This window comes from Pristimantibacillus sp. Z349TD_6, assembly GCF_056173205.1.
Genome location: NZ_CM149662.1, coordinates 1,117,745 through 1,175,415 on the forward strand (window position 1 = coordinate 1,117,745; position 57,671 = coordinate 1,175,415).

General features: G+C 41.9%; 51 protein-coding genes and 4 pseudogenes (2 of these 55 running past the window's edge). 39 read left to right on the plus strand and 16 right to left on the minus strand.

Annotated elements, in window-relative coordinates:
- From AC0VYE_RS04815 to AC0VYE_RS04840, 6 genes and pseudogenes are all read right to left on the minus strand, one after another.
- Nucleotides 1-663, minus strand: partial view of a TIGR04141 family sporadically distributed protein gene (locus AC0VYE_RS04815; protein ID WP_475446389.1) — the 5' portion only. The gene continues 903 nt to the left of window position 1, outside the view; only the first 663 of its 1,566 coding nucleotides appear in the window; it begins with the start codon at nt 661-663; the stop codon falls past the left edge of the window.
- A gap of 104 nt (nt 664-767) precedes the next feature.
- Nucleotides 768-1,823 carry a hypothetical protein gene (locus AC0VYE_RS04820; protein ID WP_475446391.1) on the minus strand — a complete coding sequence of 352 codons (1,056 nt, stop codon included), beginning with the start codon at nt 1,821-1,823 and terminating at the stop codon, nt 768-770.
- A 140-nt stretch (nt 1,824-1,963) separates the two neighbouring features.
- Nucleotides 1,964-2,911: an IS30 family transposase gene (locus AC0VYE_RS04825; RefSeq protein WP_475446393.1), complete on the minus strand. Its 948-nt coding sequence runs from the start codon at nt 2,909-2,911 to the stop codon at nt 1,964-1,966.
- A 754-nt stretch (nt 2,912-3,665) separates the two neighbouring features.
- The gene (locus AC0VYE_RS04830) at nt 3,666-4,493 is read right to left on the minus strand and encodes a DUF5677 domain-containing protein (RefSeq protein ID WP_475446394.1); all 828 of its coding nucleotides are present in this window, start codon (nt 4,491-4,493) and stop codon (nt 3,666-3,668) included.
- Nucleotides 4,494-4,943: 450 nt separating this feature from the next.
- Nucleotides 4,944-5,819, minus strand: a complete 876-nt coding sequence (locus AC0VYE_RS04835) for an IS3 family transposase (protein WP_475449446.1) — start codon at nt 5,817-5,819, stop codon at nt 4,944-4,946.
- 64 nt (nt 5,820-5,883) lie between these two features.
- Nucleotides 5,884-6,174, minus strand: a pseudogene (locus AC0VYE_RS04840) (transposase); the annotation flags it as partial.
- A gap of 290 nt (nt 6,175-6,464) precedes the next feature.
- Between AC0VYE_RS04840 and AC0VYE_RS04845 the strand changes: the two are divergent.
- The 8 genes and pseudogenes from AC0VYE_RS04845 to AC0VYE_RS04880 form a co-directional block, all read left to right on the plus strand.
- Nucleotides 6,465-6,644 (plus strand): hypothetical protein, encoded by a 180-nt coding sequence (locus AC0VYE_RS04845; protein WP_475449448.1) that lies wholly within the window; start codon nt 6,465-6,467, stop codon nt 6,642-6,644.
- A 146-nt stretch (nt 6,645-6,790) separates the two neighbouring features.
- Complete coding sequence (locus AC0VYE_RS04850) at nt 6,791-7,360, plus strand: restriction endonuclease subunit S (protein ID WP_475446396.1); 570 nt, start codon at nt 6,791-6,793, stop codon at nt 7,358-7,360.
- Nucleotides 7,361-7,379: 19 nt separating this feature from the next.
- Nucleotides 7,380-8,972 carry a type I restriction-modification system subunit M gene (locus tag AC0VYE_RS04855; RefSeq protein WP_475446398.1) on the plus strand — a complete coding sequence of 531 codons (1,593 nt, stop codon included), beginning with the start codon at nt 7,380-7,382 and terminating at the stop codon, nt 8,970-8,972.
- On the plus strand, nt 8,962-10,191 hold the full coding sequence (locus AC0VYE_RS04860) for a restriction endonuclease subunit S (protein ID WP_475446400.1): 1,230 nt from the start codon (nt 8,962-8,964) through the stop codon (nt 10,189-10,191). The genes AC0VYE_RS04855 and AC0VYE_RS04860 overlap by 11 nt, the downstream gene beginning before the upstream one ends.
- 23 nt (nt 10,192-10,214) lie before the next feature.
- Nucleotides 10,215-13,370 carry a type I restriction endonuclease subunit R gene (locus tag AC0VYE_RS04865; RefSeq protein ID WP_475446402.1) on the plus strand — a complete coding sequence of 1,052 codons (3,156 nt, stop codon included), beginning with the start codon at nt 10,215-10,217 and terminating at the stop codon, nt 13,368-13,370.
- A 477-nt stretch (nt 13,371-13,847) separates the two neighbouring features.
- Nucleotides 13,848-14,894, plus strand: a complete 1,047-nt coding sequence (locus tag AC0VYE_RS04870) for a hypothetical protein (RefSeq protein WP_475446404.1) — start codon at nt 13,848-13,850, stop codon at nt 14,892-14,894.
- A gap of 251 nt (nt 14,895-15,145) precedes the next feature.
- On the plus strand, nt 15,146-15,307 hold the full coding sequence (locus AC0VYE_RS04875; RefSeq protein ID WP_475446406.1) for a hypothetical protein: 162 nt from the start codon (nt 15,146-15,148) through the stop codon (nt 15,305-15,307).
- A 12-nt stretch (nt 15,308-15,319) separates the two neighbouring features.
- A pseudogene (locus tag AC0VYE_RS04880) lies at nt 15,320-15,700 on the plus strand (DinB family protein); the annotation flags it as partial.
- A gap of 619 nt (nt 15,701-16,319) precedes the next feature.
- Here the strand turns inward: AC0VYE_RS04880 and AC0VYE_RS04885 are convergent.
- The 4 genes from AC0VYE_RS04885 to AC0VYE_RS04900 are packed head-to-tail and all read right to left on the minus strand — an operon-like array spanning nt 16,320 to nt 18,540.
- The gene (locus AC0VYE_RS04885) at nt 16,320-16,622 is read right to left on the minus strand and encodes a YfzA family protein (protein WP_076271080.1); all 303 of its coding nucleotides are present in this window, start codon (nt 16,620-16,622) and stop codon (nt 16,320-16,322) included.
- Nucleotides 16,623-16,674: 52 nt separating this feature from the next.
- Nucleotides 16,675-17,301, minus strand: a complete 627-nt coding sequence (locus AC0VYE_RS04890) for an ABC-2 transporter permease (protein ID WP_475446408.1) — start codon at nt 17,299-17,301, stop codon at nt 16,675-16,677.
- The gene (locus AC0VYE_RS04895; protein ID WP_441884108.1) at nt 17,294-18,160 is read right to left on the minus strand and encodes an ABC transporter ATP-binding protein; all 867 of its coding nucleotides are present in this window, start codon (nt 18,158-18,160) and stop codon (nt 17,294-17,296) included. Before AC0VYE_RS04895 ends, AC0VYE_RS04890 begins: the two co-directional genes overlap by 8 nt.
- Nucleotides 18,157-18,540 carry a GntR family transcriptional regulator gene (locus tag AC0VYE_RS04900; protein ID WP_441907911.1) on the minus strand — a complete coding sequence of 128 codons (384 nt, stop codon included), beginning with the start codon at nt 18,538-18,540 and terminating at the stop codon, nt 18,157-18,159. Before AC0VYE_RS04900 ends, AC0VYE_RS04895 begins: the two co-directional genes overlap by 4 nt.
- Nucleotides 18,541-18,929: 389 nt before the next feature.
- On the opposite strand from AC0VYE_RS04900, the gene AC0VYE_RS04905 reads away from it, so the two are divergent.
- The 19 genes and pseudogenes from AC0VYE_RS04905 to AC0VYE_RS04995 all read left to right on the plus strand — a co-directional run bounded on the left by AC0VYE_RS04905 (nt 18,930) and on the right by AC0VYE_RS04995 (nt 39,453).
- Nucleotides 18,930-19,715: a TatD family hydrolase gene (locus AC0VYE_RS04905; RefSeq protein ID WP_475446411.1), complete on the plus strand. Its 786-nt coding sequence runs from the start codon at nt 18,930-18,932 to the stop codon at nt 19,713-19,715.
- Between the two features lie 531 nt (nt 19,716-20,246).
- Complete coding sequence (locus tag AC0VYE_RS04910; protein WP_475446413.1) at nt 20,247-22,298, plus strand: serine hydrolase domain-containing protein; 2,052 nt, start codon at nt 20,247-20,249, stop codon at nt 22,296-22,298.
- A gap of 492 nt (nt 22,299-22,790) precedes the next feature.
- A complete protein-coding gene (locus AC0VYE_RS04915) occupies nt 22,791-23,672 on the plus strand; it encodes an aminoglycoside phosphotransferase family protein (RefSeq protein WP_475446415.1) in 882 nt (293 codons plus the stop codon).
- 147 nt (nt 23,673-23,819) lie between these two features.
- Nucleotides 23,820-24,083 carry an ATP-binding protein gene (locus AC0VYE_RS04920; RefSeq protein ID WP_475449449.1) on the plus strand — a complete coding sequence of 88 codons (264 nt, stop codon included), beginning with the start codon at nt 23,820-23,822 and terminating at the stop codon, nt 24,081-24,083.
- Nucleotides 24,084-24,163: 80 nt separating this feature from the next.
- On the plus strand, nt 24,164-24,484 hold the full coding sequence (locus AC0VYE_RS04925; RefSeq protein ID WP_475446417.1) for a hypothetical protein: 321 nt from the start codon (nt 24,164-24,166) through the stop codon (nt 24,482-24,484).
- A 365-nt stretch (nt 24,485-24,849) separates the two neighbouring features.
- On the plus strand, nt 24,850-25,758 hold the full coding sequence (locus AC0VYE_RS04930) for an ABC transporter permease (RefSeq protein ID WP_139991802.1): 909 nt from the start codon (nt 24,850-24,852) through the stop codon (nt 25,756-25,758).
- 22 nt (nt 25,759-25,780) lie between these two features.
- Complete coding sequence (locus AC0VYE_RS04935) at nt 25,781-26,674, plus strand: carbohydrate ABC transporter permease (protein WP_475446419.1); 894 nt, start codon at nt 25,781-25,783, stop codon at nt 26,672-26,674.
- Nucleotides 26,675-26,709: 35 nt separating this feature from the next.
- Nucleotides 26,710-28,227 (plus strand): extracellular solute-binding protein, encoded by a 1,518-nt coding sequence (locus AC0VYE_RS04940; RefSeq protein ID WP_475446421.1) that lies wholly within the window; start codon nt 26,710-26,712, stop codon nt 28,225-28,227.
- 35 nt (nt 28,228-28,262) lie between these two features.
- Nucleotides 28,263-30,536: a cache domain-containing protein gene (locus AC0VYE_RS04945; protein WP_475446423.1), complete on the plus strand. Its 2,274-nt coding sequence runs from the start codon at nt 28,263-28,265 to the stop codon at nt 30,534-30,536.
- Complete coding sequence (locus AC0VYE_RS04950) at nt 30,529-31,368, plus strand: PIG-L deacetylase family protein (RefSeq protein ID WP_475446424.1); 840 nt, start codon at nt 30,529-30,531, stop codon at nt 31,366-31,368. The genes AC0VYE_RS04945 and AC0VYE_RS04950 overlap by 8 nt, the downstream gene beginning before the upstream one ends.
- Nucleotides 31,365-32,192: a PIG-L deacetylase family protein gene (locus AC0VYE_RS04955; protein ID WP_475446426.1), complete on the plus strand. Its 828-nt coding sequence runs from the start codon at nt 31,365-31,367 to the stop codon at nt 32,190-32,192. Before AC0VYE_RS04950 ends, AC0VYE_RS04955 begins: the two co-directional genes overlap by 4 nt.
- A gap of 159 nt (nt 32,193-32,351) precedes the next feature.
- On the plus strand, nt 32,352-33,014 hold the full coding sequence (locus AC0VYE_RS04960; RefSeq protein WP_475446428.1) for a TetR/AcrR family transcriptional regulator: 663 nt from the start codon (nt 32,352-32,354) through the stop codon (nt 33,012-33,014).
- The gene (locus AC0VYE_RS04965) at nt 33,004-34,278 is read left to right on the plus strand and encodes an MFS transporter (RefSeq protein WP_475446430.1); all 1,275 of its coding nucleotides are present in this window, start codon (nt 33,004-33,006) and stop codon (nt 34,276-34,278) included. Before AC0VYE_RS04960 ends, AC0VYE_RS04965 begins: the two co-directional genes overlap by 11 nt.
- Nucleotides 34,279-34,295: 17 nt before the next feature.
- Nucleotides 34,296-36,635, plus strand: coding sequence for an ABC transporter permease (locus AC0VYE_RS04970; protein ID WP_475446432.1), 2,340 nt, complete (start codon nt 34,296-34,298; stop codon nt 36,633-36,635).
- 11 nt (nt 36,636-36,646) lie between these two features.
- The gene (locus AC0VYE_RS04975; RefSeq protein WP_475446434.1) at nt 36,647-37,414 is read left to right on the plus strand and encodes an ABC transporter ATP-binding protein; all 768 of its coding nucleotides are present in this window, start codon (nt 36,647-36,649) and stop codon (nt 37,412-37,414) included.
- A 15-nt stretch (nt 37,415-37,429) separates the two neighbouring features.
- Nucleotides 37,430-37,552 (plus strand): annotated as a pseudogene (locus AC0VYE_RS04980) (M48 metallopeptidase family protein); the annotation flags it as partial.
- A 184-nt stretch (nt 37,553-37,736) separates the two neighbouring features.
- Nucleotides 37,737-37,925, plus strand: coding sequence for a hypothetical protein (locus AC0VYE_RS04985; RefSeq protein ID WP_475446436.1), 189 nt, complete (start codon nt 37,737-37,739; stop codon nt 37,923-37,925).
- Between the two features lie 22 nt (nt 37,926-37,947).
- Nucleotides 37,948-38,340, plus strand: a complete 393-nt coding sequence (locus tag AC0VYE_RS04990) for an iron chaperone (RefSeq protein ID WP_475446438.1) — start codon at nt 37,948-37,950, stop codon at nt 38,338-38,340.
- 405 nt (nt 38,341-38,745) lie between these two features.
- Entirely contained in the window at nt 38,746-39,453 is a 708-nt protein-coding gene (locus AC0VYE_RS04995; RefSeq protein WP_475446440.1) for a DNA alkylation repair protein, read from the plus strand.
- Between the two features lie 220 nt (nt 39,454-39,673).
- On the opposite strand, the gene AC0VYE_RS05000 is transcribed toward AC0VYE_RS04995, so the two are convergent.
- Both AC0VYE_RS05000 and AC0VYE_RS05005 read right to left on the minus strand, forming a co-directional pair.
- Nucleotides 39,674-40,015 (minus strand): monooxygenase, encoded by a 342-nt coding sequence (locus AC0VYE_RS05000; protein ID WP_475446442.1) that lies wholly within the window; start codon nt 40,013-40,015, stop codon nt 39,674-39,676.
- Between the two features lie 20 nt (nt 40,016-40,035).
- Complete coding sequence (locus AC0VYE_RS05005) at nt 40,036-40,965, minus strand: DsbA family protein (RefSeq protein WP_475446444.1); 930 nt, start codon at nt 40,963-40,965, stop codon at nt 40,036-40,038.
- A 243-nt stretch (nt 40,966-41,208) separates the two neighbouring features.
- On the opposite strand from AC0VYE_RS05005, the gene AC0VYE_RS05010 reads away from it, so the two are divergent.
- Nucleotides 41,209-41,766, plus strand: coding sequence for a TetR/AcrR family transcriptional regulator (locus tag AC0VYE_RS05010; protein WP_475446446.1), 558 nt, complete (start codon nt 41,209-41,211; stop codon nt 41,764-41,766).
- A 52-nt stretch (nt 41,767-41,818) separates the two neighbouring features.
- Here AC0VYE_RS05010 and AC0VYE_RS05015 read toward each other — a convergent pair whose 3' ends face one another.
- Nucleotides 41,819-42,664, minus strand: coding sequence for a phytanoyl-CoA dioxygenase family protein (locus tag AC0VYE_RS05015; protein ID WP_475446448.1), 846 nt, complete (start codon nt 42,662-42,664; stop codon nt 41,819-41,821).
- Nucleotides 42,665-42,835: 171 nt separating this feature from the next.
- On the opposite strand from AC0VYE_RS05015, the gene AC0VYE_RS05020 reads away from it, so the two are divergent.
- Nucleotides 42,836-43,720, plus strand: a complete 885-nt coding sequence (locus tag AC0VYE_RS05020) for a helix-turn-helix domain-containing protein (RefSeq protein ID WP_475446450.1) — start codon at nt 42,836-42,838, stop codon at nt 43,718-43,720.
- A gap of 401 nt (nt 43,721-44,121) precedes the next feature.
- Here AC0VYE_RS05020 and AC0VYE_RS05025 read toward each other — a convergent pair.
- Nucleotides 44,122-44,262: pseudogene (locus AC0VYE_RS05025) on the minus strand (DinB family protein); the annotation flags it as partial.
- Between the two features lie 642 nt (nt 44,263-44,904).
- Here AC0VYE_RS05025 and AC0VYE_RS05030 point away from each other — a divergent pair.
- Nucleotides 44,905-45,462, plus strand: coding sequence for a GNAT family N-acetyltransferase (locus AC0VYE_RS05030; protein ID WP_475446451.1), 558 nt, complete (start codon nt 44,905-44,907; stop codon nt 45,460-45,462).
- A gap of 59 nt (nt 45,463-45,521) precedes the next feature.
- Here the strand turns inward: AC0VYE_RS05030 and AC0VYE_RS05035 are convergent, their stop codons facing one another.
- Nucleotides 45,522-49,787: a glycosyl hydrolase family 18 protein gene (locus AC0VYE_RS05035; protein WP_475446453.1), complete on the minus strand. Its 4,266-nt coding sequence runs from the start codon at nt 49,785-49,787 to the stop codon at nt 45,522-45,524.
- 384 nt (nt 49,788-50,171) lie between these two features.
- On the opposite strand from AC0VYE_RS05035, the gene AC0VYE_RS05040 reads away from it, so the two are divergent.
- Nucleotides 50,172-50,825, plus strand: coding sequence for a M48 family metallopeptidase (locus tag AC0VYE_RS05040; protein WP_475446455.1), 654 nt, complete (start codon nt 50,172-50,174; stop codon nt 50,823-50,825).
- A 161-nt stretch (nt 50,826-50,986) separates the two neighbouring features.
- Here the strand turns inward: AC0VYE_RS05040 and AC0VYE_RS05045 are convergent, their stop codons facing one another.
- Entirely contained in the window at nt 50,987-51,529 is a 543-nt protein-coding gene (locus AC0VYE_RS05045) for a DUF6022 family protein (protein WP_475446457.1), read from the minus strand.
- Nucleotides 51,530-51,790: 261 nt separating this feature from the next.
- On the opposite strand from AC0VYE_RS05045, the gene AC0VYE_RS05050 reads away from it, so the two are divergent.
- The 8 genes from AC0VYE_RS05050 to AC0VYE_RS05085 form a co-directional block, all read left to right on the plus strand.
- Nucleotides 51,791-51,913 carry a hypothetical protein gene (locus AC0VYE_RS05050; protein WP_256711082.1) on the plus strand — a complete coding sequence of 41 codons (123 nt, stop codon included), beginning with the start codon at nt 51,791-51,793 and terminating at the stop codon, nt 51,911-51,913.
- A gap of 209 nt (nt 51,914-52,122) precedes the next feature.
- Nucleotides 52,123-52,599: a GNAT family N-acetyltransferase gene (locus AC0VYE_RS05055; protein WP_076271490.1), complete on the plus strand. Its 477-nt coding sequence runs from the start codon at nt 52,123-52,125 to the stop codon at nt 52,597-52,599.
- 173 nt (nt 52,600-52,772) lie between these two features.
- Nucleotides 52,773-53,918 carry a DEAD/DEAH box helicase gene (locus AC0VYE_RS05060; RefSeq protein ID WP_083682686.1) on the plus strand — a complete coding sequence of 382 codons (1,146 nt, stop codon included), beginning with the start codon at nt 52,773-52,775 and terminating at the stop codon, nt 53,916-53,918.
- Between the two features lie 65 nt (nt 53,919-53,983).
- The gene (locus AC0VYE_RS05065; protein ID WP_076271489.1) at nt 53,984-54,271 is read left to right on the plus strand and encodes a hypothetical protein; all 288 of its coding nucleotides are present in this window, start codon (nt 53,984-53,986) and stop codon (nt 54,269-54,271) included.
- 105 nt (nt 54,272-54,376) lie between these two features.
- The gene (locus tag AC0VYE_RS05070) at nt 54,377-55,549 is read left to right on the plus strand and encodes an ABC transporter permease (RefSeq protein WP_475446461.1); all 1,173 of its coding nucleotides are present in this window, start codon (nt 54,377-54,379) and stop codon (nt 55,547-55,549) included.
- Nucleotides 55,549-56,274: an ABC transporter ATP-binding protein gene (locus tag AC0VYE_RS05075; RefSeq protein ID WP_475446463.1), complete on the plus strand. Its 726-nt coding sequence runs from the start codon at nt 55,549-55,551 to the stop codon at nt 56,272-56,274. Before AC0VYE_RS05070 ends, AC0VYE_RS05075 begins: the two co-directional genes overlap by 1 nt.
- Nucleotides 56,275-56,540: 266 nt before the next feature.
- A complete protein-coding gene (locus AC0VYE_RS05080) occupies nt 56,541-57,413 on the plus strand; it encodes a glycerophosphodiester phosphodiesterase (RefSeq protein ID WP_475446465.1) in 873 nt (290 codons plus the stop codon).
- A 110-nt stretch (nt 57,414-57,523) separates the two neighbouring features.
- Nucleotides 57,524-57,671, plus strand: partial view of a polysaccharide deacetylase family protein gene (locus AC0VYE_RS05085; RefSeq protein ID WP_475446467.1) — the start only. The gene runs 677 nt beyond the window's last position; 148 of the gene's 825 nt are visible here — the first part of the coding sequence; the start codon lies at nt 57,524-57,526; the stop codon falls past the right edge of the window.

Sequence of the window (57,671 nt, forward strand, 5' to 3'; positions counted from 1 at the left end):
AACAAATTGAAGGTTATCAACCCATTCAAAATGTGTACGGTAATCTGTACTTTGATATTTTTGTAAAATGTATTCACAAAGTGTTTCCACATTACCGAAGCTAATATCGTAATTAAATTGAACGGAATCTCTCCCTGTAATTACGCTTCCAAGTTCTTCATTAACAGGAACACCTGTGACTGACCGCAAGAAATCTCTTACAATATCAACCCCAAAATTATTAATATCCGATATACGACTTGTCTGAGTTCTCGAATGAATAGTTATTTCGTCAAATGTTGATGTATCGACACTTCGCAACTTTATGGGATCAACACTATTCAATACAACTTTCACTCCAAAGTCCCTTACAATTGCCTCCTCATTTATCAGAAATCGACCTAAGCCAAACACAAATGCAAAAACATATTCTTGATGAAATATAAATAGTATGGCTCGAGTAGAAGAGTTCACTAGACTAGGAATTGGATGGTTTGATCCTTCCTCTAAAAATTCTTGCCAATCTGGGTTGGTCGCTGTGTTGGCACCTATACAAATATACCCTCTGAGATTGTAATCTTCCTTCAAGGAGTAGTATTCTACCTCTACATCTTGTTTAATAACATCACGTAGATTTTGATACTCAGGTTTTATCAATAGGATTGTCAGTTTTTGCTTTGGCAAAATGTACACCCTCTTATGTATCATTATTTATATCGTAAGAATACTCTTAAATTTAATCGATTTTAATAATTCTCACCATTATCAAAATCGTCATCATGTATTTGTTATAGACTCTTAGTGATTCCTAAAATCTCTTTCTGAATTCCTTCATCTGACCATTTCTCTTTTAAATATCTGTATATGTTAGTTCCTAAATCCAGTCTGGAAATTTGTATCGGTTCATCTGGATGCAATCCTAGTCTTATTCCCTTATTGGTAAACATTTCAGCAATCACCATCATATGAAACTTATTATAAAAATGCTTGCGCATCTCAACATTTTTTTTATTTTTCGGTCTGTTTTCGAAAAATAAATTTTCAATTTCTATATAATCCCTATAATCCACACCTACTAGTTTACTTTGGCTATTTTCAATTATAAACCCCATTATTTGTTGACATAACTCATCTTCAAAAACTTCTGATTTAATTGTACTATCCTTAATTAAACCGATATCTGACCACAATTCATATTCATTACTTTCATAAATATAGTCTTTTTGTTCATTTTCACTAAGCAGAATACTAAGGTTGTATTCTAAATAGTGGTCTTTAATTTCTTTATTGTACCAATCAATAGCTGTTTTGAGCATTTCACTAAAATAAATTATATCGATTTTCCTAATAATCGCAGAGTAATGAATTAGACTGTTTCTTGCCTTTGACAATTCTTCACACTTTTCGAAGAATGAATCATTAAAATCGATGTCATATACGTAATATAAAATATCACGGGCTTCAATAAAGCTAATTGTATGAAGGGTATTCTCATATGGATTGGCAGCAAAGAACATCTCTAAACTTCTAAATCCATTGTTTTTCGCTTGTTTGTATTTCTTGTATATTTTATCTCTATCATTGTGTGAATAAAGTAAGAATTCGTTCCTATTAAAAACCATAAATTTAAAAAGTAATTCTAAAGCATTATTTAAACATAATATAAACATCTTATAGTTTGAGACATCGTCAATGTTCCCAGCTAATTTTTTTGTATAATCTATTGCTACATCAAATGACATTTTTATATTCGATATAACGTCAACATTGTATTTTACTAATCTTTCTTTATATATTTCTCCACTTTCATGAACTTTAACACCTTTATTTAATTCATATCGCATCGTCTCTGTTCCTTTTTCTCTCTACTTTTAATAGATTCTGTTATGTAGGATGGTGTAGAGCATTATCTAATATCTATGGAATCAATTTCTTTCGATGTGTTATAACGCGGAAAAGGCAATTTTTTATTAATGACGGTTTGTCAAGCTAAGTGCGACAGTTCGTCCATGAATGCTTCGTTTGCAGATTTCCAGCCTAGACATTTACGAGGCCGGTGATTAATAAGGTGGACAGCATCTGCTAATTCTTCATTAGATACCATGGCGAAATCATGCCCCTTAGGAAAGAATTCTCTTAAAAGACCATTGCCGTTTTCGTTGGATCCACGCTGCCAAGAGGAATAGGGATCTGCGAAATAAACCTGAATATCATAGTGGTTCTCTAACGCTGTATAGCAGGCAAACTCCTTGCCACGATCTGTTGTTGCGGTCTGAAAGCTCCCTTTCGGGTACTGGCTAGCCACGACACCAAAAGCTATTTCCATGGAATGGGCGGTGCGGTCAGCCATTTTCACAGCGAAGTAAAGGCGTGTTTTACGCTCAATAAAGGTAGCTGCACAAGCCTTGCTCTTCCCTCGACTGGACACGACCGTATCAAGCTCCCAATGACCAAACGTTGTACGTTTGCGGACTTCTTTTGGGCGCTGACAGATCGGAGTGCCAACAAGGAACTTCCCTCGTGTTTCTAAGGGGTTTCGTCGCTTGCCTTTGTGACGCAGTACCTGCTTCTCGGAGACTGTCATTCTACCTTCATAGAGCCAGCGGTAGATCCACACAAAAGGCTTCCCTTCCATGTGTCGCTTCTCAGCCACCTGCTCCGGAGACCACGTCTTCTCTAGTTTCTCACGAAGCTCTGAGCCTAGTTCTGGTGTGAACTTACCTGTTGGCACACTCCGTGTTCTACGCTCTTGGCTAGCTTCCTGTGCGGTCATAGCTTCGTAGTGTTCATGATGCTGCCCACGTGCGATCTCTCGTGCAATCGTCGAGTGATGACGACCGAGTTGAATCGCGATGGCTCTCGTCGACCAGCCCAGCCGGTGTAAGGTCTCTAGTTGTCTTCGTTCAATTATGCTAAGATGGGAGTAGCTCATGTTGGGTTCTCCTGTGAAAATGGTATGTTGTGGTGACTTCTATTTTACACGAATCCTTTCATGGGCATCTTTGTTTTTATCTGTCGCACTTCATATTACAATCCGTCTAATATCGAATTTAAAAAAATCTTTATGTCCATCATATACATTTCAATAAAAACAGCTGGTTAAAATTCCAATCCTTTCTAAATCACTATACCATGCTATATGAACTACGTATAGAAGATTAGCAATAGTATAGAAGTGATACAATTCTCGTTTTATTGCCCTTCAGTACCATATTTATTTCGACTATCTAAGTAGTAAAGCCAAGTGAAAAAACGAGGATTACAAGGACAACACACTCGTAATTCAAAAAAACCGGGGCAATAGACCTAAGTTTTTTCAGGGAGGGACGAAGCAGTTGCACTTATCTTAAGCTGTAACGCTCACGCTCCAGTACAGATGTAGAAAGAAAATAAAGTATTAGACTGGAGTTGTTGATATTACGCGATTTTCGGAAATGAAAATCGCCAGGTATTAAGAAATAAGTATTAGACTGAGGCATCAAAAAAGTGTCTGAAAAGAAGCAGACGAGAAAATAAAGTAGTAGACTGTAACTTGCGAAGTAGCTGGCCACCGTAACCGTCCGGCAGCTGGTCGTCGCGCCTAGTCTAACACTTTATTTTCTTTTGACATTAGCTATTACTGGTCGTCGTGTCCAGTAGCGAAAGAAGCGACTTGCAGCTTAACGCAGCAGTCGCTTCTTTTTTGTTCAGGACGATGGATCTAATTTTTTGTAATCAGCATAATCTTGTAAAAATACTCGCAGGTTTTCATTATACTGAGGGTACATTGCTGTTGTGAATCGACAAATTGAAGATACTAAATATGAAGTAATAACGTTTAAGTTGAAAGCATCCTGATTGGGATCAAATGTTTCTTGCACCGGCAACATCACAAATCCGTTATCTGTTGGTTGCAATCCTCGTAATGCTACGTAACTGTGTGCGCTTTTGGATAGCGCGCTGTACATCTTATACAATATGTTCTTGTCGTTCTCAATCTTTTCATCCTCAAAAATTTCGATTAGTTGATTAATAGTCATGGGACCACCAAAAAGAGAATACCATTTCGGCGCATATTTTTTCGTCATCCTCTTAAATTCATCCAAAACAGATTTATACGCTGGATGATTCATGCTGTCAGTATGTCCTTTAATTACACGTTCCATACGAGCAATGTTAGTATCAAGTAACACGGCGTCGTTAATTGCTTCCTGCGCAGTTTCAATCTGATGCTGGTGATAGCCTATTGTATAGGCAATAGCCCGGTCTTCAGACTTTTGTTCATCATGCAGAATGTATTTTAAAGCGAGATAGGCTTCAATAAAAGCTCTAAAATTTATTTCTGAAGGAGCACGAAGTCCATTTTCAGCAGTAACCTTAACGCTAATACTTAATTCGATGATTGATCGTAAAAGTGAAGAAACTACACCATCTTTCAGGTCTTGTACGACTTTATTTTGCTGAAAAGATCGGATTTCTTTATTGCTGAAATCAATGGCATACTCCAATAGACCATGAATATTTTCAATTTTCAATGTTCTCACTCCTCGAAGAAAATGGATTTCCTGTCTCAAAATACAGGGAAGTATGATCACTTTACTGCAAACTTGTGCATATGAACAGGGCATATCTATTACAATAGCTTCGTGTAGATTAAATAATACGAACTAAATCCGATTTTTGTTTCAACTGTAGAATGAAAATAAAGTATTAGACTGGAGTTGTTGATATTACGCGATTTTCGGAAATGAAAATCGCCAGGCATTAAGAAATAAGTATGAGACTGAGGCATCAAAAAAGTGTCTGAAAAGAAGCAGACGAGAAAACAAAGTAGTAGACTGCAGCTTGCGAAGCAGCTGGCCACCGTAACTGTCCGGCGCCTAGTCTAATACTTATTTTCTTTTAACATCGGCAAGGCCCCCTAAAATCGGAGTCTTACCCAACAACAAATGTTCATTCTTAGATTAGCTCTTTTTTTCGGACTGTTACACCTTCCTATGAAAGGCTGAAGCATCCTCCAGCGTCTTGACCCACTCTGAAAACTGAACGGGAGACATCTGACTCAAGCCCCCGTGGATCTTTCGGTTATTGTAAAAGTCCATGTATTCATCCAGTGCTTCATAAACCTCTTCGAAGGTCATGAAATCTCGTATGCCGAACAGATGGCGCTTCAAAATACTATGGAACGACTCGATGTAGGCGTTCATGTTTGGCGTCCGAGGTGGGATACGCTCATGGATCATGCTGAGGCTCTCACAGGTATCTCCAAACAATTTGCTAAGAAATTGAGGTCCATTATCTGTTCGGATCACAGGCATCACCTCGTCAGGTTTCACCCGGCTCTGAATCGCAAGCCATAGCGTTTGCACCACATGTTTGGCCTCGCATACCGTGCCCCTATACTGCTGAACAATAACACGGTCAAACACATCAATGATGCTGCGCACGAAAAAGAAACGTTCTTTTTCGATCACGTAACCATATTTAATATCCATCTGCCATAGTTGATTCGAACCAGTCACGATTCGATTCCTTGGCAGTCTGCGCGGGTGCGATTTAACCCGATCCCGCGCCTTCTGAAGGATACCTAACTCCTTACACAAACGGTACGATTTCTTTTTGTTTAAAATTAAGCAATAACGGTCTCGAATACATTTGGCTAAAAACTTGTAACCATAGACATGTTCTTCGCCCTCAAGGAGCTCAAGGAGCCATATTTTAATTTGCTCATCACTTACTCGTTCTCCGCTAAACGTATGAGAATAGCCAGGCGTAGGACGACCTTTTGACGGAGCTTTGGACGCTCCTCCGCTTCCCTTGAGGGACTCTCCGCACGTTTTTTGCGATCGTAGTAGGTGGATTCAGATAGTCCAAGTAGACGTAGCACGACAGCTGCTGGATCTCACCGCTTAATGAAGAGGTGTGCTACTTCGAATTTTTCAGATAAGCGGGGTTTTTCTTTTTTAGTAATTCTCGCAGAATCTCGATCTCAAGTTCCTTCTCACCGAGTATCTTCACGGCTTTTTCGTAACGCTCTTCTACATTCTGCAGTCGTTGGAGTTCTTGGAGATGTTCGTCAGTCATCGGGATTTCTTCTGGTGGGATGGAGTCACGGTGGTCTCTAACCCATAATCGTATGGTTTCAGGATGAACCTCATACAGGCGAGCAAGCACCCCCACTTTAATACCAGCCAAAGCCTCATGAACAATTTTTAATCGCGTTTCCTCTTAAACCTTTTACCACCCATACCGAATCATCTCCCTTATCCTTATTTTAATTGATTTGGATAGGAAGACTCCAGTTTAATTAGGGGGCCTAGGAGACAACAGAGACGCTTGTTCCGAGGTGGATGTCGAGTGAGGTATGATATTCCACTTGTGATTGCTCTGGCAGCGGGATTGCTACGAGCAGCACAGTGTAATCGTCACATCGATTCTAAAATTGGGTCAATGGACCTCCCATTTTCGGAGATACGAAGTTGACGCTCGCTTTGGTGAATCGCCTTGTGCATCACGAACACATTCTTTCATTCACGGGCGAAAATTTCCGACTGAAGCAAGCGATGGAACGTATTTCACAGTTGAAATTATACTGGCAGGTGACCTCAGCATTTTTCGCAGCAAATTTAAGCATTTTCCGCTTGAAAAAGAGCTCAAGAAGGTTTGCGTACACGCTCAAGTATTGACGGGGCATAATAGTCATCAAATATTTAGTTTTTGTAATTCGTTAAAATTACACGTTAATTATTGACTGAGTTTTTTTAGGAGTGATATGATTAATCGTAATCGATAAAAAGTAATTTTAAGAAAATACTTCTAAGGAGGGTGGGCTATGAAACTTGAAGATATCGTAACAGTTAGAATAGGAAGAAACCTTTCTAGAGGAAACGAGAAACATGATCTATCTTTAGTTGCTTATTCGTACGAGGATTTAATAAATGATTTAAGTGGAACATTTCTAGATTCACAAGCTCGTTCCTATAGTGGAAATTCAAATTATAATGACGGCTATTTAAGCAGTGCTGGGGACGTTGTTTTCAGCTTTGTTAGTTCCAAAGCTGGAATAGTTAGTGACTCAAATCATGGAAAGATCATAAACCAAAACTTTGCGAAACTCATTATTGAACAGGATCATTTGGATAGTCACTACTTATGTTTTGCATTGAATGAATCGTATTCAATGAAGAAGCAAATGGCCATTTCCATGCAAGGAAGTACTGTCCCCAAATTAACACCTGCTAGCTTAAAAGAGTTGGAAATCAAGTTACCAACGCTTGAGAAACAACAAGCTTTAGGAATAGCTTATTTCTCTTTAAAAAAGCGGCAAGCTTTGGCAAAGAAACAAGCAGAACTTGAAGAGCAACTTTATTTGGATATATTGAAGCAACTAGATCAAAAATAGAAAAAGTGAGGTACGCAACATGGCTGAATTAAACTCAAAATTATTTAGTGCCGCAGACAACTTACGAAGCAAAATGGACGCATCGGAATACAAAAACTACTTATTAGGATTGATCTTTTACAAGTACTTATCCGATAAGTTATTAGAAAAAGTAGTTGAAATAGCGGATGAATCGCTAGAAGAATACAATACACAGGAAAAACAAAGCCAATTGTATCGGGAATCGTTAGCAGATGAAGAGATAAAATATGACTTGATTGAGACGTTAGTGGATACCTTGGGCTATGATATTGAACCAGAGTATCTATTCTATGAATTAACCAATCAAGCGAAACAAAACACGTTTCAGTTGAATGACTTGAATAAAGCCTTTATCGACTTGTCTACGAAATATGACCAGTTCAACGGATTATTTGATGATGTGGATTTGAAATCAAAAAAACTGGGATCAGATGATCAACAACGAAACATTACCATTACAGAGGTCCTGAAGAAACTAAATGATATCGATGTGTTGGGACATAATGGCGATGTCATTGGGGATGCCTATGAGTTCTTGATTGGTCAATTTGCCTCAGAGGCTGGCAAGAAAGCTGGAGAATTCTATACGCCTCATGAAGTATCTGACATGATGGCCCGTATTGCCGCAATCGGTCAAGAAGACAAAAAATTGTTTAGCGTATTTGACCCAACCATGGGATCAGGTTCATTGATGTTGAATATTCGAAACTATATTAACCATCCAGATAGTGTAAAGTATCATGGACAAGAACTAAATACAACAACCTATAATCTAGCGAAGATGAACTTGATTTTGCATGGTGTGGATAAAGAAGATATGCGCCTGCGCAATGGGGATACATTGAATAAAGATTGGCCGACAGATGAGCCTTATACCTTTGATTCCGTCCTAATGAACCCACCTTACTCAGCTAATTGGTCTTCGGATGATACGTTCTTAGATGATTCTCGCTTCAACCGATATGGGAAATTAGCGCCAAAATCAAAAGCAGATTTTGCTTTTCTTTTACATGGGTTCTATCATTTGAAAGATTCGGGAACAATGGCAATCGTTTTACCGCACGGGGTACTGTTCCGTGGAGCTGCAGAAGGTGTAATCCGTAAGAAATTATTAGAAGATGGCAGTATAGATACCGTAATTGGTATGCCAGCAAACTTATTCTTCGGGACTTCGATTCCAACAACCGTCATTATCTTAAAGAAAAATCGCACTACTCGTGATGTATTATTTATTGATGCAAGTAATGAGTTTACGAAAGGGAAGAACCAAAATAATCTTTCCAAAGAAATTATTGCTAAGATTGTCGAAACGTATAAGAAGCGAGAAGATGTTGAGAAATATGCTCACATCGCTACCTTTGATGAAATCAAAGAGAATGATTTCAATCTGAACATCCCTCGATACGTTGACACCTTTGAAGAAGAAGCGTCTGTGAATATGGCTACACTTGGCTCAACCATTCAAGAAATTCGAAAAGAAAAAGCAGAACTAGAATCTAGCCTATATCGAATGATTTCTTCGCTACAATTTGATGAAGATAATGCTGAATGGATCAAGGGTGCATTAGAGGTGTTTAATCGTGAGAAATAAGAATACACCAGAAATTAGATTTGCGGGATTTTCTGAAGATTGGAAAGAACGTGAGTTAGGGGATGTTTTAAGAGAACACAACGAATTAACCAAAGGAGATATATATCCAATTGCTACGTCATCTAGAAAAGGATTGTTTCTACAATCGGATTATTTTGATGGTGGACGAAGTGGAATAGATGAAACATTAACCTTTCATCTTGTTCCAGTAAACTATATTACTTACCGCCATATGTCAGACGATTCAACTTTTCATTTCAATAAAAACGATATGGGGACACCTGTTCTTGTAAGTAAGGAGTACCCTGTATTTACAACTAATGAAAAAGCAAATGATGAGTTTATTTTAAGAATTCTAAACCATTCAGCTGGATTTTCTAGCTTTTCTCATATGCAAAAAAAAGGTGGTACCAGAGTCCGATTATATTATAAAGTTCTACAAACTTATAAGTTATTGCTTCCAACAATTGAAGAACAAATCCAAATCGGCAACTTTTTCGAACAGCTAGACGACACTATCGATTTTTATCAGCAAGAACTAACCACCCTCGAGCAAACAAAACAAGGATTCTTGCAAAAAATGTTTCCAAAAGAAGGGGAGTCTGTGCCGGAGGTTCGTTTCCCTGGATTTACAGGAGAATGGGAACAGCGTAAGTTAAAGGAATTTGGTAAAGCGACAGGCGGTACTTCTATCGAGTCGGAGTTTATCGATAATGGTAAATATAAAGTTATAAGTATTGGTTCATATTCAGAAAATAGTTCCTATACAGATCAAGGTATTAGAGCTAACGAAACAGAAAAAACAAAGTCAAGAGTTCTTAATAAAGACGACTTAACAATGATACTAAACGATAAAACTAGTTCAGGAAAAATCATTGGACGTGTTCTATTAATTGATGAAGACAATTCATATGTTTATAATCAACGAACTGAACGTATTGAACCAGATAAGAATAAGTATGATTCTCAGTTTCTATATCAGTTATTAAACTCAGATTCTGTTAGAAGTAAAATAGTCCAATCCTCTCAAGGAAATACACAAATCTACGTAAATTGGTCTAGTATATCGGAATTGGGATATTTAGTTCCTATTAAAGAAGAACAAACTAAAATAGGTAACTTTTTTAAAAAACTAGACAATATGATTGCTCTTCATCAACGTGAATTAGATACCTTGAAAGTAACGAAAAAAGCATTCTTACAAAAGATGTTTGCCTAAGTGAATTGAAGGGAGGGAGAAACATGACAAAGATACCACATAACGATGAAGCTGAAATTGAACGTCGTCTGATTGAAGTGTTAGGGGAAGGTCATAACCAGTGGAATTATCGTCCGGATTTAAAATTAGAAGAAGACCTGTGGAAGAACTTGCGTCAAAAGATTACGCAAAATAACTTATCAGAAATTGGGGAACACCCCATTTCAGATAAGGAATTTGACACGATTAAAACGGAATTACTATCAAAAACAAAGACGCCCTTTGATGCTGCTAGATGGCTAAAAGGGGAGAATGGAATATCTCGCCTTACGATTGAACGTGAAGATGTATCTTTGGGTTCAATGTCGTTGGTGTTATATTCAAACCAAGATATTGGTGGTGGAATCTCTACATATGAAGTTGTTCATCAGATTGCGAAACAAAAGGCAAACATTGATGGTCGCGATCGCCGATTTGACGTGACACTTTTAATCAATGGGTTGCCCATTGTTCAAATTGAATTGAAACAGGTCAGTGCCAAAGACGGCGTATTCCAAGCCTATAATCAAATCAAGAAATACGCAGAAGAAGGGATGTTTAGAAATAATATCTTTTCTACTCTCCAGTTATTTGTCATTTCCAACGAACAAACAACTCGCTATTTTGCCAATGCGATGCCAAAGGATATGAATAAGAAGTTTATCTTTAGCTGGCGTACAACAGACAATCGAAAAGTAGAAAATCTCTATGAATTTGTGAAACAAGTCTTAAACATTCCTGATGCACATCGCTTATTTGCCAACTATACAATTGTGAGTGAGGATCAAGACAACAAAGCTTTAATGGTATTACACCCTTATCAAATTCATGCGATTGAAGCCTTGTTTACATCTGCCATGAAGCATGAATCAGGATATGTTTGGCATGCGACTGGTTCAGGAAAAACGTTGACAAGTTTTGTTTCTACTAAATTATTGGCTCGCAAACCTGGTGTAGACCGTACCATTATGCTTATTGACCGAAAAGACTTAGACAATCAAACTACGACTGAGTTCACTAAATTTGCTTCCGAGTTTAATACCGGTATTTCTTCTGGTAATGCCAGGTCTAATAGCTTGATTGTCGGTACCGGAAGTGCGAAAAAGTTAAGTGATACTCTTCTATCTGATGCCAATTCCAATACAGTGATTATTACCACTCGTCAAAAGTTAGAAGCTGCTTTGCGATATGCTCAAAAACAGGAGGAACAAAAGGGCACCCAGCGCTTTAATAAACTACTGGGGCAACATATTGTCTTTGTCGTGGATGAATGCCATCGAGCGTTAAGTGCAGAAGGGATGGAAGTGGTCAAGGGGTTCTTTCCAAATTCCACATGGTTTGGGTTTACAGGTACACCGATATTCGATGTAAATAAAAAACAAGCTAAAGGTCGATTAGCTCGCACCACTCATGATCAATATGGAGAAGTCTTGCACACATATACCATTAAGAATGCGTTAGATGACGGGGCTGTTTTAGGGTTCCAAGTAGAGCACGAAGATACAATTGAACCAACATCATTAAATAACTATATATTTGGTCAACTGCGTCAAGGTGAAAAATACGCCAATGTCAGTGATGATGAAATAAACGGCATTATCGATCAAATGGAGGGAATGGAAAAGGAAGCGTACCTTGAACCAGCCACTTTCGAAAGTGATGAACATATTCAAAAAGTCATTCATAAGATTTTCAGGCCGGATAATGCCTATACTAAATTTGACTTTCAAAACGGTCGCCCTCAAAAGTCTGCCATTTTAACAACAAGTTCCATTGATATGGCGAAACGCTACTATCAGGGAATCAAGGATATGATCAGAGATCCAGAATGGTTAACAAAAGAATTTGCTGGACATCCGATTCGAACAGGGCGTACGATTGAAGATCCAGACTTCCCACGGATTGCTATCACCTATTCGATACAAGAAAATGAAGAGAGTTCCAAACAAATTCAAGATGAAATGAAAGAAATTATTAAGGACTATAACGCTTACTATCATACTGCTTGGTCGATCGAAGACATTGAACGATATAATGGCGATATCAACAACCGCTTAGCTCGTAAGAAAGCAGAATTCAAACAATTCGGGAAACAAATTGACCTTGTCATTGTCGTGGATCGCTTATTGACTGGATTTGATGCTCCAACAATCCAAACGTTATTTGTGGATCGAAATTTAAATTATGCAAATTTGATCCAAGCCTTTTCTCGAACCAATCGTACCTATCCAGAAAAGACAAAAGGATTGATTGTGACATTTAGGAAGCCTTCGACAATGGAACAAAATGTGAAGGATGCCACGAAGTTATATTCTCAAGCACAAGAGGAATCTCATCTTGTTTATCCAACTTATGATGAATCGAAGAAACGCTTCAAAAAGGCTCACAAAGAACTAACTACGTTAGTTCCAAATCCAACCGATATTAACGAGCACTCACCTCTTGAAACCCGGATTGAATTTGTAAAAGCTTTTCAAGAGTTAAATAATGCTTACGAAGCTTTAGTTACGTATGATGATTATAACGATGAAATGGAAAATTCAAAAGCACTCCAAGAACTGGTAAAGACTTTAGAAGAATATATTGGCGTATATAATACGGTTAAGGGATCGCTAGTCATTGAAGGGGGAGACGGACCTAATCCAAACTTCTCAGACATTGAATTCTATGGAGAAAATGCGATTAAGATATATGATATTGACTCAACCTATATTGACCGACTATTAGAAACGTACTCAGCCAATAATCAGAATATCCGAGATGAGATCGAAAAGGCACTTCAAAAACTGAAGAAGTCAGAAATTGTTAAGAGCGTGTATCGTGCGATTTTAAACGCTATTGATACCAATGAAATAGATTCAGAGGAAGATATTCTTGTAGTGAAACGACGCTTCTTCACTGATTCCTATAATAAAGCGATTGAAGAATTTGCGAATACCTGGTTTGTGGAAGGAAATGAGCTACATTTATCCGCAATTCAATATGTGATTGGAACGGACCCTATCCCGAATATTGGGGGAATCATCGACAGCAAGCAATTTGATAAGTACAAAGCCGTACATCCAGATGCAAAGCCTTTGAAATACGGACCAGAAATGAAACGTCAGTGGAGAAAGACACTGGATGAAGTCATTGTACCTTTGAGTGATGATTTGAGATAAAATCGTTTTGTTATTAATGTTTTTCTTTTAAAGCAACCATACTCGCAGAAGTAACCATTCAAAAGTGATTATGACAGAGATTATCGCCTACATAAGTTCAGAAAACTATTCCGAAGTAAGCAAGCTGCATTACACCGTATCTGACTTTGACATTGCCTTAAAAGCCAGATACAAATTAGATAGTTTGGAGGATTATTTCGGTCTAAAAGAGCCATCATTCCGATAGGTAGTGCGTTACCCCTCCGGAATAAATGAGCTACTTCTCCGGTGGTGAGATCCACCATGTACCAGTTGAACTAACGGACAGAATACAATGGTGGAATGCCTTCCGATTCAGCATATAGATATTTCTTAAAGACACTCCAATTTTGGTTATTCTAGACTATGGTGAACTCAAGTACATTCAACCACAATCACGAAAAGTGAATTGGCTTTATATCATTTAGCTTTTGCGGACAATAAGATAGGGGGGCAACAATGGACAGTCAAGAAATCATTGCATTATCAAGGATTGCAACAATTATCAGTGAAGAAAAAATATTATTAACTGGTAACAACTCCATATGGGACAAAATATTGTCTAACGCAGGTCAGAGTGAGTTGTTCGACCGTTATGACGATAATCTCAAACCTTACTCTTACAATTATTCAGGCGGAAGAACATACGAGAATCCCAATCCTCATTTCGGAGGTTTCTTTTCCGCTATTAAATCGATCTTAAACAAGGTCTACCATGATGGAATTGATAACGGAGAATTTAACAAGCTGATGGCATCTATTGCTGAAAATATAAACCCTAACTTGATATTTGACGGAGTTGTTGATGAGTTGAATCAAGGATCATTGTGGGACAATTATCGCACGTTTGAATCCTTCTTGAACAAAGAAGACGAAGAAACGATCAACAAAGTCTTGAGGGAGAAAACAACGAAAGAGTACAAGGAATTTTTGCTTTCTCTTCAGGTGTTAAACATTGATCTCACCTTTAAAGATAAAAGATTTGTTCTAGCTCCATATACCGAAAGTTTGGCGGATGGGCAAGGGAGGGACTTGTCGAGCATTGTTCGTTGGTTGACTACAAACAATCCTGACATAGCCTCCTTATATAATGAGGCGGTCCGGAACTATATTGATGGAAGCGCTGTTTCTTGCATCACCAATTGCAGAAGTCTTATCACTGGATTGTTCTCCAAATTCCAGAATGATGGGCAGGACAAATGGTTACGGGGACTGCAAAATTTTAGTAGAGACATGAATGTAGACAAAGTTACCCCTAAAGAAATAACTGGGGGGGTAGTAAATACGAAACATGTTTTTCCGAATGGCGGTCAGTTCAATTATCCACGCTTTATGTTCATTTATGGAACTTATAAATATACATGCGATTTGGGCGCACATGCCTTGGAGGCACCTATGATCGACGGGGATTTACAAACCGAAACGACAACTGTTAACGATGCATTGTTGGCTCTTCGAACAGTAGAAGATATTATTGTTTGGGTAAAGAACGATTTATCGACATAATGATCTGATCTTTATGAGGCATCTAGGCGAGGCGACAATGACTTCACAATGAACAGTGGTCTAAAAAGCATGAAACGGAAATTTGTACGGTCCTCATTTCGTGGATAAAGCTAAATGGAGACTATAGCTCAACATGTCATTACGGCAGTCGACCTCACAATCGGCTGCCGTTGTTCGTTGAAGTAACGGGAGTTTAACGTAATTTCCCAACCGATAGGGTTGCACGCTGAATGAGTAAGGAGGGTGAAAACATGGATTCATTGCGTTATCCGATTGGACAGTTCACCGCAGTGGAGAACCCTACCGCGAAACAGTGCGAGCAATTTATTAGATCAATAGCTGAAATTCCCGATGAACTTCGGCAAGCCGTTGACGGTTTGGGCGTTGAACAATCCCCCCCCTTGCCGACCTAACAAGTTGTACATCATTTAGCCGACGCAGAGATGAACGCATATATTCGTTTCAAACGAGGTTTAACCGAGGAACAACCAGTTGCAGGGACTTTTCGAGAAGACTTGTGGACAGAGTTAAATGACTATAAAGATATGCCAATTGAGACATCTATCTTGCTTTTGCTAGCACTTCATAGCAGGTTTGTGGAATTATTAGAAAAATTGAAACCGACGGACTTTATGAGGTCAGTTACGAGTCCAACTCACGGTACTATGACTTTAGATGTTACTGTTCAAAGATTTTCGCGGCATGCCCAGCATCACATTGCTCAAATAAACTCTTTACGGGGGCAAATGGGATGGTATGCGCTTCTAATGGCTTTACTTACGGGAAACAATAGTCCAATTTTATAAGAACAGGAGAGCCACTCAAAAAAGCGAGTGGCTCTCTCCACCGGATGGTTGGCTCAAAAATGCGGAGACGTGACTCTTACTCACCCAAACGATGGCTCAATATGTTCTGGATTATTTAGATTAGGTATCAAAGCAGGTTCTTTAATTTGGGGACGGTTTGGGGACGAACTTCGTCCCCAACCATCCTACAAAATCCGAATAGATCCGAAAGCGATCACGAAAACCCAGTCAAGACAAGCCTTCCGCGGTTTTAATCGGACTGCAGCGGATAGCCCTTCCATCACTGGCAGAGATGATGCCAGAGTTTTGCTTTTGATGTAAAATTGATGTAAAACATCAACAAAAACGATTGGAATGAAGCCTTCCATAAAAGAAGTTCATTAATAAAAAGCCCGTCAGTTCAAGGTTTCTACGGATTATAACAGATTATATCATAGGACAATATGTTCCCTTGGACGGTTCATGTGGAAGCTGTAGTTTTACTACATCGTATAAACAATTGATCGGAAAAGTCTGATCCATATTTACTAAACAATAGATATTGAACTAGCTCATGCGAAATTTGCATGAGCTGGTTTTGTGTTTAGAGGAACGGCAGACAATATAAGTACTAAACCATTCATTTTCTGGAATCGTTGCTTTTTACTGCATTTATTAATGCAACGGGAAGTAATGTAATAGAAAAGATGGCTGTGAATATGTTGAATTGTGTGGTTTTATAAGGGACGAACCATTCCGTAAACAGCTTCGAATGAGATATGGAGTTATAGATCCGGTTAAATAATGCCCCATCTTGCAAGTTTGGCGCCCATGAAAAAAGATCACAGATGATAAAGAATAATTGTAAAACAAGAAATAGCCCCAACGGAAACATCCAACTTCTTTTTAGATTAGATCGACCTTTGCTTGGTGTAACTTTCATTTGACCAGTTCTCCTTATTATTTCATCACTTGTTATATACTTGTGCGGCCTCCTATAAGTCCTTTCTAGTAAACAGATGTACAGTTAAGTAATAGGAAGCAATGAATAACAGTAAGACAGCAATTGGGATAAGAAATAGCGTTTGGTCATTACTAAAGCCTTGGTTGTTTATCGAATTCATAAACATAGCTGTAGGCTGCGCCAGAGCAATTAGGATAATCATAAATACGAAATTTATAATACCGGTTCCTTTTTTACTAAGTGTGTAAAAGAGCGGCATATAGATGGAAGTTAGAACAAGCACTATTCCTAATGGAACTAGCATGTCTATGACCGAATAATCCGGCTTGTTTAGCTGAGGAAATGCTATTTTAACGAGAGAGTGAATCCCATAAGAAGCAAGGACTCCAAAAAGTGAGTAAATGATGGCTGTTATGTATTTCGCTTTTACAATATGTTTACGGCTAATCGGCAGCGTGACCAGAAAATTATGGTGATTTTTTTTGATATCGATCATCATACCTAGACTAAGTGATGCACAAGCTGTATAGATAGCCACAAGGTGAATAGACGATTCATGTTTTGGTATAAATGCAATACTGTATACAGCGAGAAAAAGTATAATAAGCCCTAGTGAGCTTTTTAAAGCGATGAAGTCTTTACGAAGCAAGTTAAGCATGAATTCGTCCTCCCTTAGCGGTGTAATAGATGATGTCTTCTAAGGATGGTTTATCGAAAACAACATAATTGCCAAACAACTGTAAGGCATCTTGCCTATTGTTTACTAAGCCCTCAAACCCAACATCAGTCTCACGAATCCCGATAAAATTGCTTCGTATATCCGAATCAAGCAGTTGCAAGTCACCTTTGACGATTGCATACCTCTCAAATACTTCATCTTTTGATTCATTAAATACGAGCTTTCCACGATTGATGAAAGTAATGTAGTCAGCAATGCGATCTAAATCTGTTGTAATATGGGTCGAAAATATAATGGTATTTCTCTCGTCCTGCATCATATCCCCAAGTAGATCAAGCAATTCTCTTCTAAACACAGGATCAAGTCCAGAGGTTGGCTCATCCATAATTAAGAGCTCTGCCTCATGCGATAAGGCAACTGCAAGTGAAAACTTGATTTTCATCCCCTTTGATAACTCATCGATCTTCTTCTTAGGAGACAACTCGAATTGTTCAAGTAAGCCGTTAAACTTAGTATTGCTCCACTTTTTGTAGAAAGGTGCGATCATCTCCTTCATATCACGAATCGTAAGATGTTCATAATAGAAGCAGTCATCCGACACGATGCCGATGCGCTGCTTAATATCAACTTCATGTTCAGGCATAGCGCGGCCTAATATTTTTACACTACCGGAGTCTGGACGGATCATGCCGAGCATCATTTTGATCAAAGTGCTTTTACCGACACCATTCGGACCAATCAGTCCGGTTATGTAGCCCTTTTTTACATCCAAAGATACATTATCGACTGTAAATTGATTGTATGTTTTCGTAAGATTACGTAATTCTATTGCATTCATGGGGTCTGTTCCTCCTCGAAAAAGAGAGTGAAATGATTGATTAGATCTTGTTGACTCATGTTTAGTTCCTTGCTTTCTCGAATGATTTCTATCATTTTCTCTTCTAATAGTTTCATACGCTGCTCCCGAATAAACTCTTTATTTGCTCCCGATACGAAACAGCCCTTACCTACAACTGAGTCGATTAACTTCTCTTTCTCTAATTCTTCATAAACACGCTTAGTTGTAATTACACTAACTTGCAAATCCTTGGCAAGCTGCCTAATGGAGGGAAGGAGTTCACCTGCACGTATTTCATTGCTCAAGATGCTCTGCCTAATCTGGTTCATTATTTGGATGTAAATCGGATCGCTTGATGCGTTGGATATAATAATTTTCATGTTTCATTACCTCGTTCTCGCTGATAGAGTATCTACCGTATATATATAATATATACACTATTATCTTTTGCGTCAATATTTTAATTTATTGTGATTATTGGGTAGTGGAGCAACAGTTCTTGTAGGAGATGATTCCACGCTTATATTAGCTTTTTCTGTGGCTTCAAAGTGAAATGCATGTGTTGGATGCAGAGGAATATAGCTAAGGGGAAAAATGAAAGTACCCATTAAATCGATATCATTTCATTGTAAAAAATGCTTTTAATCAAACATTCCCTACCCTCCATTGATTTGAAATGCTTATAATGCAATTAGAAGATTTTGGATGTAAAGAGTATATGTGTACATTAGAAGCAACAAGAAATGAAATCGAACGGAGCAAATAAACGATGGAGAATAAAATTATAGATATTGGCGTCAACTTGATGCATCGATCGTATAATCAAGATCGTGAACAGGTGGTTGAAAGGGCGGCAGCGAATGGGGTTTCTCCACTTGTTATTACGGGAACAAGCTTGAGGAACAGCATGGAAGCTGCCCGCTATGCAGGTCGTTTACCCGGAAAACTGTACTCTACTGCGGGTGTTCATCCTCACGATGCGAAGAGCTGCACAGATTTGACAATGAAGCAGCTCAAACAACTGGCGGCACAGCCGCAGGTGGTTGCTATCGGAGAATGCGGACTAGATTATAACCGAGATTTCTCTCCACGGGATGTTCAACGCAAATGGTTTGCCGAGCAAATTGATTTAGCACTTGAGCAGGATATGCCGCTGTTTTTGCATGAGCGGGAAGCTTTTTCGGATTTTATAGCGATGCTTAAGGAACAATCGGTTCAGAAAGCGGTCGTCCATTGTTTTACGGGGACTTTGCCGGAGCTTAAGGCTTATCTCGAAATGGGATTCCATATTGGGATCACAGGCTGGATTTGTGATGAGCGAAGAGGAAAACACCTGAAAGAGCTTGTAAGGATGATTCCGCTGGACCGGCTCATGATCGAGACGGATGGGCCATTTTTAACGCCACGAGATTTGAAAGGTAAGCCGCAGGATGGACGGAATGAGCCGGCTTTCTTACCACACATTTTGCAAACTGTATCACGGTGTATAGGAAAACCAGTGGAAGAGGTAGCTAAGGCTACGAGAAAAACTTCTGAGGAATTTTTTGGTTTATAAAAGTTAAGAGATAAGAGGCGCCAGACCAACTTTAATATTGAACTTTTTCTCACTGTCTATCATAAAAGAAAATCAACGGCCTGGTATATGGATAAGGACAATATGATTTATTTTGATATGACGGTTAGTGAAAGTGAATTTAAGAGATTAAAAAACATGAGCAGAGACGTGAATGGAGTCATTCTTTTTCATGTACAAATCTTAAAATAAGATTGAATCTCTAAATACGGATGATGAAGTATATAAGGATCCAAATAAGCTTTGCTAATAGAAATGACATATAAAACATAGTTTTATCCCAACCGCGATTAACGCGGTTTTTTTATTTTCAAAATACTGCTCAATTATGGAGAGTCTTAACAGAAACTTAACTGTCTTCAAAATATCGTAGATGGAATTAAGGTTAAGTTTAATAGCGTGTAAGACTGGAATGCTAGAATGACGGTAAGAAAGGAGACACAGTACAGGCTAGGATTGGATCATGAAAAATTTGTAATCGTGCAAAATGAGAGACAAAGGGATGTGGATGATATGAAAAAGAGATTTATATGGACGCTTGCAGCGGCCTTAGTTCTGACCCCGCTTATTCCTACAAACGCAATGGCTTCCAGCACCGTAGCTTTGGTTTCTTCTAAGACGCTAGAGAAGATTGCTTCTGAGAAAGCGGCACTTCTAACTGAACAATATGGAATACCTAGCGTGCAGTATGCCTTGATCGATAATGGAGTGATCAAAGTATCGGGACAATCAGGAGTTAACGACATAGAAGGAAAAATCCCTTTAACGAAGGAAACCATCTATGGTATTGGCTCTACGAGCAAAATGTTTACCGCGTCAGCAGTCATGAAATTAGTGGATGAAGGTAAAATCAATCTCGATACCCCCGTCGTACACTATATTACTGATTTTAAGATGGAAGATGAACGTTATAAAAAGATTACTCCGCGCATGTTGTTGAATCATTCATCTGGTTTGCAGGGTTCCAGTTTAAACAGTGCATTTTTATTTAATGATCCAGATACATACGTACACGATTCGCTGCTAAAGAACTTGTCTACACAGAAATTAAAGGCAGAACCGGGAGCTTTTTCAGTATATTGTAATGATGGATTCACGCTCGCAGAAATTCTTGTAGAAAGAGTCAGTAAAAAGACATTTACCGCATTTATTCATGACAATATTGCTGTGCCTTTGGGTATGAACCATACCATGACGCCACAAGACATGGTAGAGACGAGCAAATTCGCCGGCCTTTACTCTCCTGCCTATGAGGGCCAGCTTCCAACGGAGACGACCAATGCGATTGGTACAGGCGGAGTCTACTCTACTGCGGAGGATTTGGTTCGATTCTCGCAAATCTTTACTGGGAAGAGAGCGGACGTACTCTCCATCAAATCAGCACAGGCCATGGAGCAAGAAGAGTATAGGAAGGGATTATGGCCCAAAGAAGCGGATAACTCGATGGACTACGGACTTGGTTGGGATAGCGTACGCTTATATCCTTTTAATGATTATGGTATAAAAGCCCTCGTCAAAGGAGGAGACACACAGATGTATCATTCCTCCTTCGTCGTGCTTCCCGAGCAGGACATGGCTGCAGCAGTCATTACCTCAGGGGGTAGCTCCTCAATAAATCAGCTGCTAGCGAGTGAATTGCTCCTTCAGGCGATGAAAGAGAAGGGCGCAATTAAAGAGATCAAGCCAGATAAATCATTTGGCAAGCCGGTTAAGGCTGACATGCCAAAAGATCTTGTGAAGTACGCAGGTTATTACAGTACTCAAGGCGATCAGTGGAATGCACTTATCAAGAACGGGGAACTGGCATTGTCAGGATTGGCCGCTCCAGATCAGAAATTTATATACACCAAGGATGGAGCTTTTGTCGACGAAGCTGGGAGCACGAAGGTTAGTTTTGTAAAAGAAAGCAACGGACGGACTTATTTGTGGATGAGCCAGTATGTTTCAGTACCTGAATTAGGCCAGCTTGCATTTTCTGAATACAAGGCAGAGAAATTGGAAGGTGCAGTGCTGAATAAAGAAACGGCGGATGCGTGGGCAAAAAGAGAAGGCAAATCCTACTATCCAGTCAACGAGAAATTCAGTTCCATTGCCAATATGAACATGATTAGGCCAACAATAAAGACAAGCGAAGGCTATTTTAATGATATAAAAATAACAGGTGCCAATACGGCTGAGAGCCAGCATCAGATTCCTGGAACAGCAGGCCGAGATACACTGAGTATTCTTTTTTATGCTAAAGAGGGCGTAGAGTACCTTAATGCGGCTGCAACCGTGTATATGAGCGAGGATGGAGTGAAGCCGCTGTATAAAGGCAAATCGTCGATAACTACAATTCAAGCTGATGGTTATGCTAGATGGTTCAGCGTTCCCGAAACAGCTGCTGGCATGAAAATGGTAGTCAAGATGCCAGCTAAAGGTGGTTTTATGGTATACGATGAAGCGGGTGCACTGGTGAATAATACGGTCATTAGCGGTAAAAATGAAGTCGTATTGCCTGCGAACGGATATATCATATTTGCTGGAAATGCGGGATCTGCTTTCGGTATTACGCTAGTGAAATAGCGAGTAGAAAAAACGATATAAATTGAATTAAATTTTTTCGTTTTGGTTGCTATGCGAGTAGATCATTCTTACGATCGCGGTTGTAACCAGTTTCTTTGATTGACTAATACATGTAAAGGTAAGAAACCGGCTACAAAGGCGAACACTTCGTTTCTCCAGAACGATCTCCTCGCTTCGCTTAAACTTCATTTCTTTAGTTCAACTTATATAGATTCATATGTAGATATGGCCGGCTTTTATAGCTGGCCTTTTTTATTATAATCTTGGTCTCATTCAATAGAGTTGAGAGACTCTATAGCCAAAGTAGCGAGCAAGCAGCAGCTTCATCTGCACGCCCATTTGACTGTGCATGGAGATGGGATCGATGAATACGAAATGCTCCGAGTGTTAAGTTCCATTATTTCATAAAATCGGGAAGGTGGATGTCTCTTAATGTCGAAAGGTAAGTAGAATCCTTTATGCTAAAACAACCATTTGAAGGGAAGAACAATCATGGGAACCCCTATAGGTACGGTGGAATGGCTAGAAACAAATGAAAAGCTAAATGAATTATTAAAGCAAGAAGCTGCATTAACCACACATGAAATGAAACATGGTTTTGAGGCTGAAGTGATAAAGATTTGCTCTGACCAAGAGAGCTTTGTGCTGAAAACGTGGAGCAAAAGCTCGAAGCCGGATATCCAGTTTCAATATCATTTGTTAAATGCCTTATTCGAAAGAGGATTGTCCGTCTCAAGGCCAGTGGCTTGGGGTATCGATCCAAACGGAGACAAGGTTCTGTTAACTACCTTTGATGGTGGTCCTGTGCTTAAATTAAATGGTAAGAAAATGGCCGATATTGCAAAAATATTATCAAGCATACATCGAATCCATATGAAAGAAATTGAGCAAATACAACTTCCCAAATATGATTTTATCGGTTATTTTTTCCCTGGGGTAAGAGAGCATCCGGATCTAGCTCAAGCGTTAGATGCACTTGTTGAAAAGACACCAATCATACAAAAACATATCATTCATGGCGATTTTCACATGGCTAATTTTCTAGAGGACAATGGACGCTACACGGTAATCGATTGGACGAACGGGCAATTAGGCGATCCAAGGTATGATTTTGCATGGTCGCTTGCTCTGATCAAAATATATGTGTCAGAGCGGAACGCCGAGGCTTTCCGGAATGCTTATTTGCTGGAGAATGAAATGGACCAGGATGAATTGGTGGCTTTCGAAGCTGTGGCATGTCTCCGATGGCTGCTGCTGAATAGAAGCGGAGGCACTCCTAAAGGGCCAAGCACCATGGGGAAGGTAAAGAGCTTGGTCATGAACAACCGATATTTAAACGAGCTGGGGTTAAAAGATTTTTTAGCAAAAAGGTAGTATCGGAGTGGCTAACGATCTCTCGAAAGATCGATATTAATGGTACATATAGACGGTGAAATTGTAAGCAACTGCTGCATTCATTTTCACCGTCTACAGCATTTTTCTAAGCATCTCCTTCGTTGAGCCTCGTATCGTAATATTGCCATACGCATGACCCAAACAGAGGATGACCTATTTCTTTCCATCGCCGATTCGGGCATTGGCATAGCACCGGAGCAGCTGGAGTATGTGTTTGAATGGTTTTATAAAACCGATTCATCGCGAAACCGCAATATGAGCGGAAATGGTCTAGGGCTTGCGATTGCCCCAAAAATCGTGACTCTCCATCAAGGGAGCATTGCGATGGAAGGCCGGTTGGGCCAAGAAACCACAGTGATTGTTCGATTGCCTAATCAGGTGAAAAAGTAGCTATTCGAAAGCTGCCCTCTGTGATACCATATAGAAATTAATGGTAAGAGAGACAAGAGAATCGTAGAGGGTGTGTCTTCGTGAAAGCATGCAAGAAATGTAGCGGTACGGGCAAAGTCAGCGGCTTCTTCAGAAGCAAAACCTGCAGCAAATGTAATGGCAGAGGACATATTGTTCCAGGGCGATTCGCGGCAAATTCAGATAGCGGCTCTACTTCAATTATCAACAATGATCAAGACTACCAAGAAGAAGTGGATCAAATCAGCTACAATGAAAATTCCTGGCGGCAAAATACTAGGGATTCCTCCTCGGATGATGAACGTTCATCCTCCAGCAACGACAGCAGATCTTATGATTCACCCAGCTCGGATGATGGTTCATCCTCACCTTCAAGTGATTAGTTTATAACCATTTCTATGTAGTGGTAATCGGATTTAAGGCGCAGGGAGCAGAGCTCTTATGCGCCTTTTTCATTTACAGAAACTAATAAATATTCCTCGTTTGAGTAAATTTCCACCTCTAATGCCTTGTTAGATTTCCCCTTTTCTTAATAATGAGTTATCTTCAATGGTCACGAAAAAGGTACCTTCCTGATGTTTAAATTGCAGTAAATGAGTTTTAATGTTAGCTTTATGTTATTAATAGTGACATAAAATGTGTGAAATACCCCGAAATCTATGAAATCTGAACTGAATCATTGAATCGGAGACTATATTGTGACCCCAACATGAAGTTATCATAACGTTGTGAAGGGGGTGAAACCAAAATGGTTTTTCGAGAGATTATGCGCAATCGGGTTTTGTATTCGTTGGCGGTCCCGGGCTTGCTCGTGCTTATTATTTTCTTCTACTTACCGATGTTCGGTCATGTGATCGCGTTCAAAAATTACAACTACTTTGACGGAATTTGGGGGAGCCCTTGGACGGGACTTGATAATTTCAAGTTTTTTTTCGGCGGAAGCGACTGGCTGCGCGTTACGTTCAACACGTTGTTTCTTAATGCATTGTTTATTGCGTTCGGTCTTGTCATCTCAGTTATATTAGCTATTTTTCTAAATGAGATTAGGCAGGCTGTATTCAAAAGAGTCGCGCAGTCAATGGCGTTTCTTCCGTTCTTCGTATCTTGGATGGTCGTAAGTATGATGCTGTTCTCTCTACTTAACACCTCGGATGGCTTAATCAACCGTTCGTTGAAGGAGTTAGGCTTGGATGCTGTATCCTGGTACAGCATGCCTCACTATTGGCCGGCTATATTAACGATCATTAGCGTATGGAAGACGGCAGGCTACCAGGCTGTTATCTATTTGGCGGCCATTACAAGCATTTCGCCGGAGTATTATGAGAGCGCCCAAATAGACGGAGCAACGAGGCTGCAGCGGATTAGGCACATTACAATGCCGCTTCTTCGCCCGACGATTATCGTGCTTACATTGCTAGCGATTGGACGTATCTTTTACGGAGATTTCGGCATGATCTTCGGACTCGTCGGAGACAATGGCGTCCTATACGAGACGACGGATGTCATCGATACGTATGCATATCGCGCTTTGCGCCAGCTGGGTAATTTCGGCATGTCTTCGTCAATTGGACTTTATCAATCCGTGCTGGGGTTGGTTACGATTTGTGTATTCAACCTTATCGTTAGGAAGATCGACAAGGAATCGAGCATCTTCTAGAAAGGAAGGAGGGTTAATCGCCATGCTAAAAGCCATCAAACAAATAGGCGCTTCCGACAAATTAGTCATTACCGCTGTGTATGTGATCGTTACGTCATTCGCGTTATTTTCTTTTATTCCATTTTGGCTCGTTATTGTGAATTCGTTCGCATCAGAAAGTGAACTCGGTCTACACGGCTTTAGTCTCCTGCCGAGCAAATGGTCACTCGATGCGTACCGATACTTGCTAACGGGCAATCAAATCTATTATAGCTACGGTGTGACGTTATTCGTGACGATCGTAGGTACTGTGCTCGCTGTACTCATTACCGCGATGTTCGCATACGTGCTGGCCCATCCGAAAATCAGGTACAAAAACCAGCTGGCGTTTTTTACTTATTTTACGATTTTGTTCGGTACGGGGCTTGTCGGCTTCTATATTGTGATCTCGATGTGGTTGGGGCTCAAGGACAGCATATGGTCCATGATCCTACCATCGCTTATTAATCCATTTTACACGTTCATCTTAGTTTCATTCTTCCGTACGCTTCCCTTCGAAATCTACGAATCGGCTGTCATGGATGGAGCAGGTGATTATCGGATTTTCTTCCGCATCATGTGGCCGATTTCGGTGCCGGCAATCGCGACGATCAGTTTGTTTTATGCGATTTTTTATTGGAACGACTGGTGGCTAGCACTGCTGTTTGTCGACAATTACAAATTGCAGCCGCTTCAGCTCATGATTAGGCAGCTCATTTCCAATCTCAATATCTTGTCATACATTCAAGGCAGTCCCGGTTCTTATGGAGGGGGATTGCCGAATCAAGGTGTACGGCTCGCGACGGTTTGCTTGACGATCGGTCCGATCGTATTCCTATACCCCTACATTCAGAAGTACTTTGTAAAAGGATTAACGATTGGTTCGGTGAAAGGTTAAAAGTTGATGGGATAAACCCAGTGGAGGTTAACGATATGACAAAATGGCCCAAACTAAGCGCTGCGCTTCTCATAATCGCTTTGCTCATTACGGCTTGCTCTCGTAATGCCGGGGAAGAGCTTGGAAACGGAAATCATGAACAGAAGGCTTCTACAGATCCCGTGACGCTGAAAATTGTTATGCCAGGAGATCGTCCTGCCGATATGGATAAGGTTATCGCTGAAATCGAGAATAGAATGAAGGGTACGCTTAATGTCAAGCTCGACGTCATCTTCTCCTCCTGGTCGGACATTCATCAGAAAACGCAGATCATGCTTACGAGCGGTGAGCCGGTCGACTTGATGTTCGAAGCCCCTTGGATGCATTTAGACAGCATGGCATCGGCAGGTTATTATGAGCCGCTAGAGGAATTGCTTAACGAATACGGCAAAAATATAGTGGCGGCGCGCCCGCAGCAAATGTGGGACGCAAACAAAATTAACGGCCAAGTGCTCGCCATTCCGCTCGGAAATTCTTTTTACAAACCAACGACCTATTATATCCGCAAGGACTTAAGAGAAAAACTCGATTTGCCGCCTATGCAATCCTATGATGATATTATCTCGTTTGCTAGAAAGGTTCAGCAGCAGTTCCCTGACATCACACCAATGACGCCGCAAACGCAAATTCCAATGTCGGAGGTGCACTTCCGTTTAGCGCAAGGAACAGATGTTATGATGACGCCGATGTTGACTGATTTCATCCTCTATAGGGCTCCGAATTCGCCGATTATCCGCAATATGCTGGACGACCCTAGCCCGGTGATTTGGAGCGCGATTGAGAACGCACGCAAGCTTTATCAGGATAAAATCATTAATCCAGACGTAATGGCGATCAAGGACCCCGATAACTGGGTGACGACTCATCCTACGGCAGTTTACTTAGCGACGGATTTTGGCTTAAAAGCCGACCTGGCCAAGAAGCTGCTCTCTAACTTGCCGGGTTCGGATCTTGAATCGTATACACTTTTCGATCCGACGCCGGCAAAAAATTCGTCGACATTCAAGCAGTGGAATTTCATGACCGTTCCGAAATCGAGCAAACACAAAAAAGAAGCGATCCAATTTCTCGACTGGGCAAACGCCTCTCAAGAAAATTATGATCTGCTTGCGTATGGAATCAAGGGTGTGAACTGGGAAGATGCAGGTGATCAGCAGTATAGGATGTTGACGCCGGACAAATACCCATGGTTCCCGTACGACTGGATTTGGAATCCGAAATTCGACCGCCTTGATGCCAGCCAAGAGCCCTCCGCTATCGAGCTAAATCGGTTTATCATGAACGCGGACAACTTTACGGTCGATGTACTGACAGGCTTTAACTTTGATACAAGTGCCGTTCAGAACGAGCTTTCCCAGTTTTATGCGTTGGAGAATCAGTATTTGCTGCCGATATACAACGGTGCGGTTGATCTGGATACGTATTGGAAGGAATTTACCGAGAAGGCCGGTCCAGCGCTCAAAAAAATTCAGGAAGAAGGGCAAAAACAAATCGACGATTTCCTGAACAAGTAGCGTCATAGAGAAACAGAGGGAGAGGGGAGGATCACATGCGTAAATACATCCAAGCTGAGGCTTATCTGCACGTCTTTCTGATATTGGTTATTTTGTTCAGCATGACCGTTATTCCCTTCTCCTTCTATTTATCGAACCAGTATTCCAAGTATGCTTCGCAGGAGCTTGAGCGAAATGACCGTTATAAGCTGGAACAAACAAAAGAAAATCTCGTCTTTACGTTCGATCGTCTTAAGCGGGTAACCCTGAGCCTATACGAAGAGCCGGAAATCAGGACATGGGTTCAATTGCGGGAAGAAGATCCGTTCGTGTTCAACGGCATGGTGCAATTATTGAAAAAAAGACTCGTTAATGAGCCTTTCATCGAATCCGTTGTTGTGTACAATGCCAACCTAGGACGCGTATTTGATTACGATACGGGGATGCTTCCGGCTTATGAAATGCTGATAGATGGCATGGAAGAGCTCGTGCAAGGAGACTCTCCGAATTATTTCCGTATGACGAAGCTGCTGTTCCAAGGCCAAAAAGGTCTTGCCATCCTGCTGCCGTTCGGACTTGAGAAAGATCGTTCGAAGAGTTTTCTGGTTATTCGGTTGAACAGCGATGCCATTCAAAAGTCTATGCTGCAGCTAAACAAGGATAGCGGCGTATTCATCCATGTGGCAGATGGCAATGGTGAGCCCATTATTGGCCAATCCGACGAGGGCCTGCTCCATCAGCTGAGTAAGCAGGACAAGAAACAGCGCAAAGAAACATTCCGAACAAGCGTCCAAGACAGCCAGTGGATCGTTTCCTATGATCTGGCAGGCGTTGAGGATTGGACGATCTATTACTCGGCAAGAATGGACGACTGGTTCCGCAAAGTGGAATCTTTCAAACACAAAATTTTGTTTTCGTTTCTCGGGTTATTGCTATCGTTAATCGCGATCTTGTTTTGGAATGCGAGAAGCTATCATCGTCCCGTCAGCCAGTTGGCAAGGCAAATATCCAGCATGGTCGAAATGGCCACGGACAGCGGCTGGAGAAGAAGGCTGCTGCCGAAGAATGAGGTTCATCAGATTCAGCAAGGCTTCGGGATTCTCTCTGAGAGGATTGAGCAGTTGAGCCAGTCGGTTCAGGATGGACGGCTTAGGCAGAAGGAAGACGACCTGCGCGAGTGGGTCAATGAGGGCAAGCTGGAAGGCCCGGCCCGCAAGCGGCTTCAGGAAGCCAGTACGATTCTGGATTACACCAGCATCGTTGTCGCTGTATGCAGAATCGATTCCTATATGGCGTTATCCGAGAAATATGATTTCTCCTCCCGCAAAACGCTTAAGGGCACGATCGTCAATATCGCCTGCGAGACCGTTGCCCACAAGGCATGGAAGGTAGAAAGCATTGATTTTGGAGGCAATCATCTCGTCTTTATTATCGGAGTCAGTGCCGAAGGAGATAAGAAGGAGCTGCCGCACTGCTTCGAAGAAATTAATGACCGTGTGCACAAGTGGCTGAAGCTAAATCTGACCGTTGGATTAAGTGAGCTCCAGAATCCGGACTGCGACATGAAAGCTGTCTACGACAAGGTTTTTCAGCTTGCAACGCTTAGCTTTATCGATGGGAAAAGCCGTATTTATCAAGAATCAGATTATGAAAACGAAGCGAGAAGCTCGATACAATTACCCGACAATACAATTCCACCAGAACTCATTGACTCCATTCGGTTAGGACAGACCGATAAGGCGAAGCGCCTGTTGGACGAAGCTGCGAACAGGCTGCGCCAAATGTCTTATGACGAATGTAAGCTGCAACTAACATTCCTGATCTATCACTTGTACAAGGCATTCGGCAAAGTAATGAATTCCTCTAGTATGAACGGCATTCGCTCGGAGCTGGATCGATTTAACACGCTGGATGAAGCGATGGATAAGCTGAAGGAAGATACCGAGGTTATTATAGGCAGCTTGTATGAGCGCCGCGTGGGTGACAGAAGAGACGAGCGAGTGGAGGAAATGCTTCAATATTTGAGGCTTAACATTCATAATCCCATGCTAACGATCGATGAAATGGCTAATCACGTATCACTATCCACTAATTATGCCCGCACACTATTCAAAGAGCAGACAGGGATTACGGTTGCGGGTTATATCCTGAATGAGCGCATTCAGCTCGTCAAATATTTGCTCGTCCAAACGGACAAGACGATTGCCGAGATTGCTGCACAGTCGGGATTCCAATCAAGAAGCACATTTTTTACCGTGTTCAAAAAAGAAGTAGGCGTTACGCCGAGCGATTACCGCTCGAATCTGAAGGGAGCTATCATGAATGAGTGAAGCGTTAAATGTGATTGTTATATTCGCGCACCCAGACGAGGGTGAGAAGTATGCCGGGGGCACGTCAGCTCTGCTTGCTAGGCGTGGACATCGGGTGAAGTTTCTGTCGCTTACTAACGGAGATGGAGGGCATTTTCAATTATCGGGAGAGGAGCTTGTGCTTCGTAGAGCAGAGGAGGCTATGAAAGCGAAAGCTGCCTTAGGCATTGCTGATTACGAGATTCTCGGCAACCGGGATGGATCACTGCTGCCGACGCTTGAGCTGCGTAATGCCATTATTAAACGGATTAGAGAGTGGGAGGCGGATGTCGTCATTACATTCCATCCGGAAGGCGGCACCCATGCGGACAACAGATATACAGGCAAGGCGGTAAGCGATGCCGCTGCGTTCGTAGCGTTTGTTCCGAATGTCGTACCGGATACAAGAGACTTACGCAAATCGCCGCTTTATTTGCTTATGCCGGACTATTCCATGAAGAAGAAATACAGCGCGGATATAGTCGTTGGAATCGATGAAGCGCTGGAGAGCAAGCTGCTTGGCTGCGGCGCACATGAGTCACAGTTTTTCGAATATCAGCCTTGGACGAAAGGAAGGCTTGATGAGGTGCCCGTGGTCTGGGAGGATAGACGGGAGTGGCTGCTGCGCGACCTATCGGATTTTCTGTGCGTTTCGAAAGAGATGACACCAGCACTTGTGGACTTGTACGGGGAGTTGGAAGCGGGTCGCTTTCAGTATGCTGAGCCGTTCGAGCTCGCGTCTTACAACTCAGGTTCGACAGTAGAGCGGGTTCGCGTGTTTATTGAAAAGTTGACGGAAGAGGTGGTCGTGTGAAGGACGTCCTTCGAGTTATAGTCATCGCTGCTCATCCGGATGAGCCCGAAATTTACGCTGGGGGCACAACGGCATTGTTGACCGGAAATGGCCATCAGGTGAAATATCTCTCCTTGACCAATGGGGATGCTGGACACTATGAGATGTCAGGCGAAGCGCTTGCCAAGCGAAGAGCTGCCGAAGCGATGGAAGCGGCTAAGCACTTAGGCATTGCCGAGTATGAGATCCTTGACAACCATGACGGAGCTCTTCTTCCAACGTTGGAACTAAGGGAAGTAGTCATTCAGCGTATTCGTTCCTGGAAGGCGGATATCGTCATTACTTTTCATCCGGAAGGGGGCACGCATACAGACAATCGATATGCGGGCCGGGTCGTCGCCGATGCTTCCGCATTCGTAGCCAAAGTGCCGAATATCGTTCCTCAAACGCCTTGCTTGGATGAACCGCCGCTGTTTCTGCTGATGCCGGATTACTCCATGCGCGCATCGTATAAAGCGGATATTGTCATCGATATCGGCCAAGTGCTGGAGAAGAAGCTGCTTGCATGTCACTCCCATGCTACTCAGTTCTATGAGTTTGCCCCGTTCGAGCAGGGGATGACGAAACCGGTGCCTCCTGATTGGGAAGGAAAGCGACAGTTTATTTTGGAAGGGTGGTCGACGTTCTTCCGAGTATCGAAAGAAATGCTTCCGGCGCTTGAGCGGGATTACGGAATTGAGAAGGCTGGAAACGTCACATTCGCAGAGTCGTTCGAATATGCGGATTATAATGCGGGTGGGCTAGCGGAGCGGCGATCGGAGCTCATTTCAAGGCTGCGCGGCTAAAACGTATAAGGACCGCTGGGTGAGTAGCCCAGCGGTTTATTTTGCATGAAAAAAATTGAAAAATTAAGCCCGATGCATCCCTGCCATTTACAAAATAAGGATCATATATTATAATCCTTTCATAGACTGACGGTCGGTCTAGAGGACGGAGGAGTTTTCATGAGAACGCTCAAAGAGCCGGAAGAACGGAAAAATGAAATATTGGATACAGCGGAAGCTTTATTCCATACCAAAGGTTACGACAAGACGACGATCAACGATATTTTGAAAGAAATCGGAATTGCAAAAGGAACCTTCTACTATTACTTCAAATCGAAAGAAGAAGTGATGGATGCAATCGTCATCAGGATTGTGGATAGCGGGGTACTGGCAGCCAAAGAAATCTCCGCAAATGCTAGTCTTACCGTCCACGAGAAGTTTCTGTACATCATGCTCGCGCAAAAGCCGGCCTCAAACAGCTCAAAAAGCCAGCTTATTGAAACCATGCATGATGTTAACAACGCCCAAATGCATCAAAAAAGCTTGTCAGAGACGGTGCGCAAGCTGACTCCTATTTTGCAGGAGCTTACAGAGCAAGGAATAAGAGAAAAGCTGTTTGCCACGCCATACCCGAAGGAAGCAATTGAGTTACTGCTTGTGTCTGCTGTAACCCTATTTGATGAGGGCATATTCAACTGGGAGCCGCAGGAGTTATCTCAAAAAATTGTAGCCTTCATTCATGCCATGGAAACGCTGCTTGGAGCAGAGAAAGGCAGCTTCGCGTACGTGGCAAGGCTGTTTGAGCAAGCGGACCCGGTAGACGGTAAGGCGAATGGCGAATAATGCTTTTCGAAAATTTATCATTCTGTGGTTCGGGGAACTGGTTTCCAGTATCGGCAGCGGCTTAACCGCGTTCGGCTTAGGGGTTTACGTCTTCCAGACGACCCATTCCGCAACGGCAGTGTCACTCGTGACGCTTTGCACCTTTTTGCCGATGATCCTGTTAAGTCCAGTTGGCGGTGTATTGGCGGACCGATTTGATCGACGGCTGATGATGCTGCTCGGTGATGGCGGCTCGGCGCTTGGGCTTATTTACATTCTAATCGTCATGTTCTCAGGCGAGGCACAGCTTTGGCAGCTCTGTGTGGGGGTGACGATCAGCTCTATATTCGCATCGTTGACGGACCCGGCTTATAAAGCGACGATTACTGATTTGCTGCCCGAAGAACAGTTTGCGAAAGCGAGCGGACTGGTGCAGCTTGCCGGCTCCTCTAAGTATTTATTTTCCCCGATCCTCGCGGGCATGCTGCTTGCTGTGGTGGATATCGAGGCACTTCTGATTATCGATATTAGCACGGTATTTATCACGATTATTACGATTTCCGCCGTTCGCCGATGCTTGGTTACTAAATCTGTCAGCAAGAAGCAGTTCAGCTTAGCAAAGGACTTGAAAGAGGGCTGGCAAGTTCTTGTTTCTAGAAAAGGAGTCTTAGCGCTTACGCTGCTACTGACCTTAGTCACCTTTTATATGGGCATTTTGCAAACCTTATTTACGCCCATGGTGCTTCCGTTATCTAATGCCAAGACATTAGGAATCGTCCAATCGGTCAGTGCGACTGGGCTACTGCTTGGCAGCTTGTTTATTGGCGTCTTTAGCGTTAATCAGCGGTATGCACGTGTTTTATCGGCTGGACTTTTTGTCGCTGGCATTTTCTTCTCGCTTATTGGAGTATCAACGAATATTTACGTAATCGCAGCCGCAGGCTTTCTATTTTTTGCGACCTTGCCCTTCGTTAATACAAGCGCGGATGTATTGATTCGAACGAACATACCAAACGAAACCCAAGGCAGGGCTTGGGGGATGATCGGAGTGGTTTCCCAATTCGGCTATATCGCTGCGTATGCATCGGCAGGCCTTTTATCCGACTATGTATTTAATCCTCTGATGGTTGAAGGTGGGGGGCTAGCTTCCTCGGTTGGAAAATGGATCGGCAGCGGCCAAGGGCGCGGTATCGGCTTGTTATTTATTATTTCTGGCATTTTGGTCATCGTTTTAGCACTTATTATGGCAAGGATGAAGTCGATTCGGGCGCTGGAGACAAAGTAAGGAAAGGAGGGGCTGACATGCTAGCGAAAATATTAAAAAAAGATTTTAAACGAAATAAGACGATTACGGTGGTCCTGTTCGTGTTCATTACGCTTTCTGTGCTGCTTGCTTCCAGCGGGACAACGATGATGACGCAGCTATTTCGCTCCATCAACCACTTGTTTACTGTATCTAGTGCGCCGCACTACGTGCAGATGCACGCCGGACCCGTGGATAGAGCTGCCATTCAGAGCTTTGCGGCAGAGAACTCCCTTGTCAAAAGTGAACAAATCTCTGAAATGCTGGTGATCGACAATGCTAATCTCTTCTTTGGCAACAATCAGGAAGCCGATAGCAGCAGCGTAATGGATAACGGCTTTGTCGTGCAGAACAAGAGCTTTGATTATTTACTTACGCTGGAAAATAAGCGGATTGAGGTTTTGGACGGGGAGATTGCGGTTCCTATTTATTATAGGCAGCAGCATCAATTGAACCTGGGCGATACGATTCGAGTTTCTGCTGGATCATCAGACATGACGTTCACCATTACAGACTTTGTGCGGGATGTTCAAATGAATCCTTCGATTATTAGCTCCAAGCGATTCGTCGTAAGCGCAGCGGATCATGAAACGTTGAAGAGTATGACCGGAGAAATCGAGTATATGATTGCATTTCAGCTTAAGGATCTAAGCAAGTTCAATGAATTCAAGACAGCATACCAGTCAGCCGGATTACCGGCAAAAGGCCCTGCTATTGACTATTCCTTGTTCCAGATGCTTCATGCATTAACGGACGGGGTAGTCGCCGTCATCATTTTTCTGGTCAGTAGCTTATTAATTCTTATTGCGGTGCTGTGTCTGCGGTTCACCATACTGACCACGCTGGAAGAGGATTATAAAGAGATTGGCGTTATGAAAGCCTTCGGCATCCGTCAACAGCATATTCGCAACATCTATCTGACCAAATATATTGTTCTGGCGGGGGGCGCCAGTCTTTTCGGATATGTGGTTTCCCTTTGCATTCGTCCGCTATTCCTATCCAATATGGCGTTGTATATCGGGATTGCTCCGCAAAGCATACTGCAAAGCTTGATTCCTATTTTGGTAGCTGGATTGGTGTTTGCTTTCGTTCTGCTCTTCTGCACCCTTGTGCTGAGGCGATTTCATAAAATCTCGGCCGTTGAAGCGCTGCGAGCCGGTGCGATGGGCGAGCTTAAGGTGAATACGAAGCGGTTGCCGCTTTATAAAAGCAGAATTCCTAGCGTTAACGTATTTTTGGCGCTGAAAGATGTCGTCGGACGGTTTAAAATGTATCTTTTATTGTTTATTATTTTTGTCATTTGCTTCATCATCATCATTGTTCCGGTCAATTTCCTGCATACGATGCAGTCACCTAGCTTCGTTGCGTATATGGGGGTCGGACAAAGCGATATGCGAATGGATTTGCAGCAATCCGATCACATGCAGGATAAATTTGACGAAGTTCAGCATTACCTTGCTCAAGATACGGATATCGTGAAATTTTCTCCGCTCGTGACGAGTAAATACAGCGTCGTAGGAAGTGAAGGAGCATTAGAGAGCATACAGGTTGAAACGGGGGATTTCTCCATTTTTCCTTTGAAATACAGCAGCGGCAACGCTCCTATCAACCTAAACGATATGGCTCTCTCCAGTCTGAACGCTGACGCTCTGTCGAAAAAAGTGGGAGACGCGCTGACATTAGTCATTAACGGTAAGCAGCATGAGATGACCGTTAGCGGCATTTATCAGGACGTGACCAATGGCGGCAAAACAGCCAAAGCGCTGCTGCCCTATCAACCGGAGGATGTACTCTGGTATACCCTTAATGCGGACATTAGACATGGCAGCGATATAGGGGCCAAAATAACCGAATATACGGGTCTTTTTCCAGGGGTGAAAGTGACGCATCTCGAAGATTATATGCATCAGACACTCGGCTCGACGATTAAGCAGATCAAGATGGTTACGGTACTTGCCGTTATCATTGCTGTGTTTATCTCCATTCTGATTACTTCGCTTTTCTTAAAGCTGCTGACCGCAAAAGATTATTCCGGCATCGCCATTATGAGAAGTCTCGGTATTGCAGCTGCACATATTCGAAAGCAGTACGTGAGACGGATACTGGTTGTGCTTGCAGGCGGGATTCTCGTAGGTACGCTTATGGCCCATACGTTTGGGCAAAGTCTGGTAGGTATGCTGATGTCTTCGATGGGAGCCTCCAATATCCAGTTTGTGACGAACCCATGGGTATCTTATTTCTTGTATCCATTAGCTCTTGGTTTAGTTGTGACCATTGCAACGCTGGTAGGCACGCTATCGATGAAAAAATACAGCATGACGAGAATGATAACCGAATGAGGGGATAAAGCATGAACCACATATTGGAGATTACAGATCTGAATAAAACCTATTCAATAAGCAAAGGGCAAGTACAAGCCGTACTGAAAAATATTAATTTGCAGATACACGAGGGCGAGTTCGTTTCCGTCATGGGGGCGTCAGGCTCGGGAAAGTCGACCTTGCTCTACACAATTAGCGGCATGGATCGGATGACTTCCGGACAAGTCTTGTTTGATGGGCAAAATATTTCCTCCCTTTCGGAGAAGGAATTGGATCAGCTGCGCCAGAACAAAATGGGATTTATTTTTCAGCAGATCCATCTCCTCAAAAATCTCAGCATGCTCGATAATATCATTCTCTCCGAATATTTTGCAGCCAAAGAGAGCCGGGACTCCATTCGCCTGCGAGCGGAGGAGTTGATGAAGAAAACAGGAATCTCTGCGCTAGCAGATCGCGATATCACGCAGGCTTCCGGCGGACAGCTCCAACGGGTGAGTATTTGCCGGGCGCTCATGAACCAGCCGAAAATCATTCTCGGAGATGAGCCGACGGGAGCACTAAACTCCAAAGCGACGTCTGACATCATGCAACTGCTTGGCAGCATCAACCAATCCGGAACCACCATACTGCTGGTCACGCACGACGTCAAGGTCGCTGCCAAAACCGAGCGCGTCCTGTTGATGGAGGATGGAGAGATTGTTGGCGAGCAGTATTTAGGGAAATATCATTTTGATAGCGACAATGTTAAGGGGCGGGAGGAAAAGCTTTCTGCTTGGCTGTTAAAGATGGGGATATAATGGGGGGAATCTGGTGCGATGGCTCCTATTGAGGTGATCGACTATATAATCATCCTTGAGCTTTGCCATCTTACCCATATGAATAATGACCGTTCTTTTAGGCGATTCGTAGGAAGCATCATTCCGGATTACAATTAAAATGAGGAGCTTCTGACTAGGCAAGGACAGGCGAGGGCCTTGTAGAAGCTAGCTATGCGGAAAGGTTGGACGATCAGGCTGGAAACTGGTATACTTGCCGGGATTGCTCCTATTAAAGCGATTTCAATCGCTAGTTTTAGCGGGAGTTGATCTACTATGGGCGTCGTCAGGAGTGGTACTAAAGATGAAGAAATATAATTTTGTTCGTCCGTTAATGCTGATTGTCATAGCACTGCTTGTAAAAAGCCTTATTACGAATCTTTGTATGGTGTTTGGGATGGAACAGGGACCGGCAGAAAATGTTGGATTCATCAGCATGCTTGTCGCAGCATTCATCATTTATTCTAGAATGGCCCAGAAGCGCCGCAAATAACGAAGGCCCGAAAGGAGCAGCCATGGACGGCAATAAAATCACATTTGAGACAATTGATCAGTATATCTCTCAGTACTCTCCTGAGATTCAGGACATTTTGGAGAAGATAAGAGGCGTGATTAAAGTGGCTGCACCAGAAGCGACAGAAAAAATCAGCTATCAAATGCCGACCTTCGTGCTCCATGGGAACCTTGTTCATTATGCAGCATACAAAAATCATATCGGCTTATATCCGGCTCCAAGCGGAATTGAGGCCTTTAAAGAGCAATTATCCCCGTATAAAGGGGCAAAAGGGTCGATTCGCTTCCCTTTAGACGAGCCTATACCTTACGAATTAATTGGTGAGATCGTAAAATACAGAGTAGCTGAGAATATTGAAAAAGCCGCGAATAAAAAAGTGAAGAAAAAGAAATAGGAGCAGAGATGCTCCATTGAATAAATGCCTCAGAGAGTTTTCTCTGGGGCATTTTTTTCGTTTGAACGATCTTTTCGAATAAGGTATTGGGGCAGGTTCAAGTATAAAGTGCCTAAGCTAGATATAATCCCATGTATGGTTCATGTAGTTGAGCTCTAGCAAGGAATGATTTTTTAACTTCATTTCATATTCTCTATGCTCAAATAGTGGTAACATATACTTGTCTTCGTTGAGGTTTTGATGTGAAACGGACGCGAAAAACGATTTTTAAGGATAAATAAAATCTTACTGATCTGTGTTTTTTCATAGAAGGTCATTGAAATAGGATGAGTAGCTACTAATGCAAAAGAAACAAATGGCTGGTGTAGGAGAAGACGGTAAAATCTCAAAAGGGAGTGTAAAACAATGAATTTAGAAATGGTTATGCAGGAGCTTGAAGCTCTTAGCAAGGATCGAACTAAAAAAATATACCAATCCAATGGCGCACAGGAACCGCTTTTTGGTGTTGCTACAGGCCAAATGAAGCCTATTTTCAAAAAAACAAAAATAAATCAACCGTTGGCTGAGCAGCTTTATGCTACAGGGAACTATGACGCCATGTATTTTGCCGGAATTATTGCAGATCCCAATGCGATGACGGAAGCGGATTATGACCGTTGGATGGATGGAGCTTATTTTTATATGCTGTCCGACTATGTTGTTGCGGTAACTTTGGCAGAAGCTGATATTGCGCAAGAAGTGGCTGACAAGTGGATCGCAAGCGGTGATGAACTGAAAATGTCTGCAGGCTGGAGCTGTTACTGCTGGCTTTTGGGGAGTCGGCCGGATGTTGAATTTGCCGAAAGCAAAATGGCCAATCTGCTCGAAACTGCAAAAAATACGATTCATGATGCTCCCGAACGAACAAAATATGCAATGAATAATTTTATTTACACAGTAGGGGTATCCTACATGCGGCTCCATGATAAGGCAATGGAGGTCGCATTGGAAGTAGGTCCGGTAGAAGTTAATCGGGACAAGAAAAAAAGCAGTTTTTTGGTTGCATCTGAACAGATTCAAAAAGCAGTTGATAAACAGCGGCTTGGCTTCAAACGCAAGCATGTAAGATGCTAAAAGTTTCTTCGTGGATTGTTATGGCGCTAGCGAGCAAGTAATACAAGGTTATTCCGATGGAAGTCGAGCTGCCGAATGTAATAGCTTTGAAATAGTTTATATCGCTAGGTTAAGCACTCCACACATGTGGAGTGCTTTGTGTCGCTCGTTAGTAATTATCATTTTAAGAGCCACATTTACCTGCCATTTAAAGCCCGAACGTATTCTACGCTAGGGATAACTATGAAGTAGGATTTCCCGGACTAGAACTCTCATTGCAATAAGCAGATCCCTTATTGATTTCAGTAAGTTTGGAATTGACGGAAAAGATTTTTGCATTGATATCTGTTATACCAAAGTCAGCTAATCTGCTAGTGTGCATAACGTTATATTTTTCAGCCGTTTCTTTTGTTTCAAACAAATAAATTCCACCGGCTTCATTTTTTTCGGAATTTTCTGTCCAGATTTTCCACATGAATCCATCTTCTTCATTGATACTTTTTGCTAAATCAGAAAACGCCTCTGCCATCTCTTCTCCGAACGGTCCATTCATTTTAAAATCCACTTGTAATAGGTACGACATTTATAGTCACTTCCTTTTGTTTATTTAGTAGCTGTAAAATACAATTCTCCTAAAATTTCGTTCACTTGATAATGATTTGTTGGAAGCTCTTGTTCAATAAGAAATTTTACGTCTGCTTGTTCAACATCATACATGACTTCAATTTCCTTGGAGAAAAGAAGCTTTTCTTTTTCAAGCAAGTCAGAAAGGGAAGGGACTGGCTTGGGTTGTAAATCTTCGAGATTCAGAAGCTTTTTCAAACCGTCAACATAGTTATCCAACGGACGGCTGCCGACAATTTTTACGCCCTTATTCTCCTCATTAGTCATAATAATGGTAGGGAAGCCTCGGACACCCAACCTTCTAACTAGATCAAAATCCTCATGTAACAATTGAAGACCGACCTGTTGTTCAGCTTCGTTTACAATTGCTTTTCCATCAAGACCGATATGATTTGCGATTTCAATCATAACCGATTTCTCTGATATATTTTGATTAAATGCAAACAGTGCTTCTCTTGAACGACGCAAATATTCTGTTGCTTTTGCATCAGTATGATTTTTTTGAATCACCTTAAATACACGAGAAGGCGGGTAGGATGATTGAACTGGATTATCAATCATTAAAGTCCCATCAATTGGCATTCTTGAATGCTCTCCAACTTCTCTCCAGTGAGGGGCCACATCGGCTGGTTTATGAATGCCGTTTGCCGGATCGATTGGTCCATCATGCCATTTTTCCAGCAAACCGCCCATAACCGTATGGAAGTTAAAAAAGTTCCCGTATTGCTCTACAAAACGACGAAGCACAGGTTCAAGCGCCCAGCAATGCGAACAAATAGGATCGGTTACATAGTAAAGATTAACTGCTTTTGTGGGCTGATTAAAATCAATAATCTCTACTTTCTCCTCTTCAGCTACCCCGCATACGCCTGTTTGTAGATCACAAACCATATTGTTATTGTTCTCCATTTTAATTCCTCATTTCTCTTTTAATAAGTAAAGATAAGCGAGGAAAAGCAAACACTTATACCTCGCTAAATTTTTTAACAATATGTATTATCTTCCCTTTACTTTTCAAGGGCGAAATACATATTTATTTGCTTGCAATTAAATTTTAAATCATAATTAAAATCATCAACACCAATAGTTCTGCGGATGTGTCGTTTATACAACACATTTAAGAAGTTGTTTATAAAGTAGGAGGTTAACAAAATGACCGAATCAAAGTCGGACCCCCGAGTTCTACGTACCCGTAAGTTAATTATGGATTCTTTCATTGAACTTTCAGGGAAAAAGGAATTTAAAGATATTACTATAAAAGATATAACTACAGAAGCGATGATTAATCGTGCAACTTTTTATTATCATTTTGAAGATATACACAACTTATTGGAAAAAGTACTGTCAGAAGTATTGTTAGTCAATTTGAATTATGACTTTTATCAAAATGACGAACTAAATGAAGAAGTATTTGTTAGCATCTTTGAAGCTGTAACAAATTTTCAAAAGTCATTATCCAGTCGTTGCCATAGAGGTTACGAAGATACCATTGCCCGTATTATTAGGGAACAGCTCGAAATTATTTTTTATAAAATGTTGTTAAAGCAGCATAAAGCGGAGAAGGATGAAGCTCTAAAACTTACAGCTGTCCTATTAAGCTGGGGAATTTATGGGGTTTCTGTAGAATGGAGAAGAAATAGTCACAAGACACCGCCGGAAGAATTTATCAAATTAGCGATTCCTTATATACGGACTGGAATTGATAAATAAAGAAGAGGGGTATGCGCAGCCCCTCTTCCTTTTGTTGTACTAAATCTATTTATTATTCGTTTTCCCTCTTATAAACCAATGGATTTTTAATACTCGCTGCGATTCCGCCCGGCTTGCAGCCTGGCAGCCAATTTTCAAGATCAGAGCGTCTTGCCTTGCTGTCGGGTTCACCAACGAGTGAACCGTCTGCATAGTAGATAATGGTCATCACCTTGCGCATATGGTCAGTTGGATTACCCGGAGCAGAGTGGATGGTCCAGCCAGCATGGAAGGTAGCGTCTCCTGCCGCCATGGCACCGTAATTTACTTGAGGAATGCTGCGGCCTTCAATGAATTGTCCAAGGGTTTTATGTGATTCATCCGAAATTTCTTGCCTGCTGACATAACCCAAATGATTCGTGCCGGAAGCGAAGTTCATTGTGCCCACTTCTTCAGGAATAGGGACCAGCGGCATCCACAGCGTAATGGTATTATTGGTATCGAAAGGCCAATAAATTTGGTCTTGATGCCAAGGGGTATGACCACCGCCAGGTTCTTTGAATAATGCTTGATCATGATAAATGCGGACGCCATCTACACCCATCAAATCTGCTGCAATTTTGGCAAAGCGTTTTGCCAGTGTGAAAGCAGCGGCTTCTTCACTCATCTCCCAAAGGTTGCCTACTTGTATAAAAGCTTTGCCGTAAGTATCCCGTTCAGTGACCGGCTTATCATGGTAATTGTGCTTAAATACCAAGTCACTAATGATTGGTTCATACGCTTCTATTATTTCTGTGGATGCGACATTTTTTAAAAAGAGATGGCCATCCTTTTGATAAGAAGCGATTTGCTCTTGCGTGAGAGAATAGCTTTCTTCAAGCAGGGGCAGCGTGCTTAACCTATTGTTTTCATTCATCATATTTCCTCCTAATTGTATGTGTTTGTTTCAGCTTCGCAATACATACAGTGTAAGGGATTCTTCTATAATCTGGCTTTGTCAAAGCTTCAAATAAGTTTGTCAAAAACAACTGTAATTGTGAGATAGATATGATATTCTGTGAGTAATTACGAGTAGAGGATGAGGATGTTCATGAAACCTGGCATGGATGCAACGATGAACCACCGGATCGTGCCCTATATACGGGAGTGCGATTTTGCGCTGCGAAAACCGTGGGTACTGCCGGAACGCCGCTTGCTTGATTACTTGCTTGTCTATGTACAGGAAGGGGAATGCTTGTTCACAGTTGATGGGGTGGCCTATCCATTCGAAAAAGGTGAGTTTTGTTTCATTCAGCCAAATAGTGTAAATCGTTTGGAAGGGACAACGAATACGGTAACGCCGTTTGCACACTTTGATATTTTTTATAGCACGACTAGCGACCAAAGCTTCCCAACTCGGGCGGGCCAGTTGGATTTGACCCCCTATCAGCATCTTATGCAGCCGAGAATGGACGAGCAGTTCCAAACTCATATTCCGGTGAAGCTCAAGCTAAGCCATCCATCTAAATTTCGTGATACATTTTTGCAAGTGGTAGAATTCTGGCAGTATAAGGACTCCATTATGCAATTGAAGGCACAAACCCGAATGATGGAATTGGTTACCTTCATACTAGAGGATTACATGCCTGCCAATCATGTGAAGCAAATGTCACCGCAGGCATTAAATTGGATTACCTCGTATTTTTCTTTCAACTTGAGCGAACCTCTGTCGGTAGTTGATATGGCGCGAAGAGCTAATCTATCTACTTCAAGATTTAACGATGTATTTAAAATGCAGTACGGTGTAACACCACATCAATATTTGTTAAAAACACGTATAGATCATGCTTGCGAGCTGCTGCTTGCATCCAAGCTTACACAAGAGCAGATTGCAAGTTATTGTGGGTTTTCAGATATTCATCATTTTTCTAAGGCATTCAAGAAGATAATAGGAATAACTCCTGGTGAGTACAGCAAGGGGGCAAAGGGCGGATGAAACTAGCTTCTTCGGTCAAACGATAGTACGGTAAGAAATGAAAGGGGGAATTTAACGAATTCGTCAAACAAAAGGCAAGCATCCTTTCACATAGTTGTAAATGAGCATGAAGCTATGGAGTGTTTGCCATAAAACTCGAAAAAATTGCAACAAAAGCACCGTTATCTATTTCCAACACCCCCAAATGAAAGTTAAATCCAACACCTGTAAAAGATTATAGAGGTATTTTATCATAATAGATGATTTTTAAAAATTTAATTCTAAAAGCAACAATCTATTAAAAAACTACCGTTGTTTTTATTTATTTTTCTTCGTCCTCTATATTCTCTGGCTTTTTCTAAAACCTCCGATAGTTAAACTGCATCATGCTCAGTATCTTAGTTATGGTTCCTAACTTTATTTTATGATAAATTTTTTCCAATCACATTTGCTGACACTGGCTTTAGCCCTAGCTCTCTTATCCAGACGGAGAGCTGCCCCATATGGTGTATTTCGTGAGCGATCACATGACGCAGGATTTCACCTTTTGTATAGTGTCCATCGTAAATAGCTTACTTTAAGAACAAATAAGTTCTTATAGATCTAATTTAATTCGATTAGGCGCTGAAGCAGCTCTATAAGCGCATATATGTTCTTACAGCCAACAAACCCGGCCGTTTCTCTCGCTGTAAGAACACATACGTTCTTACAGATCCAATTCAACCTCAACCAGACGCTGAAGCAGCTCTATAAGCGCATATATGTTCTTACAGCCAACAAACCGGGCCGTTTCTCTCGCTGTAAGAACACATACGTCCTTAAAGTTCCAATTCAACCTCGACCAGACACCGAAGCAGCTCTATAAGCACATGATTTTTTCTTCTGGTTCACTTCATTTATTCTCTCACCTTAAACTATCAATTTTAGGAACGCATGTACTTAATGCCGCAATTCTTACTTTTATAGTGACTCCAATGTTTGATCTTTATAAAATTTTAATAAAATATCTGTGAAATGTTTAAATATAAAGGAAGTTTTTCTGCATGTGATGTACTAAATGAGAAGGCGCTGACTAGGCTAGCAAAGGTTAGATTGGAAGAAGGTATCTGTCAATGGAAAAGAAGCTGAAGAAAGCCGGATGACATAGCTGAAATAAGACGAGAAGGGTTATAATAGAAGGACCTATTATATGGAGGTTAATCAACATGTCTATATTTACACGCACGGATCATATTGGCGTCATTCAACCGGATATCAAAGTATATCAAGCAAAACCAGAGGATACGGAAGCTGTATTGAAGCTTCTCATCCAAACAGCTGAATGGTTAAAGAGCAAAGGCTCTACGCAGTGGAGCGGCTTGCTGAAGGGTGAGGATTCTCATCAGACACCGGAGGCAATTAAACGCGGCGAGGTATACCTATTTAGGCAAGAAAATCGTTTGGCAGGAATGGTCATGCTCATGCAGCATGCAAGCGCTTGGGATCGCGAGTTATGGGGAGAAGAGGGGCATGAACAGTCCATCTATCTGCATCGACTTAACATTAACCGTGAGGTTGCAGGCAAAAACTTAGGTGAGGCCATTGTGGATTGGGCAGGTTCAGGTATTCATTTTGAGGGAAAAGACCGTATTCGGCTGGACTGTATTGCGAATAATCCGAAGCTCAATGCATTCTACCTAAGCTGCGGTTATGAACATAAAGGTTTATCCTCCAATGAGATGGGGGAATTTAATTTATACGAGAAGTTTCAGACAGCACAGTAATAGAAGAGGGACGGAGCAGTTCAAACTGCGCCGTCCCTCTATTGCATTTTAAATCTAGGTTATTTGCTCGCTAATCCCAAATCATCAAGCAATCTCATCACGGCTACGACTGCCTGTGCTTTCGTCACTTTCGACTGAGGATCAAACTTCGTTTCGGATACGCCTTGCAAAATTTGTTCTTTAATTAATAGTGCAACGGAAGCTTTAGCATAGGATGATATAGAAGCTTGATCACGGAAAGACTCAAGCAGCGCTGCGTCACCGTCTGCCGTACGATCAATCAGCTTCATCACTTTTGCCAAAATGACTGCCATGTCCTGACGAGTAATCGTACCGTTCGGATCAAAAAGCTGCTCGCTCTTGCCAGTAATGATACCTAATTCCTTAGCTAGTGCAATATCTCCAGCATATTTGGAATCTGCCGCTACATCATCAAATGGAGCACCTTCTACTTTTGGCACGATGCCGAGGCCTCTGCTGATCATGGAAATAAACTCAGCCCTAGTAATGATCGAGTTTCCTCCGAATTGTTCATTCGATTGTCCAAAAACGATTAATTTGGCTGCTGCACGCTCGATATGGTTTTTGTTCCATTCAGCCGTCACGTCTTTGAAGAGGAAGCTGGATTGGACAATGGTATAGATGCTGTTGCCGTTGCTGACCAGATGAGCGGTAACTCCGCCTTTATCGTCTTTTTTGAACACCGTATGAAGTGGACGGAATTCATTTGTGCCAGGCAAGTAAACAACGCCGTTTGCACGATTCGTCTCTATATCTTTAGCATTCAATTGATAAATACGGGTGAAAACGGACTGGCCAAAATCAGTGACTTCCTCATATTTGTTGTCAGCTGTCAGCTTATAAATCTTAAAGTCAAGCGACGAAACTTTTAGTGTATAGCCATTCTTTTTCGCCAATTGTTCTATTGCAGCTGCTTCGCTCGCAGTCGGTGGAGCAATCGAAATTTTGATATCTGATTTCAGGTGAATCGCATGGGCTGGAATGACATAGGTAACTCCGTTCCAGATGATGGACAAATTCGCCTTTTCGTTTTTGCTGGCAAGTGCTGCAATAACTTCCTTAGGAAGGATGATATCCACTTGGGCTGCATCGTTGCCGACAGTCACTTTTAGCTCGGCGGAGCTAGCCGCTCCAATCGTTTGAATAGCCGCATCTTTCAAAATCGTAACGGTCCACTTGCCGCCGGATTTCGTAACGTTGGAATCAAGCTCATTTTTATCTTTGACCGCTTGCGGGTTCCCAGATGACGACTCTGGCGGAGCCGTGTAATCTAATGTTTTTGCCTCTAGTTTTGTCATTTCGGACTTTTCGATTATCTCATCCTCATTTTTAGTAATGGCTACTACACCAATGGAATAGGTCGTACTGTGCGTCAGTTGCGTAAACGTGTAGTTTGTAGCTGTTGTAGATACCACTAATTTATCACCCAGATAAACGTCATACCCATCTGCTTTCGGAGAAGCCGTCCATTGAACGCTAATCGCGTCATAGGTTGAACTCGTTACCGTGAGATGAGCTGGAGATATTACGCCTGCTGTACTTACAACCAGTGCACTGCTTGCAGGAGAAACCTCCGTAATTTTATTGCCGTCTTTTCTAATACTGAGCACGGTAACGGTGTAGTCTGAGCCAAGGTTCAGCTTGTCTGCTTTAAACTGTGTATTCGCTGTATATCCTGTAAATATGGCGTTCACGAATACTTCATAGCCAGCAGCCCCTTGGACAGCATCCCATTTGATTTCAAAAGACTGTTTGTCCGCACTGAGCTTCGTTACATTTTGAGGAGCAGCTAGTGCGTTTTCATTCACCTTGCCGTCAATCGGAAGATCACTGATCAACTGCGTTGTAAGTGTTTTGTTGCGGTCACCGCTAATGTCCCAAGTCATAACGCCAGCCAAATCCAAGGTTTTGACAAGCGAAGTGCTATACATCATTGTCGTTTGGTCATTATAAGTAATAAACATTCCGGTTTCACTATTGTAAACATAAGCGACCTTTGAATGCTCGTTCCAGTAACGGGTATATCCGTTTTGGTCTATCATATTGTTCTCAACCTCGGCAAAATCGAACTTACCGCTCTCCCATGATCCATAAGGAATGGATGTGCAGTTTTGATATTCACCGTTTGCGGAACAACCCTTCCAGCCTATTCCATAATAAGGAACACCCATGTTTAGTTTAAAAGCCGGAACGCCGCCGTTCAAATGACCGAGCAGAGCGCCTCTTACATTGTTGCGTTTCGCAGAGGCTCTTACATTATTAGGGTCTTGATAAAGAGGAGAATTATGGAAAGCCCGCAGTTCCCAGCTTCCGCTATAGTCATAGCTCATAATGTTGATCATATCCAAGTATTGAACAGAATTTGCGAAGTCAGCATTGACTACGAAATCATCTCCTTGACCGGATGCGATGGTGAGTAAATAATATTTGCCATCGATGGAGCCGGCTGCATCAAGCGCTGCACGAACGGTTTGCATGAGAAGAGTGAAGTTTTGTTTATCCTCTGGACGATTGATATTATCCGATTCTCCGCCCTCAACCGGATATTCCCAGTCGATATCGAGTCCATCCATCTTATACGTACGCAAATATTTAACGACGGAATTCGCAAACGTACGACGTGTGACTTCAGATGCGGCCATGTCGGAGAAATGATTGGAGAATGTCCAGCCGCCTACGGAAGCCATTAGCTTCAGCTCAGGGTTATTATTTTTTATTTTGTTAAAAGCAGCAAGCTGCTCAATATCGACCTTCTGGTCTCCAAGCACAAGCTCCCCGTCGAAAACATAATTCGCTTGCAGCGGAATGTCTTTATTTTGGCAAGCTGCACCGTTTGAACCCACTTTACGCCAGCATATATCGGAGAAGGCGTAGTTGAGATGTGTAAGCTGTGAAACATCGATATCTTCTGGAAAGTATTGACGATTATTGTCATAGGAAAACCAGCTGCCGTAATAGGTGAAATTAGTGTAGTCCGCGCCTGGAATCGTCGTTGCTGCGCTGCTGGCTGCTGATTTCCATAGCGCATTTTTGGCTGCAACTGTAAAGCTGTAGGATTTGCCTTCTGTTAAACCCTCAGCAACATACCGATTGGAATCGCTGGAGCCGATAAGCTTGCCTGCTTCATAGATGTCGTAGCTCGTTGCGCCAGGGGTCGGTGCCCAGCCTAGTGAAGCGGTTGTGCGGTTGGCTGTAATGACTTGAAGATCGAGCGGCGCCGCAAGCTCGCCCCATTTGATTTCTAAAGGCGGGCCGTTAACCGGATCTTTGCCGGAAGCGCCATTTTGCGCGCCAACCATAAATTTGTAGATGCTGCCTGCTGTAAGTCCACCTTCTGGGAACGTATAGATGAATGTGTCGGAGCCATTCCATATTCCGCCTTTCCATCCACCGTTAACATAGAAGTCATAGCCGTTGGCATCAGGACTGCCTGTCCATTTGAATGTAATATTGGATGATGTAATATCGCTTACCTTTAAATATTGAGGAGGCGTTAATGGCGGTTCTTTATATTCACTTGTATCCTTTGGCGTAGTGAAAGTAATCGAATTGCTCTTCTGTTTATCTGTTAGATTAGCATATTGAGTACCGTTCGGACCTAAGAAGAAGGTATATTTGGTTTCTTCCTTTAATCCTCCAATCGTGCTGCCTCCTACTTGTGTGAAGCCGGAATAAGGATCTTTGTTAAGAGGAGGATTGTCCGGATTCCAAACCCAGTAATCATCCAGCTTATGCGCAGGATCAAAGGTAACGGTTACCGTATTATGTGTAACATTCACAATACTTAGGTTGCTAGGCCCTGGATTGCCAGTCGGCTCATTGGAAGGCTCGCCGGCAAGTGTCGTAAATTCAACGTAGTTGCTTCGCAACACCCGCGTGTAAGGTCTCTTGTACCAAGTGGTATACAGCTTGTACGTCGTATTAGGCTGCAAGTTTTGCAGCTCCACACTGCCGCCTTTCCCTGTAGCTAAATAGTTGTTTACATCTTCTTTTGTTGGATTAGCAGGATCTGGAGCTACGTAGTACCATACATCAACGTCAGCTTGCTCTGGATGAACATCCCATTTAAGCTGTGCACTCGTCGCAGTGATGGAATCGGTTACAACAGTTAGGTTTTGAGGGACGGGAGGGGCTGCCTCATAGACAGCATCCGTTACGGCTCGAGCAGCTTCGTTCACTGCGGGCAACGCTGCTTCATTCCCATAGGCTGTTGTTGTGTCAAGGAAAGGAGAAACGAGAAGTGCGAGACACATAAACATAATGACAAACTTTATTCCTTTATTTCTTGCAAAAATATTCACCATATCACCTCTAATTTTCATAGTCGAACATTGCAGCATTAGCATTCATGTGCAAGTCTGGGTGTGGTTGTTTCACGGAATTAAAAGGGGATAATTGGGTATCACCTCCTGCAAAGCTTGCATTTATTTTGTATAACTATTCCTAGCATGAGACGTTGATTTCATGAAAGGAAGGGGTAAATTACGATGATAAAAGGGGAATATTTTACAAAAATATAATAAAAATGGGATATTCCGCACAGGAAATAGAGGTTTAACTCGATCTTTAAAAACAACATCGAATTAAACCCATAGCATGCAAGAAAAAAAGCATTTTGAACGGTCATAGTTGTAGTTGTGATAAAATGAAAGAGATTCAGAAATAACCTAATAGAAATGATGGTCGCTATGAAAATCGAATTTGAAAATCATATCATTGAGTTTAATGTTGAATATGCCAATAGAAAAAAGATATATATCCAAATGGACTCATTGGGATTTATAACCGTGAAGGCTCCCAATGGAACAACGGAAGAGAATGTCATGCGGGCCGTGGAGCAGCATGGTAAACAGCTCACTCAGAGATTGCAGCAGATCGCGAAGGTTCGAGATACCCCTAAGACAAAAGAATATCAAGAGCAAGGAAAATTCCTTCACCTTGGAAAAGAGTACTTTCTTCATGAGTTGATCGACACAGCTAATCTGAGTGAAGAGGAGTTAAAAATCAATCTAAAAAAGTTTTATTTTGCAAGCTGTAAGAAAATCATTGGAGAACGAATCAAGCGATATCAAGAGCAGCTGAAAGTAAAACATAAAAGCTTCGAAATCGAAGAGTCAAGAACGAAGTGGGGAAGCTGCAGCTCAAGTAAAAAATTAACCTTTAATTACCGATTGGCGATGGCTCCGCTTGAGGTAATCGATTATGTCGTCATCCATGAGCTTTGCCATCTGACGCATATGAATCATGATCGTTCCTTCTGGAGACGAGTGGGCAGCATTATGCCGGATTACAAAGAGAAGGAAGAGTTTCTAGCAAGGCATGGTCATGCTATGACACTGTAATCATGATAACTGGCCTCCCGTCAAAAGGAGGTTTTTTGCTGTATCTCTATTATATCGTCTATTTTTCAAATGGTTATGTTTACTTCTTATACATACTAATGATTTTTATCACTAATCGAGGGAAATCGTGAACTTTAGATGCAGCGTGCTTTATTTCCGTTCTAGCCTTGCTGGCTCCGCAGGTAATTTTCGTATTCAACGGTAAACTCGAGTGCTTGCTCAAAGTCTGGAGACAGGAGAGAAAGTGCCGCTATGACATCTGCTTTCGATGTGGCGCTTAATGCGATGATTTGAGGTTGGCGAGGAATACGGAACAACGTATGATCGTGAAATGTGATGGTGACGATGGTCCCTATTGCCTCGTCATTGGAGGAATAAACCGTGCTCCACATCCAACGCTGCTGGTCGGTTTCTTCCGTATTTCCCCATTCCCGCGACAGGTCGAAATGGCCTGGAAGTTTGGGTTCGAGATGGAAACCGGACTCTTTAAATTGCCTATGAACAGGTAGGAACAACAGATTGAGAAATGTTCCATAAGCAGCATCTCCTGCCTCGTTGTAAGCTTTTTGCAGTATATCTTGATGGTTTTGAAGGATGGTTTCCCAGCTTTCATTAATATAATTTGTAATGTAGATTCCAATCGCAGCAATGGTACTTTCGTCACTTTCCTCAAGAAATGCTTTTAATGGATTTGTATGCTTCATACGTAATCCCCTTTCAATTTCCTTCGATTTTTGGAGTTGCATTTCAATCTTACAACATTCATGCAAATGAAAAGGTTTGACGTATTTTTCTTAGAAGCAGCGGATCTTTAATAAACAAAACCTTATCATGGTGGTTTAATCTTCAAAAAATATAGCAAGTCGATAAATGAAGTTGAAATGGAAAACACGAAACATAATGTGCTTAAAAACTCAATAAACAGGGTACATTCATACAAAGACGAATTCAGGGAGGTAGTACCCATGAGCAAGAAAAAACTATTGATAACTGCAATTGGAGCTGGCGTCACTTATTTAATGAAAAACAAGGATGCGCGAGATAAGCTTGTCCATACGCTGCAAAATTTCAGGAAAAAGAATCGTTAATGGAATGATCGATATTGGGCTTGGCAAATCAGCTTAGATGACAATTGGAAAAGAGAACGACTAGTTGGCTTCGATCATTTATGGTAAGATGTCTAAGACTAATAAACGCTAAAAAATCAATCAATAGGAGAAGCAGGGTACAAGATGATACCCTGCTTCTTTTTGTTTGGAAACGTTATATGCTTTGAGTAGCAAAAAGGGGATTGAAAATGCCTACTATTATTGCGAAACCATTTGATCAAGAAATGCAAAACCTGTTAAGCGATATACATTCCGCCTATCACGCAGGGGAGCTTAGCCAAAAGGACAAATCAGAGCTTCCGGAAAACATTTACGTCATCGAGGCTGAGGACGAGATGGTTGGATACGGAGTCGTTTGGGAGTACGATAACGCCAAGCAGCTGATTCAGAAAGCAGAACAAGATTATTTTAGCGATGATGAGAAGTATTTGGAGCGGGACTTTTATATTGAGATTAAAAACAAAAAGAACTTTGTATTTATAGAAGCACTTGATGTTTTAAAGGAATTTGAAGGCAAGGGTTACGCTGCTGCCTTTATTCAATGGGTAAAAGCAAAATATCCGAATAAAAAGATATATGTATACACGTTGGATAAAACAAGGAACTTTTGGTATAAGCAAGGCTTTGAGCCTTTGGGAAATACCGTATGGATGACTTTTAACTAAAGGTTAAAAATGGGCCTAGGCCGCTGTCTCAAGGATAGAGGTTTATGTCGATTATATCGTTTTATTATGCTATACTTACTTGTTATGTCTTAAAGGAACGGTTTTTGGAAATGCTATGCGATTATAAAAAGCAGCATGATTGAGAATATAAGGCTTCAAATGAAGGAGAAAAGATGACTTTTAATGATCTAAATTTTAGCCCTGCAATACTGAAGGCGCTAACCAAGGAAAACTACACGAAGCCTACGCCTATTCAGGAGCAGGCCATTCCCGTCGTACTAGCGGGCAGAGATTTGTTTGGCTGCGCTCAGACAGGGACCGGGAAAACGGCTGCATTCGCATTACCCATCATTCAGTTATTAAGCGGCCAACCCGCTAAACCGGGGGCACAGCGACGTATTCGCTCATTGATTTTGACACCTACAAGAGAGCTTGCTCTCCAGATAGAAGAAAACATGCGTGCGTACGGACAATTTACCGACTTGCGCAGTGTAGCTATCGTGGGCGGCGTTTCACAGAAGGTTCAAGAGCGTGCACTTCGACAAGGCGCTGATGTTATTATTGCCACTCCAGGCAGACTTATCGATCTTATTAATCAAAAGTTTGTTGATTTGCAATATGTACAAATATTAGTGCTTGATGAAGCAGATCGAATGCTCGATATGGGTTTTATTCACGACGTGAAGAGAATCATCGCCAAAATGCCAAGAAAAAAGCAAACACTCTTTTTCTCGGCTACGATGCCTCCAGAAATTTCGAAGCTTGTCAAAACGCTGCTTGTTAATCCGGCGAAAGTGGAAATAACTCCAGCTTCCTCAACAGTGGATCGAATAGAGCAATCTGTCTATTTTGTAGATAAAGGTAATAAACAAGATTTATTGAATGACCTGCTGCAGGATAAATCCATCGCTTCGGCGCTTGTGTTTACTCGGACGAAGCATGGTGCAGATCGCGTAGTGCGCGGACTGACTAAAGTGAATATTTCTGCACAGGCTATTCATGGAAACAAGTCTCAAAATGCCCGCCAAAATGCGTTAACTAATTTTAGAAGCGGTGCAACTCGAGTACTGGTTGCCACAGATATTGCGGCGAGAGGTATCGATATTGACGAGCTTTCGCATGTCATTAATTTCAACCTTCCTAATATTTCAGAAACGTATGTTCATCGCATTGGCCGTACAGGCAGAGCTGGATTAAGTGGAATCGCCATCTCTTTTTGCGAAGTGGATGAAATTCCTTATTTGAAGGATATTGAGAAAATGATTCGCAAAACTATACCTGTAGTAACCGAACGTCCTGATGGGGTTCTGATCAGTTAAGCAACGAAGAAAGCCGAAATATAATAAATTGACCTAGGGGTGATCGTCTGAGAAAGCAAAAGCCAATGTCATTCGAAGATTTGTTGAAAGAATTGCAAGGACAGAAGTCGATTCAGGAAGATCCGAATCATGTTTCATTTGATGATTTGTTTAAAGAATCGTTTATGAGCAAGCATTCCAGCTTTACAAGCTTTAGCGCGTTTCTTGAGAAGGGCAACTTTCAAGTAGAAACAAGAGAAGATGTTCAGAACATTCCGGATGAGCTGTTTGATCGTCACGTTGCAAGAGAAACGGATTTTGCCAATTGGCAGTCTATGCTCGATACAGCAACTTCGGAATATAGCGGCAAGTAGAACAGTAGAAGTGCCAGCATTGCATAATTATAGGCAAGTAGAAGCTTGAGCCCATCGCGGCTTGAGCTTTTTTTTTGTTTATTTTGAGGTTAATTTCACATTGTAATGAGCCATTCACGCTCTGTTCATATTCCAAACGTAAACTTCAGCTATCAAGAGAAGGAATGGAGATGGTTGAACATGTTTCTAGCGGTGCGCGAATTGAAATATGCGAAAGGCAGATATTTTCTAATTGGATTAATAATGGTTCTGGTCGCATGGTTAACCTTTATGGTTTCAGGATTAGCCAATGGGCTTTCATCAGATAATGCATCCATTCTAAAAAATATGGACGCCGATTATTTCGTGCTTCAGACGGATTCCGAGCATAAGCTGACGCGGTCCGCACTAGGTACCGAGAAGCTGGAAGAGGTCAGGCAATTAGAAGGACTCTCACAATCCGAACCGCTTGGGCAAACAATGCTTTCGGTATATCGGAATGATTCCAAGAAGAAGATAGATATTGCTTTGTTTGGTATCGAGCCAAACGGGAAGGTAATGCCAAGTATTACTGAAGGGAAAAGCATGGGGGCAAGCAATGAAGTGGTCGTTGACTCCTCGTTAAAAGAACAAGGCGTGCAAATTGGCGATACGCTAGGGGATCAAGAGCTCGGCATTGAATGGAAAGTAGTCGGCTTTGCCACTAATCAGAAGTTCAGTCATACGCCGGTAGCATTCATGGATATCCAAAATTTTAATAAGCTGATGCAAGCATCCTTTGGTAAACAAACAGTTTCCTATAACGCTATTGTCATTCATACAGAAAATCTAAACAAAGAATCATTGCAAAAGAGTGTAGCAGATACGGAGGTTATTACAAAAAAAGAAGCGGTACAGGGCATTCCGGGTTTTAAAGAGGAGCAAGGCTCCCTGACGATGATGATCGCTTTCTTAATTGTTATTGCCGCTTTCATACAAGCTGTTTTCTTCTATGTCATTACACTGCAGAAAATTAGCCAATTCGGAGTGTTGAAGGCAATCGGAGCAAAGACGTCCTATCTGGCAGCAAATTTAGTGGGTCAAGTATTGCTTTTGGCCATTGTGGCTGTTGCAATAAGCATCGGACTTACTTTTGGCGTAAGTGCAATTTTGCCAGCGAGCATGCCTTTTGAGTTGGGTGTAAATATATTGTCTCAATATTCCGGTTTACTTATTCTAGTCTCGATTATCGGTGCGTTGCTGTCCTTAAACCGGATTGCAAAAGTTGATGCGATTGAAGCGATTGGGAGGGTTGAATAATGAAGGAAAAACTTATTCTTGAGCATGTAAATAAAGTGTATGGCGAAGGTGAAACGGCTGTTACGGCGCTGCAGAAGGTATCTTTAAGCGTAAAAGCAGGAGAGTTTGTCGCTGTGGTTGGACCATCGGGTTCGGGCAAAAGTACTTTTCTTTCCATAGCGGGGGCGCTGCTCTCACCGTCAAGCGGACGGATCTTGATTAATGAAAAGGACGTTACGAATTTATCCTCAAGCGAATTAAGCGAGGTTAGAGTCAAAAATCTTGGTTTTATTTTTCAAGCATCGAATCTTGTTCCTTATTTAAGAGTAATAGATCAACTGGTGCTCGTATCGAAGCTAGCAGGTACAGATGGAAAAGAAGCGCTTGTGAAAGCTAAAGCGCTTCTTGAGAAAGTAGGACTGCTGCATCGGATGAATTATTATCCGGAGAAGCTGTCCGGCGGAGAACGCCAACGGGTTGCCATTGCTAGGGCATTCATGAATGATCCCGGTGTTATTCTAGCCGACGAGCCGACAGCCAGCCTCGATTCTAAACGGGGGAGAGCGGTAGTGGAGCTTATGGCATCAGAAGTTAAACAAAGGGGCAAGGCGGCTGTTATGGTCACCCATGACGAGCGTGTATTGGATTTATGTGACCGAATCGTAACGATTAAGGACGGTATGCTTTTTGAGCAAAATGATCATGCTGCTGCGAGCAATAGGCCAGATGCAGTCGCACATAGGTGAATGAAGGTTGATTAAGCAGTGTTCTCTTGCACGTCTTGCATCAAGCTTAGATGGGATGTTTCTGAAGGTCTATGACCTTTAGGGACATCCTTTTTTTCTGAAATTCCCATTGAGGAAGACAGAGAGTGAGTTCATTGGCAGCAACTGTTTCGGGAAAATGCGTTTCGGTTCATACTTTGCATGTTTAATAAAGTAAGACCCTGCTGCAGTTAATATTGGTTATGCACATAGTCAGGGTGACAGTTCAGAGAGAAGGAGATTAGAACATGGGCAAATGGAAAATATCGCGGGTTTGGCGCAGTATTGGTTTGCTATTGCTCATGCTGTGCTGCATGACGTTAATCGTATCTGCATCTAATCCGAATACTCCTGAAGGTTTTTTAATTATCGCGCATCGCGGGGCTTCTGGTGATGCTCCTGAGAATACGATGGCCGCCTTCGAGCAAGCGGAGCGTCTAGGTACAGACTTTATCGAATTTGATGTTCAGCTAAGTAAAGATGGTGAACTAGTTGTCATTCATGATGATACGGTGGATAGAACGACGCAGTATACAGGCGCTGTGGACGATTATACATTAAATGAACTTGAAAATATGGATGCCAACAATGATGAAAAAACAGACGATACGGATGAGAAGATCGTTTCTTTCGAAGAAGTTATGCACCGTTTTGCTGGAAAGCTAGGCATGCTCATCGAGATTAAAGAATCAAAGCTTTATCCTGGCGTGGAAGAGAAGGTGGCTGAGGTCGTACGTCGTTATGAGCTTTTGCTCCAAGTTAATGGCTTAGAGGAGGGCCGGAATTTTACAGCGGTTGAACATGTCAAAAATAGCGTGGGTATCATTATTCAATCCTATGACTTTCAATCGACCCGACTAATTCACTCTCTGCTGCCGGACATCCCAATTGCTGCGCTTATTCAGGAGGATCAGCATCCTCTGTCAGAGAAGACGCTGGATGAACTTGTTACTTTCGCGGATTACATTCATTACAATCATGAATTGCTTGACGAGAAGATCGTAGAGCAAATTCATACTCGCAACCGGAAGGTCATGGCGTGGACCATACAGTCTGAGCAAGATATGATACGGATGAAAAAGCTCGGAGTGGATGGAGTTATTACCGATTTTCCGGGGTAAAGAATGTACGAGAAACTCTACTCCCTTCTATACAAAATTATTCAATCAAATACAAATGTTGCCATAATGTGAGGTTTGATGAATAATAGGGGGAGAAGGGTGGGATGGTCATGAAAATGGCTTTTACTGTCGATGTAGAGGATTGGTTTTGCAGTCCGAACCTGTCTCTTTCCGAATGGGCTGACTGCGAATTAAGGCTTGAGCAGCCCGTTCATCAAATATTGGACCTTCTGGACGAATATGAGGCGACGGGCACTT

Coding starts and splice junctions, on each gene's coding strand:
- AC0VYE_RS04895 (WP_441884108.1), bottom strand. CDS start 18,160: ATGAATGCAATAGAATTACGTAATCTTACGAAAACATACAATCAATTT.
- AC0VYE_RS04885 (WP_076271080.1), bottom strand. CDS start 16,622: ATGAAAGTTACACCAAGCAAAGGTCGATCTAATCTAAAAAGAAGTTGG.
- AC0VYE_RS04910 (WP_475446413.1), top strand. CDS start 20,247: ATGAAAAAGAGATTTATATGGACGCTTGCAGCGGCCTTAGTTCTGACC.
- AC0VYE_RS04985 (WP_475446436.1), top strand. CDS start 37,737: ATGAAGAAATATAATTTTGTTCGTCCGTTAATGCTGATTGTCATAGCA.
- AC0VYE_RS04890 (WP_475446408.1), bottom strand. CDS start 17,301: ATGCTTAACTTGCTTCGTAAAGACTTCATCGCTTTAAAAAGCTCACTA.
- AC0VYE_RS04930 (WP_139991802.1), top strand. CDS start 24,850: ATGGTTTTTCGAGAGATTATGCGCAATCGGGTTTTGTATTCGTTGGCG.
- AC0VYE_RS04965 (WP_475446430.1), top strand. CDS start 33,004: ATGGCGAATAATGCTTTTCGAAAATTTATCATTCTGTGGTTCGGGGAA.
- AC0VYE_RS04905 (WP_475446411.1), top strand. CDS start 18,930: ATGGAGAATAAAATTATAGATATTGGCGTCAACTTGATGCATCGATCG.
- AC0VYE_RS05050 (WP_256711082.1), top strand. CDS start 51,791: ATGAGCAAGAAAAAACTATTGATAACTGCAATTGGAGCTGGCGTCACT.
- AC0VYE_RS05015 (WP_475446448.1), bottom strand. CDS start 42,664: ATGATGAATGAAAACAATAGGTTAAGCACGCTGCCCCTGCTTGAAGAA.
- AC0VYE_RS04950 (WP_475446424.1), top strand. CDS start 30,529: ATGAGTGAAGCGTTAAATGTGATTGTTATATTCGCGCACCCAGACGAG.
- AC0VYE_RS04875 (WP_475446406.1), top strand. CDS start 15,146: ATGGATTCATTGCGTTATCCGATTGGACAGTTCACCGCAGTGGAGAAC.
- AC0VYE_RS04960 (WP_475446428.1), top strand. CDS start 32,352: ATGAGAACGCTCAAAGAGCCGGAAGAACGGAAAAATGAAATATTGGAT.
- AC0VYE_RS05080 (WP_475446465.1), top strand. CDS start 56,541: ATGGGCAAATGGAAAATATCGCGGGTTTGGCGCAGTATTGGTTTGCTA.
- AC0VYE_RS04855 (WP_475446398.1), top strand. CDS start 7,380: ATGGCTGAATTAAACTCAAAATTATTTAGTGCCGCAGACAACTTACGA.
- AC0VYE_RS05045 (WP_475446457.1), bottom strand. CDS start 51,529: ATGAAGCATACAAATCCATTAAAAGCATTTCTTGAGGAAAGTGACGAA.
- AC0VYE_RS05070 (WP_475446461.1), top strand. CDS start 54,377: ATGAGCCATTCACGCTCTGTTCATATTCCAAACGTAAACTTCAGCTAT.
- AC0VYE_RS05060 (WP_083682686.1), top strand. CDS start 52,773: ATGACTTTTAATGATCTAAATTTTAGCCCTGCAATACTGAAGGCGCTA.
- AC0VYE_RS05030 (WP_475446451.1), top strand. CDS start 44,905: ATGTCTATATTTACACGCACGGATCATATTGGCGTCATTCAACCGGAT.
- AC0VYE_RS05065 (WP_076271489.1), top strand. CDS start 53,984: ATGTCATTCGAAGATTTGTTGAAAGAATTGCAAGGACAGAAGTCGATT.
- AC0VYE_RS04825 (WP_475446393.1), bottom strand. CDS start 2,911: ATGAGCTACTCCCATCTTAGCATAATTGAACGAAGACAACTAGAGACC.
- AC0VYE_RS04995 (WP_475446440.1), top strand. CDS start 38,746: ATGAATTTAGAAATGGTTATGCAGGAGCTTGAAGCTCTTAGCAAGGAT.
- AC0VYE_RS04975 (WP_475446434.1), top strand. CDS start 36,647: ATGAACCACATATTGGAGATTACAGATCTGAATAAAACCTATTCAATA.
- AC0VYE_RS05055 (WP_076271490.1), top strand. CDS start 52,123: ATGCCTACTATTATTGCGAAACCATTTGATCAAGAAATGCAAAACCTG.
- AC0VYE_RS05035 (WP_475446453.1), bottom strand. CDS start 49,787: ATGGTGAATATTTTTGCAAGAAATAAAGGAATAAAGTTTGTCATTATG.
- AC0VYE_RS04990 (WP_475446438.1), top strand. CDS start 37,948: ATGGACGGCAATAAAATCACATTTGAGACAATTGATCAGTATATCTCT.
- AC0VYE_RS04970 (WP_475446432.1), top strand. CDS start 34,296: ATGCTAGCGAAAATATTAAAAAAAGATTTTAAACGAAATAAGACGATT.
- AC0VYE_RS05000 (WP_475446442.1), bottom strand. CDS start 40,015: ATGTCGTACCTATTACAAGTGGATTTTAAAATGAATGGACCGTTCGGA.
- AC0VYE_RS04940 (WP_475446421.1), top strand. CDS start 26,710: ATGACAAAATGGCCCAAACTAAGCGCTGCGCTTCTCATAATCGCTTTG.
- AC0VYE_RS04945 (WP_475446423.1), top strand. CDS start 28,263: ATGCGTAAATACATCCAAGCTGAGGCTTATCTGCACGTCTTTCTGATA.
- AC0VYE_RS04915 (WP_475446415.1), top strand. CDS start 22,791: ATGGGAACCCCTATAGGTACGGTGGAATGGCTAGAAACAAATGAAAAG.
- AC0VYE_RS05020 (WP_475446450.1), top strand. CDS start 42,836: ATGAAACCTGGCATGGATGCAACGATGAACCACCGGATCGTGCCCTAT.
- AC0VYE_RS04850 (WP_475446396.1), top strand. CDS start 6,791: ATGAAACTTGAAGATATCGTAACAGTTAGAATAGGAAGAAACCTTTCT.
- AC0VYE_RS05040 (WP_475446455.1), top strand. CDS start 50,172: ATGAAAATCGAATTTGAAAATCATATCATTGAGTTTAATGTTGAATAT.
- AC0VYE_RS05005 (WP_475446444.1), bottom strand. CDS start 40,965: ATGGAGAACAATAACAATATGGTTTGTGATCTACAAACAGGCGTATGC.
- AC0VYE_RS04900 (WP_441907911.1), bottom strand. CDS start 18,540: ATGAAAATTATTATATCCAACGCATCAAGCGATCCGATTTACATCCAA.
- AC0VYE_RS05075 (WP_475446463.1), top strand. CDS start 55,549: ATGAAGGAAAAACTTATTCTTGAGCATGTAAATAAAGTGTATGGCGAA.
- AC0VYE_RS04865 (WP_475446402.1), top strand. CDS start 10,215: ATGACAAAGATACCACATAACGATGAAGCTGAAATTGAACGTCGTCTG.
- AC0VYE_RS04870 (WP_475446404.1), top strand. CDS start 13,848: ATGGACAGTCAAGAAATCATTGCATTATCAAGGATTGCAACAATTATC.
- AC0VYE_RS04820 (WP_475446391.1), bottom strand. CDS start 1,823: ATGCGATATGAATTAAATAAAGGTGTTAAAGTTCATGAAAGTGGAGAA.
- AC0VYE_RS05010 (WP_475446446.1), top strand. CDS start 41,209: ATGACCGAATCAAAGTCGGACCCCCGAGTTCTACGTACCCGTAAGTTA.
- AC0VYE_RS04935 (WP_475446419.1), top strand. CDS start 25,781: ATGCTAAAAGCCATCAAACAAATAGGCGCTTCCGACAAATTAGTCATT.